Here is a 55512-nt window from a genome sequence, read left to right on the forward strand (position 1 = left end):
TGAAGTGGACACGCTCACAAGGATCTCCGATCCCCGCCCTCAGGTCATCACCCCAGAGTCACACGGGGTGTCTCACCTGATCTTGACTGAGAGGGAGACGATCCGCGGCCGGCGATCGTGGTGGCGGGGCTGCGGAATCCGTGTGGGCAGATCAACGGGTTCCGGGAAGGGCTGCTCAAGGAGGTCCTCGGCCAGGACGAGCAGGGCGACGTGGTGCGCAAGGCCGGCGTCATGGCGGTCGTGCTGCGGGGCGGTCCGGTGCGGCCCGGCGACGTGGTCACCGTCGAGCTGCCGCCGTTGCCGCACGCGCCGCTGGAGGCGATCTGACCGGTTTCGGCGCGTGCCGGCCGGGCTTCGGAACGGGTGTAATCGGGGCTTGGCCGTGGGCGTGGGACGATAGAACGCGCCGGCATGGTTGTCGGCGGAACTTTGCGCTCGGGCCGGTGCTCTTCTAGTCCGGTGTTTCGGCGCTTACCTCGCTCGAAGGAACGGACGAACGTGCCTGGACCGCTCGACCCTGGCGTGAATGTGATCGGGCTTACCGACCCGAGTCGCATCCGCAACTTCTGCATCATCGCCCACATCGACCACGGCAAGTCGACGCTGGCTGACCGGATGCTGCAGATCACCGGGGTGGTCGACCCGCGGCAGATGCGGGCTCAGTACCTCGACCGGATGGACATCGAGCGGGAACGTGGCATCACGATCAAGTCGCAGGCCGTGCGCATGCCGTGGACGGTGCGGGAAGGCGATCGGAAGGGGGACACGGCTGTCCTCAACATGATCGACACCCCGGGGCACGTCGACTTCACCTACGAGGTGTCGCGCAGCCTGGCCGCCTGCGAAGGGGCGGTCCTGCTGGTCGACGCGGCGCAGGGGATCGAGGCGCAGACTCTCGCCAACCTGTACCTGGCGATGGAGAACGACCTCCACATCATCCCGGTGCTCAACAAGATCGACCTGCCGGCGGCGCAGCCGGAGAAATATGCCGAGGAGCTGGCGAAGCTGATCGGTGTCGAGCCCGAATCGGTGATGCGGGTGTCCGGCAAGACCGGCGTCGGCGTCGGCGAGCTGCTCGACGAGATCGTCCGGCAGTTCCAGCCGCCGGTCGGCGACGCGCAGGCGCCGGCCCGCGCGATGATCTTCGACTCGGTGTACGACGTCTACCGGGGCGTGGTCACCTACGTCCGGGTCATCGACGGGCGGATCGAGGCGCGCGACCGGATCAAGATGATGTCCACCGGCGCGGTGCACGAGCTGCTCGAGATCGGCGTCGTGTCGCCCGAGATGGAGAAGGCGGGCGCGCTCGGCGTCGGCGAGGTGGGCTACCTGATCACCGGCGTGAAGGACGTTCGCCAGTCCAAGGTGGGCGACACCGTCACCGGCAACGTCCGGTCCGCCACCGAGCCGCTGGGCGGCTACAAAGAGCCCAAGCCGATGGTCTACTCGGGCCTCTACCCGATCGACGGCTCGGACTACCCGGCTCTGCGTGACGCGCTCGACAAGCTCAAGCTCAACGACGCCGCGCTGGTCTACGAGCCGGAGACGTCGCTGGCGCTCGGTTTCGGGTTCCGCGTCGGGTACCTCGGCCTGCTGCACCTGGAGATCATCGGGGAGCGGCTGGAGCGCGAGTTCAACCTCGATCTGATCTCCACCGCGCCGAACGTGGTCTACCGGGTGTACACGGAGGACGCCGAGGAGCGGGTCGTCACCAACCCGAGCGAGTTCCCGGACGGCAAGATCGCGGAGATTCACGAGCCGGTCGTGCGGGCCACCGTGCTGGTGCCCAACGAGTTCGTCGGCGCGGTCATGGAGTTGTGCCAGAGCCGCCGCGGCACCCTGCTCGGCATGGAGTACCTGTCGACCGAACGGGTGGAGTTGCGCTACACACTGCCGCTCGCCGAGATCATCTTCGACTTCTTCGACCAGCTGAAGAGCAAGACCAAGGGGTACGCGTCGCTCGACTACGAGCCCTCGGGCGAGCAGGCTTCCGAACTGGTCAAGGTGGACATCCTGTTGCACGGCGAGCCGGTCGACGCGTTCAGCGCGATCGTGCACAAGGACAAGGCGTACAACTACGGCGTCACCATCGCCTCCAAGCTGCAGAAACTCATTCCGCGGCAGCAGTTCGAGGTGCCGATCCAGGCGGCCATCGGCAGCCGGATCATCGCCCGGGAGACGATCCGCGCGATCCGCAAGGACGTCCTCGCCAAGTGCTACGGCGGTGACATCACGCGTAAGCGCAAGCTGCTCGAGAAGCAGAAAGAGGGCAAGAAGCGGATGAAGATGGTTGGCCGGGTGGAAGTGCCGCAGGAAGCCTTCATCGCCGCGCTCTCGACATCCGACTCCGGGGACACCAAGGGAGCAACCAAGAAATAAGTCGGTTTGGTTTTTCGGTAGGCCGGGAACTCTGGGGCTCGACGGACGCAACGAATGCTTCACCCCCCCCAGGAGGAACCCAATGACTGTTACCGGGATCATCACCGCTCTCATCGTCGGTCTCGTTATCGGCGCCCTCGGCCGCCTGGTCGTACCGGGCAAGCAGAACATCCCGATCTGGCTGACCATGGTCATCGGTGTGGTCGCCGCCCTGCTCGGCACCGTGATCGCCCGGGCGACCGGCGTTGCCGACACCAAGGGTGTCGACTGGATCGAGATCCTCTTCCAGGTCGTTCTCGCCGCTATCGGTGTCGCCCTGGTTGCGGGCGTCGGCTCGCGTCGCCGCATCACCCGGTAATTAGCTTCACCGGTAATCAGCTTCAACAGTGCAGACGCGGCATCTCCCAGCGACGCCGCGGGATGAAGAAGAAGCGCCGGACCCGAATAGGGTCCGGCGCTTCTACCGTTCAGGCGGAAAAGATCAGTAGCGGAATTTGTGCTGCGCGCTCCGGCGGTTGACCCAGGCCGGCAGCTCGTCCACATGGTCCAGGTGCGGGTGCTGCTCCTGCGGGTCGTGGCCGGCGGTGACGTTTTGCATGGTCACCACGTAACCCTGGACCAGGCGGTCCTCGCGCAGGTCACGGTAGGTGGCCTCGACCAGGATCTGGCTGTCGTCGGAGCGGCGCAGCGAGCAGAACAGCTTGCCGTCGCCACTGGCACTGAACGCCCGGCGCACCGGGCCACGGTCGTCGGGGTGCACCAGATCGGTGAACGTGGCCAGCGGCGACAACGATTCCTCGCCGATCAGCGTGCGGAGCGCCGGGCTCGCGTACCGGATTCGCTTGTCCTCGTCGATCACCAGCATCAGCTCGGCCGTGTTGCTGATCACAGTGCGGAGATATTGGTCGCTGTCGCGGCGGCCGACCGCCTCGACCAGCATGATCCGGTCGAGGGCCATCGCGGCCTGACCGGCCAACACCTCCAGGGCGTCGCGGGTCGCGGCCAGCACGTCGCGGCGGGCGGTCACGATCAGGGCGCCGCCGCTGGGGCGGGCCACGGCCATCGGTTCCAGCCACAGTGGGCAGACCAGGGTGCCGTAATCGCCGTCGGAGCCGGCCAGCCAGCTGCGCGGGCGCGATTTCGAACCGATCGGCTCGGTGGGCAGGGCGGACTCGGCCAGCCGCCGGTCGTCGGTGGCGAACAGCATCTCGCGCACCGCGGTGGCCGGCATCAGCTGGGCGACCGCGGCGTGCACGGCCTCCTCGACGGCCGGCTGGTCGGCGGCGGCGACAAGCGCGCCGCTGGCCGTGCGCAGCGCGTGCTCGCGCTCCGCGGCCCGGCTGTTCTGCGCGATCGAGTCGGCCAGGCGGGTGATGGTGAGCAGCAGCGTGATGGCGCCGACGACCGCGATCACCACGCCGTCGACGACCGCGCCGTTGAGCGCCTCGACCAGCAGCACGGTCGGCGGGGTCGCCACCGACACGCCCAGCAGGGCGGCCCAGTGGCCGCGCCACGGCGTCGGGTTCGGCGGCATCGGCTCGGTGAGGCCCTTCATCGACGGATGCAGCGCGGCGAGGCCCCACGTCACGTAGAGGACGACGTAGCCGATCTCGGTGACCGGGCCGTGCGACAGCGACCAGAAGATGTCGCTGGCCAGCACGCCGATCGAGCCGGCCAGCAGCAGAGCGGCGGAGACGTTGCGGCCGGCCGCCAGGACCAGCCGGACGGCGACCGCGATCAGGAGCAGATCGCCGATCACGTCGGCGGCCGAGATCTTGCCGATCTGGCCGTGGCCACCGATCAGGAAGACCCAGATCACCAGCAGCGTCGTGCAGGAGGCGGCGAGCAGGTCGATCAGCCGGGCCCGGTCGCTGAGCAGCGAGCCGAACCGGGTGAACTGCAGCAGCGCCGTCGCGACCAGCACGAACATGCCGTAGTAGAACGCCTCGGCCGGCCCTTCGGCGCGGAAGGCGTAGAGGACGTCACCGATCGCGAGGCTCGCGACCGAAGCTCCGATCAATACCCATGGGCCGACGCGGGTGGGTTTGTGCCACCGAACGCCGACGATGATCGCTAGACAGCTTCCGGCACCCAGCAGAATCCATTCGATCGCCCTCGACACGCCCTACTTAGTACCAGGGTGGTAGCTGTCTGTCCATGTGTCTGTATACGCTCAGCGATTGGCGGGCGGAATCGATGGACATCACGCAGAGCTACGACTGCCGCGATCCTGCCGGCGTCGGGGCGGCCGCAAAGCGGGACGTCAGCTGAACACCTGAGCGATGACCTGACGCTCGTCGATGCCACCGTCCGCCGTCACCGGCTGCCACTTGCCATCGGGGGCGTGCCACTCCATATCGGCGAAACGTACCCGTTCGAGGCCGGTGGCCGAGGCGTGCGAAACCAGCCAATGAGCGTACCGCCAGCCGGTGCTCTGATCGGAGACCGCGACCGTGAGGCCGGCCGCCTGCGCGGCTGCCGGGGTTTTCGCCAGGCCCTTGCCCCAGTCCAGCTTCAGCCCCTCGAGCAAGGCGGCCGCCGCGGCCGCGCCCCGCAACACCGGCGCTCCGGTCACCGTGCAGGCCACGGCGCCGGTCGCCCGGCCGGTCAGGGCACGCGCGAGCACGGCTGACTCGTCCGCCCACTTCTCGTACGCGTTCGGGTACGCCGAGCGCTGCACCCGCTGCGCCGCGTCGGTGACCCGCATCTTCTGCCAGCCCTTGACCTTCTTGAGGGAGGTGTAGAACTTGTCTGCCGCGTACCTCGGGTCCTTGATCTCCTCGACCGAGCCCCACCCCTGGCTGGGGCGCTGCTGGAACAGGCCGACCGAGTCCCGGTCGCCGTCGTCCAGGTTTTCCAGTTTCGACTCCTGCAGGGCGGTGGCCAGCGCCACCACGACGGCCCGCTCGGGCATGCCGCGCCGGATGCCGACCGCGGTGATGGTGGCGGCGTTGGCCATCTGCACCGGGTCGAGCGACACCTCGCCGTCGGCCTTCACCGTGCACTCCGGCCCGAGGGCCGGCATCGGCAGTTTGATGTCGCTGGGCAGGGTTTTGACCACGACCACCACGCCGATCGTGAGGATCAGTGCGAGCAGCACGAGCACCACGCCTCGTGTCCTGCGCAAGCGCACCTCCTCGACGGACCCGCAATGGGGTTCAGGCCACAAGGGTAGACAACGACTGCATCAGCGCGTCGTCACTGCGGCGGAGATGTCACTGCGGCACCCAGGAGGCCGGGCGCTTCTCCCGGAAAGCGGTCACGCCCTCCCGGCCTTCGGCCGATCGGAAGTAGCCTCCCGAGCGCTCGGCCAGGCCGGCCAGTTCCGCACGGATCGTGGCTTCCGGCGTACGCCGCAAAAGTTGTTTGGTGCCCGCGAGCGCGAGTGGCCCGCCCTGCACCAGCGCATCGCAGTAGGCCGCGACCGCGGCGTCGAGGCCTTCGGCCGAGACCGACGCCGTGACCAGGCCGATCTCCTCGGCCCGGACGCCGTCGAAGACGTTGCCGGTGAGATAGAGCTCGGTGGCCGCTCGCGGCGCCAGCCGGGGCAGGACGGTGGCGCTGATCACCGCGGGGATCACCCCCAGCCGGACCTCGGTGAACGCGAACGTCGCCTCGGGCGTGCAGACCGCGATGTCGGCCGCCGCGATCAGGCCCAGACCACCGGCCCGGGCCGGCCCGGCCACCCGCGCGACCACCGGCTTGGGGAACTCCCAGAGCGCGGCGAGCACGTCGGCCAGTTTCTCGGCCGGCACCCGGCCGGCCTCGCGCGCCTCGGCGGTCTCCTTCAGATCGGCGCCGGAGCAGAACACCGGGCCGGTGTGCGAGAGCACCACCACCCGCACCGAGGGGTCGGTCAGCGCGGTGGACAACGCGTCCAGCAGCTGGGTCATCAGGGCGGTGGAGAGGGCGTTGCGGTTGGCGGGGCTGTCCAGGGTCAAGGTGGTCACCCCGGCGGCTGTGGCGGAACGGACCAGATCCATGACGGAACCCTATCGGGGGCCCGTGCACACTTGACGGATGGCCGGTGCTCTTCCCGATGGTGATCCCGTTCCGCTCGACGGGTCGCTCCCGCCTGCCGCCGCCGAGGCGGCCGGGAAGGACGGATTCGCGGTCTACGTGCACGTTCCGTTCTGCGCGAGTCGATGCGGGTATTGCGACTTCAACACCTATACCGCCAGTGAACTGGGCGGAGGGGCCAGCCGGGAGGAATACGCCGACACGGTGCTTCGCGAGCTCGAGCTGGCTGCCCGGGTGATAGACCCGGCGAAAGTCGACACCGTCTTCGTGGGCGGCGGCACGCCGACCCTGCTGAGCGCGGACGACCTGGGCCGCATCCTCGAGGGCATCGACCGGACGTGGGGCCTGGCCGCCGGCGCCGAGATCACCACGGAGGCCAACCCCGAGTCGGTGACCCCCGACTACCTGCGCGCACTTCGCCGCAACGGCTTCACCCGGATCAGCCTCGGCATGCAGTCGGCCAGCCCGGCGGTGCTGCGGATCCTCGACCGCCGGCACACGGCCGGGCGGGCGCCGCAAGCGGCCCGGGAGGCGCGCGAAGCCGGGTTCGACCACGTCAACCTGGATCTGATCTACGGCACCCCGGGCGAGACGGCCGACGACTTCGCCGAATCCCTGCGGACGGTGATCGGTGCGGGGGTCGACCACGTCAGCGCGTACGCCCTGATCGTCGAGGACGGCACCCGGATGGCCGCCCGCATGCGCCGCGGCGAGATCCCGTTCCCGTCCGACGACGTGGCCGCCGATCGTTACCTGGCCGCCGAGCAGGCCCTGACCGGGGCGGGTTTCGGCTGGTACGAGGTCTCCAACTGGGCCACCAGCGAGGCGGCTCGCTGCCGGCACAACATGCTCTACTGGACCGGCGCCGACTGGTGGGGCCTCGGGCCGGGAGCGCACAGTCACGTGGGCGGCGTGCGCTGGTGGAACGTCAAGCATCCGACGGCGTACGCGAAAAGGCTTGCCGAAGGCGTCTCGCCGGGCCAGGCCCGGGAGATCCTCACCGGTGACGACCGCCGGGTGGAGGACATCATGCTGCGGGTGCGGCTGCGCGACGGCATCGCGCTGACCCGGGTCGACGCGGCCGGCGCGAAGCAGGCCCTGGCGGACGGCCTGCTCGATCCGGCCGCCTACGCCCGGCGGCTGCTGGTGCTGACCCTGCGGGGCCGGCTGCTGGCTGACGCCGTCATCCGTGACGTGGCGTGACGTACGTGGTGAGGGCGCCGGGCCCCCGGACCCGGCGCGTGCACCAGCTGCTTACTTGATCATCGAGACGGTCATCGGATAGTTGTACGGCTCGTTGTTGCTCGCCTTGACGCCGGCGATGACACCGAAGATCGTGGCCACGAGCCAGGCGACCGGCAGGATGATCCAGCCGATCAGGACGCACACGGTGAACCAGCCGATCACCGTGATGATCGTCCAGAGGAGCTGGAAGTTCAGCGCCTTGACGGCCTCGGCCCGCACCGCCGGTGACTGGTTGCCGCGGGCGAGGAGCGCCACCAGCGGCGCGATCCAGCCCCCGGCGCCGCCACCCAGGAAGGCGCCGGCCGCGCCACCGAAGTGCGCGATCAGGATCCAGTTACGGTCGTCGGGGCCGCCGGCGGGCGCGCCGCCGTACCCGTACGGCTGCTGCGGGTTGTAACCCCCCGGCGGAGGGCCGTAGCCGCCGCCGCTGCCGGGCGGAGGGCCGTATCCCGCGCCGCTGCTCGGCGGGGGACCATAGCCACCGCCGCTGCTCGGCGGGGGGCCGTAGCCGCCGCCGCTGGAGGGCGGCGGGCCGTACCCGCCACTCGGCGGTGGGTTGTATCCGCCTCCGGGAGGCGGTGGCGGAGTCGATCCGGAAGTCGGGTCGTTAGCCGCATATGGGTTGAATGGCGCGGTGGGGTCGTTCGGCCCGCCCGCGGGGGGCTGGCCGTCACCGGGCGGACGCGGTGGTTCTGTCATGGCTGACACCGTAGGACCGCAGCTCAACCGGGTACAGGGCGACATGCACGCAGAGTCGATGAATAGACAGTCCACTCGATCATCGCGCTGCCGACGGTGGCGCAGTAGACTGGCACTCTGTCACCGGGAGTGCCAGGCCGGGAGGAGGTCGGAATGAGTCTGGATGACCGCAAGCTCGAGGTGCTGCGGGCGATCGTCGAGGACTACGTCGAGACCCAGGAGCCGGTCGGCAGCAAAGCCCTGGTCGAGCGTCACCAGCTCGGCGTCTCGCCGGCCACGGTGCGTAACGACATGGCCGTGCTGGAGGAGGAAGGTTACATCCGGCAGCCGCACACCAGTGCCGGCCGGGTGCCGACCGACGCCGGTTACCGCCTCTTCGTCGACCGCCTCTCCAAGGTCAAGGCGCTCAGCCCGGCCGAGCGCCGCGCGATCGAGCGCTTCCTGATCGGCGCCGTCGACCTCGACGACGTGGTGCACCGCACGGTCCGGCTGCTCGCCCAGCTGACCCGCCAGGTCGCGGTGGTGCAATACCCGTCGCTGGCCCGCTCCTCGGTGCGCCACCTGGAGCTGGTGCCGATCTCCACCACCCGGATCATGCTCGTGATGATCGCCGACACCGGCCGGGTGGAGCAGCGCCTGGTCGAGCTGCCCGGCCCGGCCACCGCCGACGACGTGATGGAGCTGCGCCGCAAGGCCAACGAGAAACTCGCCGGGCAGCGGCTCTCGGACACCCCGCCGCTGGTGCAGTCGCTGGTCGACGAGTGCGCGCCCGGCCGCCGCGGCACGATGGCCTGCCTGGCCAGCGTGCTGCTGGAGACTCTCGTCGAGCGCAGCGAGGAACGCCTCATGCTCGCCGGAACGGCGAACTTGACTCGGGGAGGTGTGCTGGACTTCCAGGGCACACTTCGTCCCGTGCTCGAGGCCCTCGAAGAGGAGGTCATCCTGCTCAAGCTCATCGGCGACCTCGAACCCAGCAAGACCCGCGTCCGCATCGGCGACGAGAACGAGTTCGACAACCTGCGCTCGACCTCGGTCGTCAGCACCGGTTACGGCCCGGGTGCAACGATCGTTGGTGGGCTCGGCGTGCTCGGCCCCACCCGCATGGACTACCCCGGCACCATCGCCACGGTCCGAGCGGTGGCACGCTACGTAGGCGACCTGCTGGCACAGAACTGACGGAACCGCGCTGACATTGAGGACTCCAAACCCCGTGGCCAAGGATTACTACGGCATTCTCGGCGTGAGCCGGGAGGCAACCGACGACGAGATCAAGCGCGCCTACCGGAAGCTGGCTCGGCAGTTCCACCCCGACGTCAACCCCGACCCGGACGCGGCCGAGAAGTTCAAGGACATCAACGCGGCGTACGAGGTCCTGTCCGACGACCAGAAGCGGCAGATCGTCGACCTCGGCGGTGACCCGCTCGCGCCCGGTGGAGGCGTCGGCCCCGGTGGTCCCGGCGGACCGGGCGGTCCGTTCGTGGGCTTCCAGGACATCATGGACGCGTTCTTCGGCACCGCCGCCGCTGGTGGCGCCCGTGGCCCGCGCCCACGCACCCGGCCCGGCGGCGACGCGATCCTGCGCCTCGAGCTCGACCTGGTGGAGACCGCGTTCGGCGTCGAGGCGCCGATCACCGTCGACACCGCGGTGCTCTGCACCCAGTGCTCCGGCGCCGGCACCGCGCCCGGCACCCACCTGGCCACCTGCGAGACCTGCGGCGGCCGTGGCGAGGTGCAGAGCGTGCAGCGCACGTTCCTCGGCCAGGTCGTCTCGTCCCGCCCCTGCTCCACCTGCCAGGGCCACGGCACGGTCATCCCGCACCCGTGCCCGACCTGCGCCGGCGACGGCCGGGTCCGCACCCGCCGCTCGCTCACCGTCAAGATCCCGGCGGGCGTCGAGGACGGCATGCGCATCCGCCTGGCCCAGCAGGGCGAGGTCGGCCCGGGCGGCGGCACCGCCGGTGACCTCTACGTCGAGATCAGCGAGCGGCCGCACGACGTCTACTCCCGCAAGGGCGACGACCTGCACTGCCGGGTCACGCTGCCGATGACCGCGGCCGCGCTCGGCACCCGCCTCACGATCAAGACGCTGGACAGCGAAGAGGCGATCGAGGTCAAGGCCGGCACCCAGCCCGCCAGCACGCTGCGCATCCGCGGCAAGGGCGTGCCGCACCTGCGCGGTCAGGGCCGCGGCGATCTCTTCGTGCACCTCGACGTCAAGACGCCGACCAAGCTGACCGCCGACCAGGAGCGCATGCTGCGCGACTTCGCCAAGACCCGCGGCGAGGACATCGCCGAGCTGAGCAAGCAGGGCGGCTTCTTCAGCAGGATGCGCGACGCTTTCAACGGACATTGATTCAAGATGTCGTAGCTCGGTGGGGGGTTGCAGACCGCAGCTCCCGCCGAGGCCGGGCCGGGGCCCAGCTTCGCCGGCCCTGGCCCTTCATTCTGCGTGAGTGGCAAAAGCAAAACGCCGCCGGTGAGTCCCACCGGCGGCGTTCTCTGTTTCGCTCAGCGCGTGGCGATGGTGCGCCCGGCGTGCGCGGCGGCCTCGTGGGCGGCCTTCTTCAGCAGCTCGGCGGTCTCGCGCAGCGAGTCCATCGCCGGGTTGACGCCGGCCAGGGTCAGCTCGCGCTCGATCAGGGTGAGGTCGGCGCCCCAGATGTCGGCGACGACGCGGGTCAGGTACGACGTGTTGTGGTCCCAGCCCTCGCGCGGGGTGCCCGGACCGTAACCGCCGCCGCGGGTGGTCAGCAGGATCGCCGGCTTGCCGTCGAGCAGTCGCTCGCCCGGGTTCGAGCCGCCGGCCATGGCCAGGTCGATCCAGATCTTGGCGTGCTGCGAGATGCCGTAGTTGTAGAGCGGCAGGGCCAGGATGACGGCCTCGGCGTCACGGAGCTCGGCGGCGACCTGCTGGGCGAGCGCCTGGGCGGCGCGCTGCGCGTCGGTGCGCTGCTCTTCGGGCGTGAAGTTGGCGCCGATGGCGGTCTGCCAGGCGTCCGCGGGCAGCGGGTCGGAGCCGAGGTGCCGGCGGACGAACTCGGTGCCCGGCCGGACGGCGGCCCACTCGGCCTCGGCCAGGTCGGCGAGCTCGCTGCTGGCCGAGTTGGGGCCCTGGATGCTGGCGTCGATGCGCAGAACGGTCACGGCACTCCCTAGTACGTTGAATATTCAACTCGATAGTGCCACGGTTGGAGTTGAATGTTCAAGTCGCTCACCTGAGTTACAGTACCGTTTGTGAACAGCACCACTCCCGACGACGTCCCCTGGCTCTCGCCGGACGAGCTCGCCTCGTGGATGTCCCTGACCGCGATGCTCATGACCCTGCCCGGAGCCATCGACGCCCAGCTCAAGCGCGACTCCGGGCTCAACTTCTTCGAGTACTCGATCCTGGTCTCGCTCGAGCGCCCGGAAGATCACAAGGTGCGGATGAGCGTGCTCGCGATGATGGCCGGCGGCTCGTTGTCCCGCCTGTCGCACGCGGTGAGCCGCCTGGAGAAGCAGGGCTGGGTGCGGCGGGTGGCCGGCGACGGCGAGCCGCGCTGCATCTCGGCCGAGCTGACCGAGGAGGGCCTGGCGGTGCTGGTGGCGGCCGCGCCCGGGCACGTGCGTGAGGCCCGCCGGCTGGTCTTCGATCCACTGACCGCGGGCCAGGTGAAGCAGATGCAGCGGATCTGCCGCGAGATCGTCGGCGTCACCGACGCGGCCGCCGCGGCGACCATCGACGAGGTGATCACGCGGAGCGAGGGGTGAAGGCGGCCTGGTTCTGGCTGCTGCGAAACACCCTCAACCGCGTGACCGTGCGCGTGGCCCGCTCCGGCCGGGGCCCGTTCGCCCTGGTGCGGCACGTCGGCCGCCGCTCGGGCCGGCCCTACGAGACGCCGCTGCTGCTGGCCCGCCACGACGGCGATTTCGTGGCCGAGCTGACCTACGGCCCGGCCGTCGACTGGCACCGCAACGTGCTCGCCGCGGGCCGCTGCGAGGTAGTCGCCGGCGGCCGGACCTACGAGATCGACCGCATCTCGGTCCTGCCGCCCGGCGACGGCCTGCGCGCGTTCGGCAACCCCGCGGCCCTGGTCCTGCGCCTACTGCGCCGCCGCGACTTCCGCCTGCTGCACGTCGCCCGGTAAAGCGGACATCAGTCGCGCACGTAGTAGTGCCCGTTGACATCGTCGAACCGCCCACCGGCCCGGCAGCACCGGCGAAAACCCGACCGTAGGCGACCCACCACCCCGGCTGCGACCGGTTTTAGAGGAGCGATTGCGCCCTGTCGACGAGGAGGGGGAGCAGTTCGGCGCGCCAGGTTTCGATGTGGATGTGGCCGCTGGACATGCCGCCGTGGGCGAACTCGGGGCGGTAGACCGACTGCTGCGTCTCGGTGGCGATGTCCACGCCGGCGATGCGGTTGAAGGCGGCGTAGAGCATCGCCTCGGCCTCGCCCAGGCTCGGCGGCAGGTAGGTGTCGCCCAGGTGGTCGCGCATCGCCTGCCACACCCAGGGGTCGCCCCGCAGGCCCCACACGTCGGGCTCGGGGTCGAAGAGGTCGGCCACCAGCTTCATGAGATCAGTCTGGCTCGGGTGGCCGGGGTTCGCACGCCGGCGGATGAAGCAAACCTTAAATAGATTTGCATCGCTTGCCGGAAGCGCGGTGAGGCGGCCTAGCGTCGATTTGTCCTCGACGTCCGAAACTCGTCCGTCCAACCGTCAGGAGAGATCGTGCTCCGTTCCCTCCGCCTCGCCATCGGGGCGTTCGTCGTCGCGTTGACGCTGGCTTTCAGCGCCGGCACCGCCAACGCGGCCGTCTGGTCCTCGACCGATCGCTGGGGCACCTGGACCAGCGGCAGTTACACGCTCTACAACAACGTCTGGGGTTCCGGCTACGGGCCGCAGACGATCTGGGCCAACTCCACCAGCAACTGGGGGGTGTGGGCCAACCACCCGAACACCGGCGGGATCAAGGCGTATCCGAACGCGACCCGCTACATCGGCCGGGCGGTGGGCTCGCTGGGCACCGTGACCAGCAGCTTCAACGTGACCGTGCCGACCAGTGGGGTCGCGTTCACCACGGCCTATGACATCTGGTCGTCGGACAACGCGCACGAGATCATGCTGTGGATGAACTACTACGGCGCGGTCGGGCCGCTGGGCACGCTGCAGACCACCGCGACCGTCGGCGGGCACACCTGGAAGATCTACCGCGGGTCGAACGGGTCGAACAACGTCTACTCGTTCGTGCGGACCAGCAACACCAGCTCGGGCAGTGTCAACGTGGCGGCGATCGCGCAGTGGATCCGGTCGGCCGGCTGGTTCGGCAACGTGACGATCGGCAACGTCCAGTTCGGATACGAGATCACGTCGTCCTCGGGCGGCAAGGACTTCGTCACGAACTCGTTCTCGGTCAGCGGCTGAGCGGTCAGCGGCTGAGCGGTCAGCGGCTGAGCGGTCAGCGGTAAGCGGCTGACGGCGCGGGGTGCGTGGGACCCCCGCGCTTCAGACCGTCACGGCGGGGACGGCTGCGGTCAGCGACCAGTCGTGGCTGATGTCGGCGGCGGCGCGCAGCAGTTTGGGCAGGTGCTCGTCGCGCAGCGTCTCGACCGTGGTCTCGGCCGCGTGGACGGTGACGTTGATGGCCGCGACCACGTTGCCGTCCCCGTCGCGTACGCCGGTGGCAATTGATCTGATGCCCGGCGCGAGGTCCTGGTCGGCCAGAGCCCAGCCCTTCGCCCGGACCTCCCGCAGGGAGGCGTCCAGCTCGGCGGCCGAAGGCTGCCAGCGCGCGGTGATGCCGGAGCGGGAGCGTTCCGCCAGGAGCGCCGCCAGCTCGGCCGGCGGCAAGGCTGCCAGCAGCACCTTTCCCATGCTGGTGGCGGGGGCCGGGAAGCGGGTGCCGATGGTGACCGACAGCGTGACGATCTTCGGTACGGCGACCCGGGCTACGTAGACGATGTCGCTGCCGTCGAGCTGAGCCATCGAGCTGGACTCGTTGGTCTGGGCGACCAGCCTCTCCATGTGTGGGCGGGCCACGTCCCACATGCTCAGCGAGTTGACGTAGGCCATCCCGAGCTCCAGGACCCGCGGGGTCAGCGCGTAGCCCCGCGCGGCCTGGCGGACGTAGCCGAGCGCCTCGAGGGTGATCAGGATCCGGCGGACGGTGGGGCGGGCGAGGCCGGTGTGCCCGGCGATCTCGCTGAGCGTCATGGTGGGCGTGCCGGACCGGAAGGAGCGCAGGACGTCGAGGCCACGGGCGAGGGCCTCGATGAAGTCGGGCCCCGCGCCCCTTCCTGAGTCGGTCATGTGTTCATGCTTTCATTGCGATTACTTCGTGTACTGATAGGGGTTGTGCAAGATCCGCGACTCGGGGATCTCCGGGTTCATGCCGCGCTTCCAGAGGTCCTCGCCCATGGTCTCGCGCAGGTAGTCGACCGTGGTGCCGACCTTCGCGCGGGCGCCGGCCAGATCGCCGCCGACCAGCTTGCCGTCCTGCTTGACGACCTTGCCGCCGATCAGCACGGTGTGCACGTCGCCGCGCTGCGCCTGGTAGACGACGTGGCCGTAGGGGTGTAGCACCGGGAACATGGCGGGCGAGTCGTCGTTCTTGATCAGCACGACGTCGGCCTTGCGGCCGGGGGTGAGCGCGCCGATCTCCGAGTCCATCCCGAGGGCCTTGGCGCCGCCCCGGGTGGCCCAGTCGACGACCTGCTCGGCGCGCAGGTGGTGGTGGGTGACGGTCTCCTTGGCGCCGTGCGCCTCCAGGTGCTCGCGGGACCGGTCGGCGGAGAGCGTGGTGCGCATCGCCGAGAACAGGTCGCCGCTCCACCACACGCTGGTGTCCATCGACAGCGACACCGGGATGTCGTGCTTGCGCAGCGTCCAGGTGGGCGGGTAGCCCTGGCCGGCGCTCTGCTCGCTCTCGGTGGAGACGCTCACCGAGCCGCCGGTGGCGGCGATGCGGTGGTAGGAGTCGCTGCTGAGGGTGGCCGCGTGCACGTAGACGGTGCCGGGGGTCATGAAGCCGTTCTCGTACATCAGCCGGATGCCGTCGTCGTTGGTGGCGCCCCAGACGCCGGCGTGCGTGGTGACCTTGACGCCCAGGTCACGGGCGACCTCGAAGGCGGCCTTCTCCGGGAAGGCGGGGTCGCCGGGCACGTCGAAGGCGAGCTGGAAGCCGGCCAGCTTGCCGCCGTCGATGCGGCGGCGGTAGAAGTCGCGGAACGCATCTGAGGTCGACCACTCCCACGGGCCCTGCTGGATGTTGCCGTAGCCGAGGACGAACCGGCCGGGCACCGCCTCGAGCGCGTCGACCGCGGCGTCGGCGTGGTCGACGGTCTGCAGGCCGTGCGACCAGTCGACGGTGGTGGTGACGCCGGAGTCGATGGCCTCGATCGCGCCGAGCAGGTTGCCGGCGTGCACGTCCTCGGGGCGGAACAGCTTGCCGGACTCGAGGTAGTACCAGACGAAGTACTGCGTGAGGGTCCAGTCGGCGCCGTACCCACGCATGGCGGTCTGCCACATGTGCCGGTGCGTGTCCACCATGCCGGGCATGATGATTCCACCGGTCGCGTCGATCTCGAGGGCGTCGTCGGGCGCGGTCAGATGGTGCCCGACCTCGGCGATCCGGTCGCCGACGACCAGCACGTCGGCGCCTTCGAGGACCGTATGCGAGTCGTCCATGGTCAAAACGAGGCCGTTGCGGAGAACCACCGGCCGGTCGCTGTCGCTCATCGCCCATCCTTTCCGATTTTCGGTCTTTCAGTTTCCGGACCACTGTCCGCTCAGCGGGCAGGGCGAGTGGAGCCAGTGTGCTCCCGGTCACTTGCACCGTCAATAGAATGTTTCGACCAGATCAACCGCCCATTGACAGGCCCCCTGTGATGGCGGAACCTTGCGAGGCGGACATGTGTCCGTAGAACGGGCGGTGATGATGACGCAGGGCCCTCTGCACGGATTGCTGGTGGCGGATTTCTCCCGAATCCTGGCCGGTCCGTACGCGACGATGCTGCTCGCCGACCTCGGCGCGCAGGTGATCAAGGTGGAGGGGCCGGGCGGCGACGACACCCGCACCTGGATGCCACCGGTGCGCGACGGCGTCTCGACCTATTACCTGGGCATCAACCGCAACAAGCGGTCCATCGCCCTGAACCTGAAGGATCCGGACGATCAGGCCGTGGCGCGCTCGCTCGCCGGCCGGGCCGACATCATGATCGAGAACTTCAAGCCGGGCGGTCTGGCCCGCTTCGGGCTCGATTTCCATTCGCTTTCCAAGATCAACCCCCGGCTGGTGTACGCGAGTATCAGCGGCTTCGGCTCGGGCGCAGGGGCGGATCTTCCCGGGTACGACCTGATGGTTCAGGCGATTTCCGGGCTGATGAGCCTCACCGGCGATCCGGACGGGCCGCCCTATCGGGCCGGCATCTCGGTCTTCGACGTGATGGCCGGCATGCACGCCACCATCGGCATCCTGGCCGCGCTGCGGCATCGCGGCGAGACCGGCCGCGGCCAGCACATCGAGGTCAACCTGCTCAGCTCGGCGCTGTCCGGCCTGGTCAACCACTCGAGCGGGTTCGTGGCCGGCGGCACGATCCCGTTCCGGATGGGCAACGCGCACCCCAGCCTCTTCCCGTACGAGCCGCTGCCGTGTGCGGACGGTGAGCTGATCGTGATCGCCGGCAACGACGGCCAGTTCCGCAAGCTGTGCCAGGTGCTCGACCTGCCGGAGCTGCCGGACGACCCGCGTTTCGGGCGTAATCAGGACCGTACGGCGAACCGGGAGGAGCTGCGGCCGATTCTGGTGGAGCGGCTCGGCAAGCGCGGCAAGGACGACTGGTTCCGCGACCTGATGGCGGTCGGTGTGCCGTGCGCGCCGATCAACACGATCGACGGCGGCGTGGCCCTGGCGCAGGAGCTGGGCCTGAACCCGGTGATCGACGCGGGTGGCGTGCCGGCGGTCCGCAACCCGATCACGTTTTCCGAGACCCCGGCGGCGTACGAGTTGCCGCCGCCCGGTCTGGACGAGCACGGCGAGGAGATCCGCGCGTGGCTGAAGAACTGAGATTCCCGACCGGCTTGGGCACCTCCACCCCCGAGACGATCTCGCTGCTCGGCAAGGATCTCGCCGCCGATCTGATGGGCAAGGTGGGCTTCGGCGAGCTGGCGTTCTGGCTGGTCGCCGGGCGCCGGCCGTCGCCTTCGGAGGTGCGGCTGTTCGAGGCCGTGCTGGTCGCCCTGGCCGATCACGGCTTCACCCCGACCGCGATCGCGGCGCGACTGACGTACCTCTCAGCTCCTGATTCGCTGCAGGGAGCTCTCGCCGCCGGTCTTCTCGGCGGCGGCTCCCGGTTCCTCGGGGTGACCGAGGACTGCGGCCGGTTCCTCGCCGAGACCCTGGTCGAGGCGGGCACCGAGCGCGACTACGACGTCATCGCGCTCGAAGCCGTCAAGAAGGCCCGGGAGCAGAAGAAGTTCATCCCCGGCCTCGGCCACCCGGTGCACAAGGAGCAGGACCCGCGCACCCCGGTGCTGATCGCGATCGCCGAGGAGGAGGGCCTGCGCGGCCCGCACCTGCGGCTGTTCGAGGCGATCGGGCGGGTGCATCCGCAGGTGCTCGGCAAGAAGCTGCCGCTCAACGGCGCCGGCGTCTGCGGCGCCGCCCTGGCCGACCTGGGTCTGCCGACCGACCTGCTGCGCGGGTTCGCCCTGCTGGCGCGGGCGGCCGGACTGCTCGGGCAACTGGCCGAGGAACGCCGCCGGCCGATCGCCAACGACATCTATCTCACCGTCGATCGCAACGCCGTCTACGAACCCCGAGAGGACTGACTATGGCCAGCATCGTCGCGGTCATCGCCTCCACCCATCACCCCTTTTACTACCAGGCCAGCACGGCCACCGGCGAGGACCGGCCGCCGTTCGCCGACGAGTGGGTCCGGAAGATCACCGCCTTCCGGGAGACGCTCACCAAGGCGAACCCGGACGTCCTCGTGATGGTCGGCTCCGACCACTTCCACCAGCTGTGGCTGGACAACATGCCGCAGTTCCTGGTGGGCAAGGCGCCGTTCTACGACGCCAACTGGTACAACGAGGAGCGCGAGTTCGGCCTGCCGAAGATGCTGCTCAAGGGCCACGAAGATCTGTCCGCGCACATCCTGCGGGCCGGGCTCGACGCCGGTTTCGACCTGGCGTTCAGCAACGAGCTGCGGATCGACCACAGCGTCACCTGCCCGATCATCACGCTGCGGCCCGAGGCGGACCTGCCGATCGTGCCGATCTACACCAACATCTTCGCGCCGCCGCTGCCGCAGCCGTCCCGGTTCGTGGCCCTCGGTGAGGCGATCCGCCGCATCGTCGAACAGTGGCCGTCGCACCTGCGGGTGGCCGTGATCGGCACCGGCCACCTCTCCCTCGAGCTGGGTGGGCCGCGGCAGTTCGGGCCGCACGGGCCGGACCCGGAGTTCGACCGCCGGGCGGTCGAGTGGATCGCCACCGGTGACCTCGACAACTGCCTGCGTGAGGTGTCCCTGGACAGCCTGCACGCGCCGGGCAACGCGACCCACGGCTTCATGGACTTCATGCTGATGATGGGCGTGGCCGGGGCCGGCGCGAAGGCCGACTACGTGGACACGCTCGACCTGTTCCACACCATGGAGGCGTACTTCACCTGGTACCCGAACGGAGTTCCGGCGTGAGCAAGTATCTGCTGAACAAGTTCCTGTTCACCGTGGACCGCGATCCTTCCCTCGTCGAGCGCTATCGGTCCGAGCCGCACGAGCTGGTCACGTGGTGGGAGGCGAACACGGCCAACGCGCTGCTCAACTGCATCACCGACGAGGCCTCCACCTGGCTGTCCTTCACCGACGAGGAGCGGGCGGCTTTGATCGACCATGATCACTGCAAGCTCTTCGAGCTGGGCGCGCATCCGTTTCTCACGCTGACGCTCTACATCGCGATGTTCGAACGGGACAACACCGAACCCCTCGAATACCAGAAGGCGTACGGCGCGCGGATGGCCCATTTCTCGATGCCGTACCCGGACATCGCGACATGATCCCCGCGGCCGTGCTGCGCGTCTGCGGCCGGCCACCGTCGCTGGAGAAGCGGCGGCCGCCGGTGCCGGGCGCCGGCGAGGTGCTGATCACCGTGGCGGCGGCGCCGATCACCCCGCTGGACCTGCTGTGTGCCTCCGGCACCAGCTATTTCGGGACGCCGGCCACGCCGTACGTGCCGGGTGTTCAGGGGGTCGGCTACCGCGAGGACGGCACGCCGGTGTGGTTCGCGACCTCGGCCGGGATGCGGCCGGGTGACGGCAGCATGACCGCGGTCGTCGCGGTGCCGCACGCCGACGTGGTGCCGCTGCCGCACGGCGTGCCGTTGCCGCTGATCGCGGCGCTCGGCCTCTCCGCGGTGGCCGCGCACTCGGCGCTGACCCGCACCGGCGGGCTCACCCCCGGCGAGACCGTGGTGGTGCTCGGCGCCGGTGGGGTGGTCGGCCAGGCCGCGCTCCAGTTGGCTCGGCTCTGCGGCGCCGGCCGGGTGATCGCCGTGTGCCGCTCGCCGCGCGCCCGCGAGCAGGCGCTCCGGTTCGGCGCCGAGGAAGCCGTCGCGCTGCTGCCGGACGACGATCCGGCGTCGCTCGCCGACCGGCTGCGGGCCGCGGCCGGCCCGGTCGACCTGGTGCTCGACCCGGTGTTCGGGGTGCCGGCCGCGGCCGCGCTGCGCGTGCTGCGGCCCGGCGGCCGGCTGATCAACCTGGGCAGCTCGGCGTCGCCGACCGCGCCGATCGACTCGGCGACGCTGCGCAGCGGTTCGTTGCACGTGCACGGCTACACCAACAACGCGCTGTCGTCGGCGCAGCGGGCCGAGTCGCTCACCGAGGTGGCGTCGTTCGCGGCCGCCGGCCGGCTCACCGTGACGCACGAGGTGGTGCCGTTCGGCTCGGTCGAGGAGGCCTGGTCGCGCCAGGCGGCCGGCGACACCGACGGCCGAATCGTCCTGGTCTTCTGAGCCGGCCCGCCGGGCGGCCGGCTCACAGTGGCTCGACCACCAGCTCGGCCAGCTCCTCCGGGCTGGTGGTGGCGTCCATCGACGTGATCCGGCCGTGGCTGATGCCGATCCGGACGGCCACCCGCAGCCGGCCCTCGACGATCACCGCGAATCCGAGCGCGCCGTCGATCAGCGCCGCTCGAGCGACCTGTGCGCGACCGGAGTAGAACGCCGCCACCGCGTCGGCGCCCCGGGTCTCGACCACCTCGTTGACCCGCATCTCGACGTCCGGGTCGAGCAGGGTCAGCAGCGTGCCCAGCTCGCCGCCGCGCGACGCGGCCAGGAACGCGTCGACCACCGCCCGGTCCGCCGAGGCTTCGGTGTCCGACCCGGCCCGGACCCGGCGGCGCGCCCGGCTGGCCAGTTGGCGGGCCGCGTCGGGGGAGCGGCCGACGATCGGGGCGATCTCCTCGAACGGGACGCCGAACAGGTCGTGCAGCACGAACGCGAGCCGCTCGGCCGGGCTCAGGGTTTCCAGGACGACCAGCAGCGCCAGCCCGACCGAGTCGGCCAGCAGCGCCTCCTGCTCCGGGCCGGCCTCGGCGGCCGGCGGCTCGGTGGCGTACTCGTCCTCGCGCCGCGCCGTGCGCTGCCGCAGCATGTCCAGGCAGACCCGGCCGACCACCGTGGTCAGCCACGCGGCGAGGTTGTCCACTCCGGTGCCCGCCCGGCTGAGCCGCAGCCACGCCTCCTGCACCGCGTCGTCGGCCTCGGCCGGTGAGCCGAGCATCCGGATCGCCACCGCGCGCAGCCGGGGCCGGTTCTCCTCGAAGCGTGCCGCGAGTTGGTCGCTTTGTGTGTTACGCCACATTGGTCACATTCGCCTTCCTGGGTCCGTCGGTTCTGTGACGAACGAGAACGCGCCGATGTGACGGCGCCGGAGGGAGAACATCATGCAGGCTCGGATCGAGAACCCGGCGTACCTGCTGCCGGAGTCCGTGAAGGCGATCAACCTGCTCTACAAGGAGGCCCACTCGGCCGGCGTCGAGCCGGCCACGCTGGAGCTGGTCCACCTGCGGGCCAGCCAGATCAACGGGTGCAGCCCGTGCGTCGATTCGGGCGCCCGCAACGCCCGCAAGAACGGCGAGACCGAGGAGCGGCTGTACGCGGTGGCGGTATGGCGGGAGACGCCGTATTTCACCGAGGCCGAACGGGCCGCTCTCGCGCTCGCCGAGGCGGCCACCCGGCTGGCGGACCGGCCCGACCCGGTGCCGGACGACATCTGGGACGCCGCGGCCGCGCACTTCGACACCAAGCAGCTCGCGGCCATCGTGCTGTGGATCGCGACGACGAACTTCTTCAATCGGATCAACGCCGCGACCAAGCAGCCCGCTCCGCAGAATTGGGGATGAAGTCTGTCGTACGGCGGGGTTAGCATCCCCGGCATGACGGGGACCGACAAGCCGCGCGTCGTGCGTGTGGCGGCCTGGCTGACGCTGGCATTGGCGCCGGCCGGGCTGCTGCTCCTGATCGTCGGCATTCTGGAAGTGCAATGGTGGGGCAGCGACGGGTCGAAACGCCTGCTCGCGCTGCTCGACAGCATCAACAACGAGTTCGGCATCGAGCCACCGGCCCTGCTCCGCACGCGCGAGGGCGCGATCGAGCTGATCATCCTGGGCCTCTTCTGCCTGGCGTATGCGTCGCTCGGCATCTGGCTGCTGCGTGGCCGGCTCTGGGCGCGCACCTGGGCGCTGGCCGCCGGCGCCGTGGCGGCTCTGGCCGGGCTGATCGGGGTGGGCGCCGACTCGACCGAGTCGCACACCCTGGCGGACTATTACGCCAAGCTCAACGGCTCGGTGATCGGCGACCACATCCCGCAGGTGAAGGCCCTGCTCTATCCGGGGTGGTATTCGTGGGCCGAGGACATCGCGCAGGGCCTGCAGGTGATCCTGTCACTGGCCGCGTTCGTCGCTCTGGCCTACGCGGTGATCTCACACGGTGACTTCTTCACCGGCGGCCGGGCCGTGGACGCTCCGCCGGACGAGTGGGACTCGGCTCTGTCCCGGGTGCGCGAGTCCTCCCGCCGCCAGCGGGAGGCCGACGCCGACGAATCATGACCACGGGACCTGAGCCCGGCCACGGGATCCGGGCACCTTCGCCCGTCCGATGAAGACGCTGGTCAGGCCGGGCGGCCCGGTCGGTGGGCGAGGGCGGCGGCGGGCGATCAGCGCCACCGCGCCCGCGACCAGCACGGCCGCGGCCACCGCGATCAGCAGCGTGCGCAGAAACTGGTGGGAGTCGCCCGGTCCGGGCAGCTCGGTGTCGGCGGTCAGCGAGCCGACGCTGACCGAGACCCGGGCCGGCAGCTTCGCCGGGGTGTGGAAACGGACCAGGTAGCGGTCGCGGAGCGTGGACTCGACCTGATCGAGGGCGGGCGCCACGACCGGTTCGCCGACCGGGGCGAAGAACCCGCCGGTGGCCGCGGCCGCCTCCGACCAGTAACTGCCGATCGAGGCCGGGCCGACCACGACCAGCAGGGTGCCGGTGGCGCGGAACCGGCGGGCGATGCCGGCGGCGGGCTGGTCGCCGATCGCCGGCGCGGAGGTGTACATCACGACCACCCGCCGGCCCGCCGCGGCCTGCGGGAACTGGTCGCGGGCCAGGTCGAGCGCGGCAGCGGTGTCGCGTTCGCCGCCGGCCCGCACCGCGGTCAGGGCCTGCACCACACCGGACGGGCCGCGCTGCGGTTCAGTGAGCGGGGTGGCCGGCGAGCGGTCCGGGACGACCACCGACTCGGTGCCGGCCGGCGCTTCGAGGATGAAGCGGGCGGCCGCGCTCAGCCAGGCCGGCAGCGTGCCGGCCCCGGCCGCCGAGGCGTCCACCACCAGCGACACGGCCAGGCCCTCGGACATCACCGGGATCAGGTCGGCGTCGACGCGGTGCCCGTTCACGCCGACCTGGGCGGTGCGCCGGTCGGCCTCGGCGAGATCGGCCAGGTCGATCACCATCGTGGTGTCGCCACCGGTCGAGAGCACCCCGTCGATCGGCAGCGGCTGCGCCGGCGCGGCCGCCGCCGGCCCCGCGCCGATCAGCGCCGACGAGACGGCGCCCATCAGCGCGGCCACGGCCAGAGCGACCCCGGCCCCGGCCCGGCGCCAGGGCGGCACGGCGGAGACGGCGTGATGCCGGGGCAGCGTCGCGGACGCGGCGGCGTGGTGCCGGGATGGCGTGGCGATGGCCGCGATGCCGTGCTTGGGCAGCGCTGCGGGGGCCGCGACGTTGTGCCGGGGTGGCTTGGCCATGGCGGCGGGCCTATGCCAGGTCGGCGAAGGCGATGACATTGTCCCGGTAGCTGCCGCGGGTCCGGTCGAAGCTGCCGCCGCAGGTGACCAGCCGGAGCGTGGGGTCGAGGGTGGGCGCGTAGACGAGGTCGGTGGGGAACCGCACCTTCGGCACCCGGGACACCTTGGTGATCCGGAACGTGGCCGAGGTGCCGTCGGACCGGTCGACCCGGACGGTGGCGCCGGGGCGCACGGTGGCTAGCCGGATGAAGATGCCCGGGCCGCCGGTCGAGTCGACGTGGCCGAGGATCACCGCCGGGCCGGGCTGGCCGGGGCGGGCGCCGGGGGCGAACCAGCCGGCCACGTCGGTGCGGTCGGGCACCGCGATCGTGCCGTCCGGCTGCAGGCCGAGCTGTTGCACCTTGCTGTCCACGCCGAGGGCCGGGATGCGCAGCCGGACCGGCGCCGCCACCGCGTCGTAGGTGCGATCGGAGTGGAACACGACCTGCGGACCGGCCGCCGCCGGCGCCGCTGCCTTCGCCGCCCGCGGCGCCGGGTCCGGGAGACCCAGGACGGCGAGCAGGGCCACGGCGAGCGTGGCCAGAGCCGGAAGGCGGGCGTGCGGCGACATCAGCGGCCCGGTGTGGCGAAGGACGACACGACCGAGGCCATGCCGCCGTACCCGGTCTGGGCGCCGCCCTTGGGCAGCCGCGCGGCCACGTTCGCCCCGAACGCGTCGGCCAGCGTCCGGGCCAGGTCGAACATCTCCTGGTACGTCTCGTAGGCGACGTCGTGCGCGGTGGCGTAGTCCTTGCCCGCGTACGCGTCGGCGTGGCGCATCAGCATCATGTCGTGCTTGCGGATCGCCGCCGTGAGCTCGGCCGGGGCGACGCGCTTGCCGGTCGCGCCGGCCAGGAACTCGCCGAGCCGCTGCTCGATCCCGGTCATCGCGGCCGCGGCCGCATCCTTCTTCGCCTGATCGCCGCCGGCCTGGGCGTAGGCCACCAACTGCTCGACGTGGTCGCCCCAGATCGACTGGAACTGCTTCGCCGCGGCCGCGCCGAACAGCGTGTCCATCGCGGCGGCGAGGTCCCGGGTGTTGCCGTTGATCATGTCGCCGGAGGCGGTGAAGTCGGGCGTGTTCGTCACGGCCGCCCGGGTCAGGTCCTCGATCAGCACGGCGTGCTCGGCGAGCAGCTTGCCCAGCTGCGACCGCAGCCGCCACAGCGGCTCGCGCAGGGTGGCCGCGTCGGCGGGCGGCAGCAGCGTGCCGGCCAGGGTGAGCCCGAGGTCGTACGTGTGCTGGTAGCCCATCCGGTAGAGGTCGTCGGCGGCGGCGTAGTTGCCGGCCGCGTACGCGTCGGCCTGCCCTGTCAGATGTCCGACATGCTCGACGACCGCCGCACGGGCGGCCGCCTGGCTGAGCCGTCCCTGCGAGGCGCCCGCGAAGAAGTCGCCGAGCGCCTCCTCGTACTCCGTCAGCTCCTCCATGGCGTTGCCCTTGGCGGTCTCGTCCCGGCCGGCGAGGGCGCCCGCGTAGGCGAACAGCTCCACGATGTGCTCCGACCACATCGGACCGAACCGGTCCGCCGCGGGCTTGCCGAAAAGCTGCCCGACCAGGGTGCTCATGTCGGTGGTGTTGCGGCCCAGCGCAGCGTTCGCGGCCTGCACGAAGTCGTCGTCGCCCCGGATCCGGCTGCGCATCAGGTCGGCGGCGAGCACCGAGTGCTGGCCCAGCAGAGCCTCGAACCGGATGGCGAGATCGGCCGGCGCCGGAGCGGTCTGCGCGGCCACCACCGGTGGGGTCGAGGGCGCCAGGAAGAGCAGGCCGGCGCAGAGCAGCGGCAACACCCGCCAGAGCTGACCATGCATGAGACCTCGGCCGCGTATCCGCATGTCATCGCCATTTGGATCTAAGGGTTTACGGATCAGAATGTGTGCTGGATCAATGATTCGCCGCCGACCCTACGCCCGGCCGTCAACCGGCGCGAGCCCGGAGAGCGACTTCTCCCGCACGATGCGTCCATGCGTTACCGTCCGGGTGGCGGGTGACAGTCGTGGATGTTCGGGGTGGCTTGCATGGTGACGGTGGGGCAACTCGTCGCCGGGCGTTACCGGGTGCTGCACCCGATCGGCGAAGGCGGGATGAGCCGCGTCTTTCTCGCTCATGACGAGGCCGACGACGCGCCGGTGGCGATCAAGAGGTGCACGCTGCCGGACGGGCTGACCCCCGACGAGCAGGACGTGTTCCGGGTCTGGACCGCTCGCGAGGCCCGCTCGTTCGCCCTGGTCGACCACCCCAACGTGGTCCGGCCGCTGGACGTGCTGCACGACGACGAGGCGCCCTGGATCGTGATGGAGTTCGTGCCGTCCCGGTCGCTGCAGCAGGTGCTCGACGAGTCCGGCCCGCTGCCGCCGGCCCGGGTCGCCGGCATCGGCCTGGCCGTCCTCGAAGGACTGCTCGCGGTGCGCCGGGCCGGCCTGCTCCACCTGGACGTGAAGCCGTCCAACGTGCTGATCGCCGACGACGGCCGGGTGATGCTCAGCGACTTCGGCCCGGCGGTCAGCGCCGAGGGGGTGCGGGCCCTGGCCGGCGCCGGCATCGTCCTCGGCTCGCCGAAATACCTCGCGCCCGAGCGGCTGCTCGACGGGATCGCGCTGCCCGAGTCCGACCTGTGGTCGCTGGGCGCCACCCTCTATCACGCGGTGGAGGGCCGGCCGCCGTTCGTGCGGCCGACCACCGTGGAGACGCTGCGCGCGGTGGCCGAGGAGACCCCCGAGCCGCCGACGCAGGCCGGGCCGCTCACCGAGGTGATCGTGGCCCTGCTGCGCCGCAACCCGGCCAACCGGCCCGAGCCGCCCATGGTCGAGTACGCGTTGCGCGCGGTCACCGGCCAGCCGGCCGACCGCCCGGCGCTGCCACCGGCCAAGGCCCCGGGTCAGCCCGCCGGCCGCCCGGGGCGCCGCCGGGTCGCGGTGGCGGCCACCCTGGTCGGCGTGCTGGTCGCGCTGATCGCCGTGGTCGCGCTGGTCCGGCCGGACAACGGGTCAGGGACCCCGGCGGCGGCGAGCCTGCCGTCCGCGCCGAGCGACTACTACTGGTACACCTCGCCGGGCGGTTCCCGGGTGATGCTGCCGCTGGAGCTGCCGGCGTCGGGAAACGCGGCCGGCGACGTGTCGGCCGGTGGCACGGACGACCGGCCCCGCCTCGAGATCAACATCGCGGGCGGGCCGCAGGGGAGCGTCCTCGAGACGCTGACCAGTGACGAGACCACGCGCAGCGGAGGGGGCGGCTACCGGCGGCTGCGGATCGAGGACACCCTCGACGGTGGCGCCGAGTGGGAATACCTCTACACACCGGGCGGCTTCGGCAGCAGCCTGCACGGCATCCAGCGGGTGGTCGTGGCGGACGGGCGGCTGTACCGGTTCACCTGGGAGACGACGGCCCGCACCTGGCCGTCCGAGGTGTTCCGCTTCCGCACGATCGTGCAGAGCTTCCAGCCGCCACCAGGGAGCTGACGCCGCCGCCGGGTAGCTGGCGATATGGTCCCGGGGTGTCCGCACCTCTGTTCCTGGTCGACGACCTGCCTGCCGGTTCCGCCTTCACCCTCGACGGGCCGGAGGGGCATCACGCCGCCACCGTGCAGCGGTTGCGGGCCGGTGAGGTGCTGATCCTCGCCGACGGGCGGGGCGGCAGCGCGACCGCCGAGGTCACCGCGGTCGGCCGGGGCAGCGTCGAGGTGACGATCACCGGGCGGGAACAGGTGCCCGCGCCCGATCCGCGGCTCGTGGTGGTGCAGGGGATCGCCAAGGGCGACCGGGGCGAGCTGGCCGTGCAGGCGATGACCGAGATCGGGGTGGACGAGATCCTGCCCTGGGCGGCGTCCCGGTCGGTGGCGCAGTGGCGGGGCGACCGCGGTTTCAAGGCCCGCGACAAGTGGGCGTCGACCGCGCGGGAGGCCGCCAAACAGGCCCGGCGATCCTGGCTGCCGCTGGTCGGCGGCGATCCGGACTGCTCGACCAAGCAGGTGGCGGCCCGGCTGGCCGGAGCGGCGGCCGCGTTCGTGCTGCACGAGGAGGCGACCGAGCGGCTGGCCGCGGCGCCGCTGCCGGCGGGGGAGATCGGGCCGGGGGAGATTGTGCTGGTGGTGGGCCCGGAGGGCGGCATCAGCGATGCGGAACGGGCGGTGTTCCAGGAGGCCGGCGCGACCGCGGTGCGGCTGGGCCGCGAGGTGTTGCGTACCTCGACCGCCGGGGTTGCCGCCTTGGCGGTGTTGTCCGCCCGGCTGAACCGCTGGTGATCAGCTGAACCGCTGGTGATCAGCGTCGGCGCATCAGCTGGCGGCGGTCCAGGCCGGGCAGCGTGATGTGCTCGTCGAGGCCGTCGCCGGTGGCGATCTGGCCGGCGACGCGGGCCGCGATGCGGCGGGTGAGCAGCCGGCGCACGCCACGGCCGCGGATCTCGCCGTCGAAGTCGCCGGTGATCCGGCCCAGGCGTTCGGCCTGCCGGGTGATCGACGGGATGAGCTCGGCGAACGGCACGTAGAGCGCCTCGGTCGCGGGGGAGCCGAGGTAATCGAACGGCTCGGAACCGGCCATCGGCGTGAAATGCACACCGATCAGCTTCAGGTTGCGGTGCGCGCGGTGGTCCAGCATGGCGACGATATGACGTACGCCGGCCAGCCGTCCCGCATTGAGGAAGGTGCGGTAGAGCAGCGAGCTGACCGCCAGGCCGGACCGGCCGCCGCGGTAGGCGGGCAGCACGGCGAGCGTGGCGAAGTCCCAGATCCGGCCGTTGGCCAGGTTGTAGAGGTCGACGATCGCGGACAGGGACACGTCGATGCACCGGGGCGCGTCGTCGAGGGTCTTGCCGCCGCCGTCGATGACCCGGGCCGCGCCGGCCGGCATCCCGGTGCGGCGGTCGAGCACGATGAAGAACAGGCTGTCGTCCTCGTAGCGCCGGTACTCGGCGGCCATCTGGCCGGCGTCGTTGCCGAACGAGCTCTCGAAGACCTGCCGCTCGAGGTCGCGGGCCACGTCGGCCATCGGGGAGGCGGCGCCGACCGCGAGGGCGACGAAGCGGGCGGGCGAGTGGTGCACGGCCAGGGCGGCGGCGGTGCGCTGCCGGACGACGGTCTCGGCGAGGTCGTACGACACGGTCAGAACCCCTTCGCCACGATCTCGGTGGTCCGGAAGTACTGCTCGGTGAACTCGACGACCTTGGCCGGGTCGAACGCCTTGCAGGTGTAGATGTCGACGCTGAAGAACGAGAGCGGGCGCTCCCAGGAGTAGAAGTGCGCGCCCGAGGTCTCCCAGTGGATCCAGCCGGCCCAGCCGTACAGGTCGCTGACGTGGGTCACCGGCTCGATGATCGTGATCATGTCGGTCACGATCGAGAGCTTCGACAGATAGTCCTTGATGTGCTCGTCGGTGATCACGAACGTCGGGTAGCCCTCGACGACCAGTCGCTGCCGGGTGATCATCGGCGCCAGGTCACGGTACGCGGCGCCGTCGGCAGCGACGGTGTCGTTACGGAGAGTGGTGACGTTCGGGAGCGTGAGCGACATTTGAACTGTCCCTACCAGGCGTATCGGGTGAATCGGACTCATCCGACTTTAGCCAAAAACTACACAGAGTCAATGCGGTCGACATTACAGAGAGTTAGACCACATGCAGATCGGGGCGCGTGGGGTTGGTTAGGCTAGCCTTCCGTCATGGTCTCGACGCGCACCGCGAGCGATGCGCGTCCGGCGCCCGCCCGCCCGCTCAGACGCGGCGCGATCCTCCTGCTCTGGCTCGTCGTCCTGGCCGCCGTGTGCGTGCTGAGCGTCGCCGTCGGCGCCCGCTCGATCGGCCCGGCGACGGTCTGGGACGCCCTCATGCATCACGGGGCCGGCGACGACCAGACCGTCGTGCGCGATCTGCGGGTGCCACGGACAGTTCTCGGCATCCTCGCCGGTGTCGCTTTCGGACTGTCCGGCGCGATCATCCAGGCGGTCACCCGCAACCCGCTCGCCGACACCCAGATCCTCGGCGTCAACGCCGGCGCCGGGCTGTTCATGGTGTTCGCGGTCGGCTTCCTCGGCCGCACCGACATCGATCAGTACCTGTGGTTCGGCTTCGCCGGCGTCGCGTTCGCCCTGGTCCTGGTCTATCTGGTCGGCTCGGCCGGGCGCGGTGGCGCCACCCCGATCCGGCTCACCCTGGCTGGCATCGCGCTCGGCGCCGTCCTCGACGGCATCTCCGGCGGGATCCGGCTGATCCGCCCGCGCGCCTTCGACTACATGCGGTTCTGGGACGCCGGCACGATCTCCGGCCGGCCCCTCGACGTGGCCCGCACGATCCTGCCGTTCGTGCTGGCCGGCACGATCCTGGCGCTGCTGGTGGCCCGCTCGCTCAACGCCGTCTCGCTCGGCGACGACCTGGCCCGCACGCTTGGCGCGAACATCGGCCGCACCCGGCTGCTTGCGGTGGCGGCGGTGATGCTGCTGACCGGCGCGGCCACCGCCGCGACCGGGCCGATCGGCTTCCTCGGGCTGATGGTCCCGCACGTGGTGCGCGGCTTCGCCGGGCCGGACCAGCGCTGGATCTTCGGCTACACGGTGGTCTGCGGCCCGGTGCTGCTGCTCGCCGCGGACATCGTCGGCCGGGTGGTGATCCGTCCCGGTGAGCTCCCGGTCGGCATCGTGACCGCGTTCGTCGGCGCCCCGGTCTTGATCTGGTGGATCCGCCGCGCCAAGGTCGGTACTCGATGAGTCTCGACTTCGGCCGCCGCACGATCGTGCTGCGCCCGGTCACCCGGCTTCCGCTGCGACCACTGGTCGTCTGCGGTGTCCTGGTGCTGGCCGCGCTGGCCGTCGCCGTGCTCGCGCTCGGCACCGGCGAGGTCGGCATGGCGCCGGCCGGCGTCCTGCGGGCCCTGGCCGGTTCCGGGTCCGGCGCCGACCACCTGGTGGTGGTCGAGTGGCGGCTGCCGCGGGTGCTGCTGGCGCTCATCCTCGGCGCGGCGCTCGGCCTCGCCGGGGCGATCTTCCAGGCGCTCACCCGCAACCCGCTGGGCAGCCCCGACGTGATCGGGTTCAACACCGGCGCGCTCACCGGGGTGCTGATCACCACCCTGACCGTCGGGGCCGGCTACTACGTCACCGCGGCCGGCGCCCTCGCCGGCGGGCTGCTCACCGCGGCCGCCGTCTACCTGTTCGCCTTCCGGCGCGGCGTACAGGGCTTCCGGCTGATCATCGTGGGGATCGCGGTCAGCGCCGTGCTCACCTCGGCCAACGAATGGCTCATCATCAAGGCCGATCTCCAGGTGGCGCTGGCCGCCTCGATCTGGGGCCAGGGCACCCTCAACAACGCGGCCTGGCGTGGTGTCGGGCCGGCCGCGACCGTGCTCGGCGTCCTCGCGGTGGCGCTGCTGGCGATGGGACCGCGGCTGTCGCTGCTGGAGATGGGGGAGGACGCGGCGGCGGCCCTCGGCGTACGCGTCGAGCGCACTCGTCTCGCGTACCTCGTCATCGGGGTTGCCCTGACCGCCGCGGTGACCGCGGCGGCCGGGCCGATCTCCTTCGTGGCTCTGTCCGCCCCGCAGCTCGCGCAGCGGCTGACCCGCACGCCCGGGATCGCGCTGGGACCGGCCGCCGCGATGGGCGCGTTGCTGCTGATCGTCAGCGACTGGCTCGCCCAGCACGCGTTCGCACCCACCCAGCTGCCGGTCGGCGTGGTGACCGTGGCCGTGGGCGGGATCTATTTCGTCTGGCTGCTGCTCAGACAGGGGAGGAAGCAGTGAGTCTCGCGGCGCGCGACATCACCGTCGGGTACGACCGGAAGATCATCAGCGCGGACCTGAGTCTCGAGGTGCCCGACGGCCGGTTCCCGCACCAGAGCCTGATCCGGCAGTGGACCGCAGCGGACGAGGCGGCGGTGGTGTCCGCGATGGCCGCGACCGGCGTCACCGGCCTCTCCGGCGAACTGGTCGACACGCTCTCCGGCGGGCAGCGACAGCGGGTCTGGGTGGCCATGGTGCTCGCCCAGCAGACCTCGATCGTGCTGCTCGACGAGCCGACCACGTTCCTCGACATCGCCCACCAGATCGAGCTGCTGGAACTGTGCGTGCGGCTCAACGCCGAGCAGGGCACCACGCTGGTCGCCGTGCTGCACGACCTCAACCAGGCGGCCCGCTACGCCGACCACCTCGTGGTGATGAAGGACGGCCGGATCGTCGCGCAGGGCGACCCCGGCGAGGTGATCACCGCCGACCTGATCGCGGACGTCTTCGGCCTGCCCTGCGTGATCATCACCGATCCGGTGGCCGGCACACCGCTGGTGATCCCCGGGCAACTGGCATGAGCGTGCTGTGGCGGGCGATCACCCGCAACCGCTGGCGGCTGCTCGCCGGGAGCCTGCTGATCGCGCTGCACCAGGCGTGCGAGGCGTTCGTGCCGATCATCATCGGCGAGACCGTGGACCTGGCCGTCGCGACCGGCTCGCTGACCAAGCTGATCACCTGGGTGGGGCTGCTCTGCCTGCTGTTCCTGCTGCTCACCACCGCTTACCGCAACGGCGCCCGGCAGCTGATGCGGGCGCTGGCCGACGAGTCGCACGCGCTGCGCCTCGAGGTGGCGGCCAAGGTGCTCGACCCGCGGGCCGAGGTGCGCACCGGCGACGTGCTCACCATCTCGACGACCGACGCCGACCACGCCTCCTACCTGCTCGACTACGTGCCACGGATCGTCGGCGCGCTGGTCGCGACGGCGGTCAGCGCGGTCGGGCTCTGCCTCATCTCGGTACCCCTCGGTCTCGTGGTCCTGCTCGGCACCCCGCTGGTGCTGATCGCCCTGCATCGCGCCGCGCCCGGCATCACCCGGCGCGTCGCCACCCGGCAGGAGGTCGCCGGGCGTGCCTCGTCGCTCGCCACCGACCTGGTCACCGGCCTGCGCCCGCTACGCGGGATCGGCGCGCAGGAGGCCGCCGACGCCCGCTACCGCGAGGTCAGCCGCGAATCGCTGGACGCCACCCTGCTGGCCGCCCGCACCCAGGGCATCTTCCAGGCCGCCTCGACCGCCATCAGCACCCTGCTGGCCTGCGGCATCGCCATCCTGGCCGGCTGGTTCGCGCTGACCGGGCGGATCAGCCCGGGGGAGCTGGTCACGGTGATCGGGCTGGCCGCGTTCCTGAGCGAGCCGTTCGGCGCGCTGTCGGCCGCGCCCGGCTGGATCGCTACCGCCCGGGCCTCCGCCGACCGGATCGCCGACATGCTCGGCACCTCGCCGGTGTCGGCGCCGGTCGGTGACCCGCCGGTCCGGCCGGCCACCGGGGAGTGCCTGGGCGTGGTCGCCGAGACCGACGCCGCCGACATCGTCGCCCGTTACGACGACGGCTCGCCCGACGTGCTGGTCGCGCCGCACCACCCGGAGCTGTTCTCGGGCACGATCCGGGAGAACATCGTGCTGTCCGCCGGCGGCGAGCTCGGCGCGGTGCTGCGCGCCTCGGCCGCCGACGACGTGGTCGGCGCCCACCCCGACGGGCTCGACCATCCGATCGCCGAGCGCGGCTCGGCCCTCTCCGGCGGGCAGCGGCAACGCGTCGCCCTGGCCCGGGCCCTGCTCGCCCAGCCGAAGCTGCTGGTGCTGCACGACCCGACCACCGCGGTCGACGCGGTCACCGAGCACGCCATCGCCCGCGGCATCCGCGACCTGCGGCACGGCCCCGGCTCCGAGCTCGGCACGCTGATCGTCACGACCAGCCCGGCCCTGCTCGCGGTCACCGACCGGGTGGTGATGCTGCGCGACGGCGCGATCGTCGCCACCGGCACCCACGCGTCGCTCGCCGCGGCCGACCCGGCCTACCGTGCGGCGGTGTTGCGGTGAGCGCGAGGAGTGAGCCGGTTTTGCGAGCCCCGCAGTCGCGAACGAAAGGCGGCTCTGTGAGCGCGAGGAGTGAGCCGGTTTTGCGAGCCCCGCAGTCGCGAACGAAAGGCGGCTCGGTGAGCGCGAGGAGTGAGCCGGTTTTGCGAGCCCCGCAGTCGCGAACGAAAGGCGGCTCGGTGAGCGCGAGGAGTGAGCTGGTTTTGCGAGCCCCGCAGCGTGAACGAAAGGCGGCGCAGTGAGCGCCTTACCGATCGCCACCCCCAAGCAGACGAGTGGGTGGCTGCTCGCCGAGCTGCGCGGGCGTCGCCTCGAACTGGCTGTCACCGGCGCCGCGGGGCTCATCGCCGCCGCCGCGTCGGTGGTTCCGGTGACCGCGCTGGGCCGCCTCGTCGACCTCGTCCGGGACGGCGCGGCGCCGTCGGCGCTGCTGCCCATCGCCCTGGTCGTGGTGGTGGCCGCGGTCATCGGCGGGATCGCCACCGGCGCCACCACCACCCTGGTCAGCCGGCTCGGCGAACGCATGCTGGCGGCGCTGCGTGAACAGACCGTCGGCGTCGCGCTGCGCCTGCCGGCCACCGTGCTCGACCGGGCCGGCCGCGGCGACCTGCTGTCCCGGGTCGGCGCCGACGTCGCCGCGATCGGCACGGCCGCGGCCGAGGTGCTGCCCACGGTCATCTCGGCGGTCCTGCTCGCGGCGCTCAGCGTCACCGCCATGTTCGGCCTGGACTGGCGGCTCGGCCTGGCCGGCCTGGCGTCGCTGCCGCTCTATCTGGCGGCGCTGCGGTGGTACCTGCCGCGGTCGGCGCCGGTCTACGCCCGGGAGCGGACCGCGATCGCCGACCGGTCCCAGTTGTTGATGGAAAGCCTTCAGGGGGTACGCACTGTCCATGCGTACCGCCTCGAACAGCGGCACCTCACCGGCATCGACGGCGCCTCGGCGCGCGCCCGGGATCTCTCGATCGGCGTGTTCACCCTGTTCACCCGCTTCGTCGGCCGGATCAACCGGGCCGAGCTGGTCGGCCTCGCGACGATCCTGGTGGCCGGCTTCTGGTTCGTGCGGTCCGGCTGGGTCACGGTCGGCGAGACCGCGGCCACGGCCGTGCTGTTCCACCGCCTCTTCAACCCGGTCGGCATGATCCTGTTCACCTTCGACGAGATCCAGGAGGCCGGCGCCGGGCTGGCCCGGCTGGTCGGCGTGGGCACGCTGCCGGTGGCCCCGGCCGGCACCGTCCGCCTGGACAAGGCCGACCTGACGCTGAGCAACGTGCGCTTCGCCTACGACGAGCGGGTGCCGGTGCTGCGCGACATCAATCTGCGGGTCGCGCCGGGCGAGCGGGTCGCGCTGGTCGGCTCCACCGGCGCCGGGAAAACCACGGTGGCCTCCATCGCGGCGGGCATCCTCCGGCCCCGATGTGGTACGGCGTCAGCCGGCGGAACCCCGGTCGACGAGCTGGCCCCGGGCATCGTGGCGATCATCAGTCAGGAGACGCACGTGTTCGCCGGCCCGCTGATCGAGGATCTGCGGCTGGCCCGTCCGCACGCCCCGGCCGAGCTGGTCCGCTCGGCGCTGGCGACGGTCGGCGCGCTGGTGTGGGCGTCGGCCCTGCCGGACGGTCTGCACACGCCGGTGGGGGAGGGCGGCCACCCGCTGACCGCCGCCCAGTGCCAGCAGCTCGCGCTGGCCCGGCTGGTGCTGCTCGACCCGGCGGTGGCCATCCTGGACGAGGCCACCGCCGAGGCCGGCAGCGCGGGCGCGCGGGCCCTGGAGGAGTCGGCGCTGGCCGCCACCCGGGGCCGCACCACGCTGCTGGTGGCGCACCGGCTGACCCAGGCCGCCTCCGCGGACCGCATCGTGGTGCTGGAACACGGCGCGGTCCTGGAGGAGGGCACCCACGACGAGCTGGTCGCCGCGGGCGGGCGGTATGCCGAGCTGTGGCAGGCCTGGCAGTCCCGCTCCTAGTTTTCTAGAGCTCGTTCACCTTGGTCGCCGGGTCGCCGTCGGTCGCGTTCTTCAGCTCGGGCAGGAGCTTGTCCAGCGCGTACAGCAGGGCGTCCGGGCCGGTGTAGGAGAGCGCGCCGGACAGCGGGGTGTCGAACGACGTGTAGAGCGTGCGGTCCTCGCCGACCACCTTGAGCTTGCTGAACACCGGCGACTTGAGCATGTCGGCCCGGGTGGCGCCGTTGACGAACAGCACGTCCTTGTCGGCCAGGTCGAGCCGCTCCTCGCTGACGTCCTCGCCCTGCTCCTGGGTGGCGAAGCCGAGCGCGTCGAACAGCGACCGCCGCGGGTCCTTCGCCGGAACCAGCCAGTGCTGGCCCTTCTCCGGGCCGTAGTCCTCGACCAGCACCTTGCCGGCGAACTGCGGGTTCGCCGCCTTGGCCGCGGCCACCTCGGCGTTGACCTTCTCGACCAGGGCCTGTGCCTCCGCCTGCTTACCGAGCGCCTTGCCGGTGGTCAGCGTCTGCACGTCCCACGGCGTCTCCTCGTCCTTGAAGTCAGCGGACTGGACGACGGTCGGGGCGATCGCGGAGAGCTTGTCGTACGTCTCCTTGGTGATCGTCTCGTAGATGGCCAGGATCAGGTCCGGCTGCTGCTTGACGATCGCCTCGAAGTTGATCTCGGCGGAGAAGGTGGGCAGCGACTTCCCACCCAACTTCGAGGACACCCAGGGGTACGCCGGGTATTCGGTGAACCATTCCCGGGTGCTGACCGGCACCTCGCCGAGGGACAGCACGAAGTCCTGGTCGTTCCAGCCGACCGTGACGATCCGCTCCGGCTTCGCCTTGATCGTGGTCGAGCCGAACTTGTGCGCGATGGAGACCGGGAAGCCGATCGCCGCCGACCCGGACGCGGCCGGCGCGGCGGCGTCCGGGTCGTTGCCGCCACCGCACGCGGCCAGGGCGCCGATGAGCGCCACGGCCGCGGCGGTGGCAAGCACACGCTTGACGGACAGTTGCATAGCAGAGAGCTCCTCACCCGTTGGTGAGGTAAGGCTAACCTTTGCTGCTCCCCGGGAAGATCACGAGATCGTCACCGTCGACTCCAGACGCTCCTCGTCGAGGGCGTGCGCGGCGATCACCCGATAGTCGCCGGCCACTGTCTTCCAGCCCTCGTCCCAGATCTGGAACGTGCGCGGGGGCAGCGGGATCCGGACCGTCACGGTCTCCTCGGGGTGCGCCTCGACGTTCGCAAAACCGGCGAGCCAGCGCCCGGGACGCTGCTCGTCGTGGGCGGCCGGGGCGACGTACACCTGCACCACCTCGCGGCCGGAGCGCGCGCCCGCGTTCGTGAGGGTGACCACCGCCTCGGTCGCGTTGACCGTCATCTCCTCGTAGTGCCAGGTGGTGTAGCCGAGGCCGGAGCCGAACGCGTAGAGCGGCGTGGCCCGGTTGCGCAGCCAGCCGCGGTAGCCGACGAACACGCCTTCGTCGTAGGAGACGACGCCGTCCTTCGGGGCGATCGTCAGGACCGGGCAGTCCTTCTCACGCCGGGGCCACGTCGTCGGGAGCCGGCCGCCCGGCTCGGTCACCCCGAGCAGCACGTCGGCCAGGGCCGCGCCGCCCTCCTGGCCGGGGAACCAGGTCAGCAGCGTCGCCGCCACTTCCTCGGCCCACGGCATCAGCACCGGCGAACCGGCGTTGACCACCACGATCGTGCGCGGATTGGCCGCGGCCACTCGGGAGACCAGCTCGTCCTGCCTGCCGGGCAGGGCGAGCGAGGCGCGGTCGAAGCCCTCCGACTCGACCTGCTCCGTGGTGCCGACCACGACCACGGCCACATCGGACTCGGCAGCCACCACGACCGCCTCGGCGATCAGGCCGTCCTCGTCCGGCGACGGCGGGCGGTGCCCCAGCGTCGTCGCGACCGAGTGGGCGTGGCCGGGGACGATGCTCTGCTCCAGCACGATCGTCACCGGTTTCCGGGCGGTGAGATAGGCGGTCACCCGCTGCTCGCGCGGGGAGAGCAGCAGGTCGGCGCGGCCGGTGCCGGGCGGGTGCAGCGAACCCTCGTACTTCAGTTCGCCGTCGATCGAGAGCCGGAACGTGCCGAAACCGGAGACCGCGAACGTGTGCTCGCCGGTCGTGTCCGGGGTGTAGGTGCTCTCCAGCCGCAGGCCGTCCACCGGCTCCATCGCCAGGCCGCCGGGCAGCGACCCGATCCAGCGCACCGCGGCCGGTTCCACCTCGAACTCGTGGTCGCCGATGGTCACCTGGGCCGGCTGGTGCAGGGCGGGCAGGAACGGGCGCGGGTCGGTGCCGACCGCGTACTCCAGGTCGACACCCGGCAGGGCCCGGCGCAACCCGTCGAGCGGGGAGATCGTGTGCGGCGGGGACACCTGGGCGCTGCCGCCGCCGAGCACCCGCGCGTCCATCGCCAGCGCGCCGATCACCGCGACCCGGGTCAGCGCGGCCGGTTCCAGGGGCAGCGTCCAGTTCTCGTTGCGGACCAGCACGAACGAGCGGGCTGCGACCTCGTGCGCGATTTTTTCCCCGTCCAACTCGTCGAACTCCGGCAGATGCGCATCGCCCCGCACTCCGACACTCAGCGCGCCGACCCGCAGGGCGAGAAGCAGCACCCGGCGTACCTTGTCGTCGATGATCTCTTCCGGCACCTCGCCGGTCTTGACCGCGGCGACCAGTTTGTCGCCCCACGGGTTCTCCAGCTGCGGCATCGCGATGTCCAGACCGCCCAGCGCCGCCCCGGTCGTCGACCGGGCCGCCCGCCAGTCCGACACCACGACGCCGTCGAAACCCCACTCGCGCTTGAGCACCTCGTCCTGCAGGCGCCCGTTGGCGGCCATCGGCGACCCGTTAACCCCGTTGTAGGCGCTCATCACGCCCCACCCGCCGGCCTCGACGACCCGCTCGAACGGCGCCAGATAGATCTCCCGCAAGGCCCGTTCACCGATCCGGACGTCCACCTCCATCCGGTCGGTCTCGAAGTCGTTGCCCACCAGGTGCTTCACCGTCGTGCCCACGCCGAGCTCCTGCACGCCCCGCACGAAACCCGCCGCGATCTCACCGCTGAGCAGCGGATCCTCCGAGTAGCACTCGAAGTGCCGGCCACCCAGCGGGGTGCGCTGCAGGTTGACCGTCGGGCCCAGCACCACGTGCACGCCCTTGCGCCGCGCCTCCTGGCCCAGCAGCCGGCCCGCCGTCTCGGCCAGCTCCGGATCCCAGGCCGCGGCCAGGGCGGTCGGGCTCGGCAACGCTACCGACGGGTCGTCCGGCGCCCACCCGGTCCCGCGGATCCCGATCGGCCCGTCCGACATCACCAGCGAGCGCAACCCGATCCGCTCGATCGCCGGCAGCGACCAGAAATCCTGGCCGGCCAGCAGCGAGACTTTCTCGGTCAGATCCAGCTGGGCCACGAGGTGGTCGACATCGGTGGTGGTTCGCTCACTCATACCCCCACCCTAAGATCGTCGGGGTGGACAACGACTGCCTGTTCTGCCGCATCGTGGCCGGTGAGATCCCCGCGACCGTGGTGCACGAGACCGAGACGACGCTCGCCTTCCGGGACATCGACCCCAAAGCGCCGGTGCACGTCCTGGTGATTCCCAAGGACCATCACCCGGACGTGGTCACCCTGGCGAACGACGATCCGGCCGCCGCGGCCGGCCTTCTTGCCGCGGCCGCCGCGGTGGCCGAGACCGAGGGCCTGCTCATGGACGGTTTCCGGTTGCTCTTCAACACCGGGGGGTACGCCGGGCAAGAGGTGTTCCACGTGCATGCTCACGTGCTCGGTGGGGAGCCGCTCGGCCCGATGCTGGCGCCCCGATGAGCGCCACCGCCCGTTACGAGCGCGCCGCCCGCCGGGCCCAGGCCACCGGCCGCGTCCCCGCCCTGTCGGTGGCGCTGCTGCGCGCCGACCGCGAGCCGTGGATCTTCACGGTCGGCGACTCCGGCGTCGCCGGGCACCCGCTCGGGCCGGACACCCGGTTCCGGATCGGCTCGGTCACCAAGACGTTCACCGCCGTGCTCGTCATGCAGGCCCGCGACCAGGGCCTTCTCGACCTCGACCAGCCCATCTCGGCGTACGTGGACGTGCCCGCACACGGCGACGCCACCATCCGGCGGCTGCTCTCGCACACCGCCGGATTCCAGCGTGAGCCGTTCGGCGACGTGTGGGACACACTCGTGTCGCCGGACGCGGCCGCGGTGCTGGCCGAGCTCGACCGGGCCGAGCGGGTGCTGCCCAACGGCCGTCGCTTCCACTACTCCAACCTCGGGTTCGCCGTGCTCGGCCAGCTCGTCGCCGGCCTGAACGGCACCACCTGGGAGCGGTTGCTCACCGAGAAGATCCTGGAGCCGCTCGGGCTGGCCGCCACCACCGTGCAGCCGCCCGCGCAGGCGGCCGTCGGTTACGTCGTCGACGCGTACTCCGACGCGGCCCGCCCCGAGCCGAACCTCGACGCCGCCGGGACCGGCCCGGCCGCGCAGCTGTGGAGCACCGCCACCGACATGGCCACCTGGGCGTCGTTCCTGGTGTCGCCGGAGACCATCGACCCCGACGGCAAGGTGCTCGCGGCCGCCACCGTCGACGAGATGCGCTGGCCGCACACCACCCGCGACCAGGACATCTGGGCCAGCGGGTTCGGTCTCGGGCTGATGCTCGCCCCGCAGGGCAAACGGGCCGTGCACATCGGCCACAACGGCGCCATGCCCGGCTTCCTCGCCGGAGTGCACGGCCGGCGCGGCGACGACGCCCCCGACGGGCTCGGCGTCGCGGTGCTCGGCTCGTCCGGCACCGCCGGCGAGATCAACGAACTCGTGCACGAGCTGCTGAAACTCGCCGTCGAGGCCGACCCGGCCGAGATCCGGCCGTGGCGGCCGGCCCCGCCTGCGCCCCGCGAGTACCGGTCGGCGCTCGGCATGTGGTGGAGCGAGGGCTCCCCGTTCGTGTTCTCCTGGCACGACGGCGCCCTGCAGTCCCGGATCGCCGAGACCGGCCCCGATGTGCCGCCGTCGATCTTCGCGCCGCTGCCGGACCAGCCGGACGTGCTGCGCACCGTCTCCGGCCGGGAGGCCGGCGAGCTGCTGCGCCTCACCCGGGACGCGAACGGGGCGGTCGAGCGGATGCACTGGGCGACCTACCGGTTCACCAGGCTGCAGGATGCCTTCGACGGGGGTTTCGCGTCGGACGGGCCGGAGTAGTCGCCACCGGTCGAATGCGGCCGAAATGGCATCGGCGATGGAGCGGCGTAGCGGATACGATGGCACTTCGTTACGCAGGCACACGCCGCCCCCGAACCGGAGCGACGCCAAGAATGAGAGCAGGTGGCGGAGGCCGTCAGGCCGCCCTATGACCGGTACGCCGAACCCTTCCAGCGCGGGCTCCAGCGGCGCGGCGCGGGTGCAGACCAAGATCTCGGTTTCCGACCCGAAGATCATGGTGAACCTGCTGGGTGCCAAGGATGAAATCCTGCGGCTCATCGAGCGAACTCTCGCGAGCGACGTCCATGTCCGCGGCAACGAGATCACCATCACCGGCGATCCCGCCGAGAACGCCATCGCCGAGCGCCTCTTCTCCGAGCTCATCGAGCTGATCGAGAAGGGCGAGACGCTCACCGTCGACGCCGTCCGGCGCACCGTCGGCATGCTCGAGGCCAACACCTCCGAGCGGCCGGCCGAGGTGCTGACCCTCAACATCCTGTCCCGGCGGGGCAAGACCATCCGCCCCAAGACACTCGGGCAGAAGCGCTACGTCGACGCCATCGACCAGAACACCATCGTCTTCGGCATCGGCCCCGCCGGTACCGGTAAGACGTACCTGGCGATGGCCAAGGCGGTGCAGGCGCTGACCGCCAAGCAGGTCAACCGGATCATCCTGACCCGGCCGGCGGTCGAGGCCGGCGAGCGGCTCGGTTTCCTGCCCGGCACCCTGAACGAGAAGATCGACCCTTATCTGCGCCCGCTCTACGACGCGCTGCACGACATGCTCGACCCCGAGACGATCCCGCGGCTGATGGCGGCGGGCACGATCGAGGTCGCCCCCCTGGCGTACATGCGTGGCCGCACCCTCAACGACGCCTTCATCATTCTCGACGAGGCACAGAACACCACGCCCGAGCAGATGAAGATGTTCCTGACCCGGCTCGGCTTCGGTGCCAAAATCGTTGTCACCGGTGACGTCACGCAGGTCGACCTGCCCGGCGGCACCAGCAGCGGGCTCAAGGTCGTGCGGGAGATCCTGCGAAACGTCGAGGACGTGCACTTCTCGGAGCTGTCCAGCGCCGACGTGGTCCGGCACCGGCTGGTCGCCGAGATCGTCGACGCGTACGAGAGGTACGACGCCGACCAAGAGCAGAGCGCCACCCAATCCGTCCACGCCGTGCCGGGCCGAGCCGCATCCGGCGGCCGCACCGGGCGTCGGCGTTAAGTCAAAGGGGTAAAAGACTCCACATGTCCATCGAGATCGCCAACGAGTCGGGAGTCGAGGTCGACACCGACGCGATCCTCGCGGTGGCCCGGTACGCACTCGACGAGATGGGCGTCAACCCACTCGCCGAGCTGTCGATCCTGCTGGTCGACATCGACTACATGGCCGAGCTGAACCACCGCTGGATGGGTGGTGACGGCCCCACCGACGTCCTCGCGTTCCCGATGGACGAGGGCAGCGTCGACCACGGTCCCGGCGAGGCCGGCACCGGCGAGCCGGCGCTGCTCGGCGACATCGTGCTCGCCCCCGAGGTGGCCGCGAAACAGGCCGCCGCGGCCGGGCACTCGGCCGCCGACGAGCTGCACCTGCTCACCGTGCACGGCGCGCTGCACCTGCTCGGCTACGACCATGCCGAGCCGGAGGAGGAGCGCGAGATGTTCTCCCTCCAGAACCGCCTGCTGCAAAGCTGGCGGTCCACCAGGCAGGCCGGCTGATCCCGGTGCCTGACCCTGCCCATACTTTCGCGGCCGCTGCCCAAGCCTCGGCCGGTCTGCCGGACCTGCAACTGATCATCCTGGCGGTCGTCCTGATCTTCCTGGCCGGTCTGGCCTCGATGGCGGACGCGGCGCTCGGCACCGTGTCGGCGGCCCGCGCCGCCGAGATGGCCCGCGAGGGTGAGCGTGGCGCCGCGGCGCTCGCCGCCGTCGCCAAGGACGTGGTGCGCCACCTCAACCTGCTGCTGTTGCTGCGGCTGATCTGCGAGCTCACCGCGACCACGCTGATCGCCCTGGTCGCGGTGGACAGCTGGGGCATCGGCTGGCGGGCGGCGCTGGTCACGGCGGGCGCGATGACGCTGGTCAGCTTCGTGGTGATCGGGGTCGCCCCGCGCACGGTCGGCCGCCAGCACGCGTACGCGGTGGGCCGCGCGGCCGCGCCGCTGATCCGCTGGCTCGGCAAGGTGCTCAACCCGCTCGCCTCGCTGCTGATCCTGATCGGTAACGCGGTGACCCCGGGCCGGGGTTTCCCGGAGGGCCCGTTCGGCAGCCAGGTCGAGCTGCGTGAGCTCGTCGACCTGGCCGAGCAGCGCGGCGTCGTCGAGCACGGCGAGCGCGAGATGATCCATTCGGTGTTCGCGCTGGGTGACACGATCGCCCGCGAGGTGATGGTGCCGCGCACCGAGATGGTCTGGATCGAGGCCGCCTCGAAAACCCTGCAGCAGGCGCTCTATCTGTTCCTGCGCTCCGGTTTCTCGCGGATCCCGGTGATCGGGGAGAGCGTCGACGACGTGCTCGGCGTGCTCTACCTGAAAGACGTGATCCGGCGCACCCAGTCCGGCGACCCGGCGGCGACGGCGCAGGCGGTGGCCGAGATGATGCGGCCCGCGACCTTCGTGCCGGAGTCGAAACCGGTCGACGACCTGCTGTCGGAGATGCAGGCGGCGCGCACCCACCTGGTGATCGTCGTCGACGAGTACGGCGGCACCGCCGGGCTGGTCACGATCGAGGACATCCTCGAGGAGATCGTCGGCGAGATCACCGACGAGTACGACGTCGAACGCCCGCCGATCGAGCACCTCGACGACGGCGCGGTGCGGGTGACCGCCCGCCTGCCGATCGAGGACCTCGGTGAGCTGTTCGGCGTGGAGTTGCCCGCCGACGAGGTGGAGACCGTGGGCGGCCTGCTCGCCCAGACCCTGGGCCGCGTGCCGATCCCCGGCGCGCAGGTCGACGTGGGCGGCCTGCACCTGATCGCCGAGGGCACGACGGGCCGGCGCAACCGGATCGACTCGGTGCTGGTGCGCCGGGCCGAACGGGCCGAGGCGCACGCCAATTACGATGATAAATCCGGCGAATCCGAGACCGAGGAAAGACAAACCGCAGATGCCTGACGGGACCATTGCCGGCTCTGCCGTGCCGACAGCCGGCAACGACGCGCTGAGCGCCGAGGACAACAAGTTGGTCACCCTGGCGCGGAGCGCACGCGCCCGGGTGGGCGCGGTCGAGGGCGCGGCGGTACGCGACCAGGACGGCCGCACCTACAACGGCGCCACGGTGTCGCTGCCGAGTCTGTCGGTGACCGCGCTGCAGCTGGCCGTCGCCCTGGCCGTGTCGTCGGGCGCCTCGTCGATCGAGGCGGCCGCGGTGGTGACCGAGGCGTCCGAGCTCGACGGCGCCGGTCACGCGGCCGTGCGTGACCTGGCCACCGGCGCGCCCATTCACGTGGCGGCGCCGGACGCGACTCTGCTCGGCACGGTCACCGAATGACCGAGCCGAATTCTCCCGGCGAGCGCCGCCTCACGGCCGGTGAGCGCAACGAGCAGCGCCGCCAGGAGCGACGGGCGGCCCGTCGCGAGGCCGAGGCCGCGGGCGGCGCCGGTGCGCGCGGCGGCCAGAAGTCCGGGGCTTCCGGGGGCGCCGGCACGCGCGGCGGCCAGAAGTCCGGGGCTTCCGGGGGCGCCGGCACGCGCGGCGGCCAGAAGTTCGGAGCTTCCGGGGGCGCCGGCACGCGCGGCGGCCAGAAGGCCGGGGCTTCCGGGGGCGCCGGAGCGCGCGGTGGCCAGAAGCCCGGGGCTTCCGGGGGCGCCGGAGCCCGGGGCGGCCAGAAGTTCGGAGCGCCCGGGAGCGGTGGCGCGCGGTTCGGCCAGGAGAGCGGCGGCCAGGAGAGCGGCGGCGGGCAGCGGAGCGGCGGCCCGAAGGCTGGGGCCGGGCAGGTTCGGGGGCGGGGTCAATCTGCTCGTTCTGCGGAACGGCCCGGATCGGCCGTAAAGGTCCCACCGCGTACATCTGAAAAACCGGAAGGGGCCGCCAAGCCGGACCCTCGACCGGTTTCCGCCCGGCGGGTGCACCGGCATGCCGAAGCGGCGCGCAGCGACGCGAGGGATGGAACCTATCGGGCCGGCTTCGCGTGTTTCGTAGGGAGACCCAACGCCGGCAAGAGCACGCTGACCAACGCGATCATCGGGCAGAAGATCGCGATCACCTCGAGCAAGCCGCAGACCACGCGGCACGTCATCCGCGGCATCCTGCATCTGGAGAACGCGCAGCTCGTGCTGGTCGACACGCCGGGGCTGCACCGGCCGCGCACCCTGCTGGGGGAGCGGCTCAACGACCTCGTGCGCGAGGTCTGGAGCGAGACCGACGTGATCGGCATCTGCTTCCCGGCCGACGAGCCGGTGGGGCGCGGTGACCGGTTCATCTCGGCGGAGATGGCCGAGCTCAAGGCGACCGTGATCGCGGTGGTGACCAAGGTCGACCTGGTGAGTCCGCAGCGGCTGGCCGCGCACCTGCTCGCGGTGAGCGAGCTGTACGCCTTCGCCGAGATCGTGCCGGTCAGCGCGGTGTCCGGGCACCAGGTGCAGACGCTGGTCGACATCATGGTCAAGCACCTGCCGGAGTCGCCGCAGCTGTACCCGGACGACGTGCTGACCGACGAGCCGGAGCAGGTGCTGATCGCCGAGCTGATCCGCGAGGCGGCCCTCGAGGGCGTCCGGGACGAGCTGCCGCACTCGATCGCCGTACTGGTCGAGGAAATGATGGTCGAGGGTGGTCTGACCAAGATCTACGCGGACCTGTACGTGGAGCGGGACAGCCAGAAATCGATCGTGATCGGTTCCCGCGGCACGCGTCTCAAGGAAGTTGGGAGCAAAGCCCGAGGTGAGATCGAGCAACTTCTGGGTACGAGGGTGTACCTAGATCTACATGTTCGTGTCGCCAAGGAGTGGCAGCGTGATCCCCGTCAATTACGCAAGCTGGGATTCTGATGTTACGGGTTATGGGATAATTCACGCTGGTTTGCAGGGACCCGTGGTGCTTCGGTAACTCAAGTGGCCATGCGGAACCAGTACCTGGACCTGCTACGTGCCGTCGCGACCGTTCGAGTGGTGGTCTACCACTCGAGCGGCTGGGCGGCCCTGACCATCGCCTTCCCTGCCATGTCGGTCATGTTCGCCCTGGCCGGCTCCCTGATGGCGGCCTCTCTCGACCGGTACGGCCCGTGGGCCGTCGAGCGCCGCCTGCACCGTCTGCTGCCCTCGCTGTGGGTGCTGGTCGGCATCGCCGTGCCCGCCATGTTCGTGGCCGGGCTCGCCTGGGACTGGAAGATCCTGCTCTGGGCGTTCCCGATCGAGGACCCGCCGGCCACCGGCTTCTGGCTCGAAGGCCTCGCCGCGATGTGGTACCTGCGGGACTTCCTCTGGCTGGTGCTGCTGTCGCCGCTCCTGCTGCCGCTGTTCCGCCGGGCGCCGCTGACCACCGTCCTGGTGCCGTACGTGGCCCTGGCCGTGCTGACGTTCACCGGGATCAAGCCGCCGGCGGTCATCCACGACCTGGCGCTCTACGGCGGGGCTTGGCTGCTCGGCTTCGCCCACCACGACGGCATGCTGAAGCTGACCCGCCGCCGCTGGTGGCTGATCGGCGCGCTCGCGGCCACCGGCGCCGTCTGGGCGCTCACCCACCCCGGGCCGCGCGGGTTCGACCTGAACGACATCCCGCTCGGCAACGCCCTCTGGTCGGCCGCGTTCATCATGGTCGCGCTCGGCGTCTCGCCGATGGTGCGGCCCCGGCGGCTGCTGACCATCCTGAACTCCCGCGCCCTGACCATCTATCTGTGGCACGTGCCGATCATCGTGGCGCTGTCGAAGTTCGCGTTGTGGTCCGGGCTGCCGATCTTCGGCTGGGTCGGGATCAGCTGGCGCCTCGTCGTGGTCACGCTCGCCCTCACCGTCGTCGTGCTCGCGGTCGGCTGGGTCGAGGACTGGGCGGCCGGGCGGCGGCCACAGCTCGTGCCGGGTGTCTCCCGCAAGCAGGTGCCGGTGTCGCCGGCGCCGGCCATGGCGACCACCCGGGTGTAGGCCGCTCAGATCGGCGCGCCTCCGGCCGACCAGAGTTTTGATGGAGACGTATCCGGTGGAGGCGCCGACGCTCGAGTCGGCGCACGACGCGCTGCGGCGGCTGTACGGGCCGCACTCCGAGGACCTCTGGCAGACGCTGCTGTTCAGCGCCGGACTGACCGGGAACGAGACCGACCAGGGCTCGTTCGGGCGGATGGTCGTGTCGATGCAGGCGGCCGACGGGGTCACCCAGCTGTGCGGGCGGTCCCTCGCGATGCGGGCCGACGCGTTCAAGCGCCTGGGCGCCGCGGCCGGCTCTGCGCCTGGCTCTTCATCGGCCGCGGTGTTGCGTGCTTCCGGGCACGACTCCCGCTTTCCCTCTTCTGTCGCCCCGGCTGCTCAGGAGACTGCATGAGTCGCACCGACGAGCATCGCCGGCTGGCCGTGCTGGCCGGCATCGACATCGACAACCCGGAGCTGCGCGCGAAGCTCGACGAGGTCAGTGCGCGGACGGCGGCCCGGCTCGGTCAACCCGTCAGCCTGGTCAGCATGGTGCTGGACGGGGCGCAGTTCTTCGCCGGGTCGTTCGGGCTGCAGGGGTGGCTGGCCGAGCTGAACGGCACGCCGATCGAGTGGTCGTTCTGCGTCAACGCGGTGCAGTCGCGGACGCCCTACGTGGTGACCGACGCCCGGATCGACGCGCTGTACGCCGCCAACCCGCTCGTGCACGTCGACGGGCTGCACCGTTACGCGGGGGTGCCGATCGTGGTCGACGGCGAAGTGCTGGGGGCGCACTGCGTGCTCGGTTACGAGCCGGGGGAGTTCTCCCGATCGGATCTCGAGGAACTTCGCCGGGGCGCCGACGAGATCGTGGCGCTGCTCGCCTCCCATCGCCTTCCCCGCGCCGCGCCTCTCCCACCCTGACCGGCCCTCATCGGGCCCGGACGAGCAAGGGCTGGGCGACCTGGCCGATTCGGCCGGACAGGTCGAACATCTCGCCCTCGGCCAGGCCGAGACCGTCGTCGGAGATGACCGTGCGGGCCGCCAGGTGCACCCAGTCGCCGGTGGCCTCGCGCAGCAGCGTCGCCGTCATGGACGGCGGGATGGACAGCCACTTGTCGAAGGGCAGCACCGCGGACAGCCCGTTCGCCGAGTCGGCCACGATCAGCGCCCGGTCCTGGCCGTCCAGCTCCACGCCCTCGATCAGCGGCATCCGCACCCGGCTCCACACGTGCGTCTCGCCCAGCTCGTCGAGGCCGCCCATGGTGCACCGCCACTCGATCGACCGGCCGTAACCCCAGTCGCCGCTGAACCTGTCCTCCTGATCGGGCAGCGGCTCGGCTCGCGTCTCCTCGGACATCGTCGCCGGCTGCGGGCCCGGCGCGATGTGCCAGGCGCGTGCGCTCACCGCTACCCGGCCGTCGATCAGCATCTGGGCCTCGTTCAGTGCGGTCAGCCGGCCCGGCTTGATCGGAGACACCTCGATCTTGGAAACGCGACGCGGTATCGGGCCGAGAAAGTCCACCGAGATCCGGGCCAGGCGCATGCCGTCAAGGCGCATCACGTGCCCGAGCAGGGCGGCCGGCGGACCCCCGTGCTGCATTGCGCTGTCCCACGGACTCTCGGTGAATTCGGTCGGTTCGTAACGGTCGGCACCGAGTGGTAGGTAAAAGCTCACGACGTCGAGGCTACGTTTATGTCCCCGCTCGTCACCCGCACGTCGATCACATTCTTTGCCGTGGCGTCGCTGGTCAGGCCTTCGAGATGCTCGTCGCCGGAACCGGAGTGGCTGGTCACCCGGTATTTGCTCGGCGGCACCTCCACCCAGATGTCGCCGCTGGTGGACTGGGCGGTCACCGAGTTGGGCGCGGTCAGCTCGACGTGCGTGTCGCCCGAGGTGACCTTGAGGTCGGCCGGCCCGGCCACCCTGATCGCCTGGATGTCGCCCGAGGTCGTGTGCACCTTCACCGAGCTCTTCGCGTCGGTCACCTGGATGTCGCCGGACGTGGCCTTGATCGAGACGGCGCCGGTCGCCTCCGACACGGACACGTCGCCGGAGGTCAGCTCGAGGTCGGCGATGCCCACCCCCTTGAGGATGACGTCGCCGGAGCGCTCCTTGCCACGCACGTTCACCCCCGGCGGGGTCTTGATCTCGTAGGACACCGAGCAGTTCACCCCGCACGACGTGTCGATGGTCAACGTCGTACCGTCAAGCTGGTACGGGTTTTCGGGGTTGCTGGAGCGGCGGATCACCCGGCGGATCGTCGTCTCGGTGACATCGCCGGAGGTCACCGTCACGTCGCCGGCGCCGCCGGTCAGCACGATGTCGGTGATCTTGCCCTTCTCGGTGTCGTCATAGGTCATCTTCGCCCCGATCACACCGGCGCAGCCGGTCAGGGCGGTCGTCGACGCGGCGATGAGGGCGAGGACGCCGGCGCGCCGGATCAGGGTCGAGGTCATGGCACAGACGCTATTCGCGAGCGCCACAGAGGCACCATCGGTTCTCCCACTGAGCCGCCCCCGAGAAGACCCTGAGATCCGGGTCAGGGTCTTGCCGTACCCCCGAGGCAGTTGTCGTACCCCCGAGGCAGAATGACACCCGTGCCCACCGGATCCGGCTACCGCCGCCAGCTCTACCGCGACGACGCGGTCGTGCTCCGCGTGCAGAAACTCGGCGAGAGCGACCGGATCATCACGCTGCTGACCCGCCGTAACGGCCGGCTGCGTGCGGTGGCCCGGGGCGTGCGCCGCACCATGTCCCGCTTCGGCGCCCGGCTCGAGCCGTTCGGCCACATCGACCTGCAGCTGGCCGGCTCGCCCGAGGGCGTCGGCAGCTCGCTGCACTCGGTCAGCCAGGTCGAGGCCATCGCGCTCTACGGCAAAGGCTTCCTCACCGACTACCCGCGCTACACGGCGGCCAGCGCCATCGCCGAGACCGCCGAGCGCCTCACCCCGATCGAGCGGGAGCCGTCCCTGCGGCTGTTCCAGCTCACCCTCGGCGCGCTCAAGGCCCTCGCCGCCGGCGAGCACGCCGGCCCCCTGGTGCTCGACGCCTACCTCCTGCGGGCCATGGCCACCGCCGGCTGGGCGCCCGCCATCAGCGAGTGCGCGGTCTGCGGCACCCCCGGCCGGCACGCGGCGTTCTCGGTCCCGGCCGGCGGCGCCGTCTGCCCCGACTGCCGCCCACCCGGCGCCGCCCACCCGAGCCCGGCCACGCTCGGCCTGATGAGCGCGCTCACCGACGGCGACTGGCAGCTCGCCGACGCCTCCGAGCCGCCGATCCGCCGGGAGTGCAGCGGCCTGGTCGCCGCCCACCTGCAATGGCACATGGAGCGGGCGCTGCGCTCGCTTCCGCTGGTCGATCGACGGGAGAGTTCATGACGCCGCGTCCACCCACCCCGCACCTGTCGGGTGTCCGCCCGCCCGCGCTCCCGAAAGCGGCGCTGCCGAAACACGTCGCGATCGTGATGGACGGCAACGGCCGCTGGGCCAAGGATCGCGGCCTGTCCCGCACCAAGGGCCACGAGCAGGGCGAATACTCGCTGTTCGACACCATCGAGGGCGCCATCGAGATGGGCATCCCCTACCTCTCGGCGTACGCGTTCTCCACCGAGAACTGGAAGCGCTCGCCCGAGGAGGTGCGCTTCCTGATGGGCTTCAACCGCGACGTGATCCGCCGCCGCCGCGATCAGCTGGTCGACCTCGGGGTGCGGGTGGTCTGGTCCGGCCGGGCCGGCCGGCTGTGGAAGAGCGTCATCTCCGAGCTGCAGACCGCCGAGGAGATGTCCCGGAACAACAAGACGCTCACCCTGCAGTTCTGCGTCAATTACGGCGGTCAGGCCGAGATCGCCGACGCCACCGCGGCCATCGCCCGCGACGTGGCCGCCGGCAAGCTCAAGGCCGACCGGATCAACGAGAAGACGATCGCGAAATACCTGTACCACCCCGAGGTCCCCGAGGTCGATCTCTTCCTGCGCCCGTCCGGCGAGCAGCGCACCTCCAACTTCCTGCTCTGGCAGTCCGCGTACGCCGAGATGGTCTTCCTCGACACCCTCTGGCCCGACTTCGACCGCCGTCACCTCTGGTATGCGTGCGAGCTCTACGCCTCGCGCGACCGGCGCTTCGGCGGCGCCATCCCCAACCCGATCGCGCCGACTTCGTCCAAGTGATCGACCCGATCGAGCAGCCCGAGCAGGGCCACTGACTCTCTCAGGTTGGCCGGCCAGGCTCAGGTCGGCCGGCTCAGGTAGGTCGGCCAGTTCGGGGTTGGCCAGCTCAGTTCAGGTTGTCAGGATTCGCACGGTGGCTTCGGTGTCGCTGAGATCGGGCAGCACCGCGTGTGCGCCCGCGAGCACCAGGTCGGCCATCGTGGTCGAGCCGGTGGCGACGCCGACGGCGAGGGCGCCGTTGGCCAGCGCGGCCGTCACGTCGTGCACGGTGTCGCCGATGACCACCGGCGTGAACCGCTCGCCGTACTTCGCCTCGGCGCGCTCCAGGCTTCGGCGTACCAAAGTGGCGCGCACGGCGTCGTCGGTGCCGTAACCACCCACCTCGGCGTCGAAGACGCCGTCCAGCCCGAAGGCGGCCACCTTGGCCGCCGCCACCTCCGGCACGTTGCCGGTGACCAGCGTCTGCACGATGTCCGGGTCGTTGCCGAGCCGCTCGAGGACGTCCCGCACCCCCGGCATCAGCGCGCCCTGCTCGCCGAACTCGTGCTTGATCGCGAGCACCTTCTGGACGTAGTGCACGAAGAACGCCTCCGGCGTGCAGTCGGTCACGCCGTGGCGGGCGAACACCTCGGCGCAGATGTCCATGTCGGTGCGCCCGCCGAAGATCGGGGTCTCCAGCCATTCCCGGCCGGTCAGCTCCGTGAACGCCGTCCGCCAGGCCCGGGCCGCCACCCCGCCGCCGCGCAGCAGGGTGTAGTCGATGTCCCACATGACCAGGCGTTTGACCCGTTTCACTCGGTGAGGGTCCGTTCGATGTGCGCCACCTTGGCGGTCAGCGCATCGGTGACTCCGGGCCGGACGTCCGCCTTGAGCGAGACGCTGACCCGGGGCGCCCCCTTGGCCACGGCCTCCACGGCCTGTTTCACGACGGCGAAGCATTCGTCCCACTCACCCTCGATCGTGGTGAACATGGCATCCGTCCGATTGGGCAGCCCGGAGGCTCGCACGACGCGCACCGCCTCGGCGACGAGATCTCCCACGGAGTCACCGACACCGAGCGGCGTGACAGAGAAGGCAACCAGCATGCGGCCATAGTCCCAGGACGATCCCGGTCCGGCGCAAGCCTTCGTCGATCCCCGTAGCCGATCTGTGCCTCAGCGGAGAGAGCGCTCTCAGGGGTGATATGCCCTGCTCCGACCAGCCACTTCGCCGTCTCGATGGAGACAGCGAGATCGCGCTTCCTGATTGGCGGCCGCACTTTTCGGGTGCCGCCGGTATTTTCGGAGTGAGTACTTACTTCTAAATCGATTGCCGGAGTGAGTGCTCACTCCGTAGCGTTCGTGGCATGACTGATGACAAGATCCGGCGCCGGGCGCCGGGAATGAGCCCCGGGCGGCGGCGCGAGATGATCGTGGCCGCTGCCGTGCCGCTGCTGGTGGAGCACGGTGCTGCGGTCAGCACGCTGCAGATCGCGAAGGCGGCCGGGATCGGCGAGGCCACGATCTTCCGTGCCTTCACCGACAAGGACGATCTGCTGCATGCGTGCGTGGTCGCGGTGCTGCGCAACGATCAGGTCCTGGCCGAGCTCGATGCCGTGCCACTGGACCAGCCCCTGGCTGCCCGACTGGTCGAGGCGGCCGCGACCCTGCGGGCCTATCTCGACCGGATGGGCGCGGTGATCGCCGCCGTCCACAGTGCCGCCAGCCGCGGGCTGGCCGAGCGCCACGCACGGCCCGGCGACAGCGCGCACGGCCCGGATCACGGTGCCGCGCATGGACCGGATCACGGTGCCGCGCACGGACTGGAGCATGGCGCCGCGCACGGACTGGAGCATGGCGCCGCGCACGGACTGGAGCATGGCGCCGCGCACGGACTGGAGCATGGCGCCGCGCATGGACTGGAGCATGGTGCGGCGCACGGACCGGAGCACAGCGCGGCGGACGGCTCGGGCCACAGTGCGGCGCCTCGTCCGTCGGACGGGGGTGGCGGGCGTGATGAGCGGGCGGAGGCGGTGGAACTCACCCGGCAGGCAGTGATTCGCCTGCTGGAACCGGATCGCGACAACCTGCGGCTGCCTCTCGAGCAGGTCGCCGCCATCTTCCTCGGCCTGCTCTTCCCCCGGCGCGGCACGCCGGCCGCGACCGACACCCCGATCGAGACGCTCGTCGACGTCTTCCTCCACGGCGCGGCGGGCGAGAGGCCGGCGGCCTGACCGAGCCCGGCCGCCGGCTCGCGGGGTTGCCAGCATGGCCGCGAGGGCGCGGGCAGAGTCGCGAGCGCGCGGGCAGAGCGGCGGGGCCGGGGGCAGAGTCGCGAGCGCGCGGGCAGAGCGGCGGGGCCGGGGGCAGAGTCGCGAGGGCGCGGGCAGAGTCGCGAGGGCTGGGCGGAGCCGCGGGGTGTGGCAGAGGTGTGGGCGCGGCAGAGGTGTGGGCGCGGCAGAGGTGTGGGCGCGGCAGAGGTGTGGGATGGCAGCAGGGCTGCGGGGTGCGCGGGGATTCGGCGGGGTGGTCTGCAGGGCTGTGGGTCGTCGGGCGGAGAGTTGCGGCATAAGGTGCTTCGGTGGCTGACGGGGAGATTTCGGCGGGGTGGGCGGGGACCTGGGTTCTCGGGGATCGGCGGGTCAATCGCATGGGGTTCGGGTCGATGCGGCTTACCGTCGAACCGGATCCGGAAGTAGCCGTCCGGGTGTTGCGGCGGGCGGTCGAACTCGGCGTCGATCACATCGACACCGCGGCGTTCTATTTTTCGCCGGGCGGGATTCTTGACGTCGGGGACGGGCCGGTTCGATATGCGACGGAGCTCATTCGGCGCGCTCTCACGCCGTACCCGGAAAGTCTTTTTATTGCCACCAAGGTGGGGCCGGGTCTCCTGCCGGATGGGCAGTGGGGTGAGGCGGTCACGGCGGCGCAATTGCGGCATCAGGTCGAGGAGAATTTGCGGCGGCTCGGGGTGGAGCGGCTTGACCTGGTCAATCTTCGGGTGTTCCGGTCGCGGGATTCCATCGGGGAGCGGTTTGCGGCGCTTGCGGCCATGCGGGACGAAGGGCTGATCCGGCATCTCGGGCTTTCCGCGGTGAGCCTCGCGCAATTGGACGAGGCGTCGACGATCGCGCCGGTCGCGTGTGTGCAGAACAGCTTCGCGCTCGACCTTCGGAACAATGCCGAGATGCTGCGCGTCTGCAGGGAGCGGGGAATCGCCTTCGTGCCGTTCTTCGCCATCGCGGGACAGGGCCGGGAAAAAGGCGCGAGCGAGGCGCAACATGCGGCAGCCGAGGCGGTTGCGGCGCGGCACGGGATGACCGCCCATCAGGTACGGCTGGCGTGGACGCTCCACCAAGGGCCGCACGTGCTCGCGATTCCGGGAACGGGCGATGAAAGCCACCTGCTGGCTAACGTGGCCGCGGGCGGCGTCCGGTTCGACGAGCGGGATATATCTGAACTGGGAAATATCTGAACTGGGAAGAAGCTGAACTGGGAAGAAGCTGGGAACAAGCAGGTGGTGGACCTTCCCTGTTCGCCGATTGGTCACGGGATCGACAGCGGCCGTTGAGGTCGTCCCACGAATGTGGCGCCGGAAGCGCACAGTCGACCATTCGTCGGGAGCAATCCATATGGGTCACGGCCACGACCACGATCACGACCACACGCATGAGACCGCCGGCGGCGACCTCTCGCCGGCGATGGACCTGAGCATCCCGGACAGTGAGCTGTCGCCGTCCGACGTGTCCCGGCGCGGCTTCCTGCGCGGCGCGGGCCTGCTCGGCGCCGGTGCCGCCGCCTCCGTGCTGGCCGCGCCGGGCGCCGCCTCGGCCGCCGGCCTGTCGCACGCGCACGGGCCGGTCGGCGGAGGGTCGGACAAGGGCGGATTCACCTGGCTCGCCGGTGACCACCACATTCACACCCAGTACAGCTCGGACGCTCAGTACCGGGTTCTCGACCAGGCGAAACACGGCCACGCGTACGGCCTGGACTGGCTGGTCATCACCGACCACGGCAGCAACGAGCACGCCAAGATCGGTGTGGAGAAGGTCAACCCGGACATCCGCAAGACCCGTGAGGAGATCAAGGATCTGCTCACGTTCCAGGGTCTGGAGTGGAACATCCCGGCCGCCGAGCACGCCACCGTGTTCGTGCACCCGGGCAAGAACGAGGTCGAGGTCCTCAAGCAGTTCGAGCAGACCTACGACGGCTCCCAGCTGCCCGCCACCAACACCGAGGCGCAGAACGAGGCCGCCGCGGTCGCCGGCATCAAGTTCCTCGCCTCCCAGGTGAAGGCGCGCAAGGTCGAGGGCGCGTTGTTCCTGGCGAACCACCCGGCCCGCCGCGGCATCGACTCGCCGCACGAGATCCGCAACTGGCGCGACGCCGACCCGACCGTCGCCATCGGCTTCGAGGGCGCGCCCGGCCACCAGGCCGCCGGCATCCCCGCCGCATACGGCCGGGGCGGCGCCCGCGGTTACTACGACAACAACCCGTCGGCCGCGTCCTACGCCGGTTACCCGCTGGAGAGCTACCGCACCTGGGGCGGCTTCGACTGGATGACCGCCACCGTCGGCGGACTGTGGGACAGCCTGCTCGCCGAGGGCAAGGCCTGGTGGATCACCGTCAACTCCGACTCGCACGTGGTCTACCTGGACCAGTCGGACCGCGGCCCGGGCACCGACTTCGCGGCC

The 55512-nt window shown here is 70.9% G+C and carries 58 protein-coding genes and 1 pseudogene (1 of these 59 only partly in view); 38 read left to right on the forward strand and 21 right to left on the reverse strand.

All coding sequences use genetic code 11. From position 1 onward, the window contains the following. Positions 1–120 precede the first annotated feature (120 nt). The 3 genes from AB0E90_RS45290 (at position 121) to AB0E90_RS45300 (ending at position 2737) form a co-directional block, all read left to right on the forward strand. Positions 121–327 (forward strand): hypothetical protein, encoded by a 207-nt coding sequence (locus AB0E90_RS45290; RefSeq protein WP_360418734.1) that lies wholly within the window; start codon positions 121–123, stop codon positions 325–327. Positions 328–498: 171 nt separating this feature from the next. Next, entirely contained in the window at positions 499–2379 is a 1881-nt protein-coding gene (gene lepA, locus AB0E90_RS45295) for a translation elongation factor 4 (RefSeq protein WP_360418736.1), read from the forward strand. Between the two features lie 82 nt (positions 2380–2461). After that, entirely contained in the window at positions 2462–2737 is a 276-nt protein-coding gene (locus tag AB0E90_RS45300; RefSeq protein ID WP_360418738.1) for a GlsB/YeaQ/YmgE family stress response membrane protein, read from the forward strand. Positions 2738–2860: 123 nt separating this feature from the next. On the opposite strand, the gene AB0E90_RS45305 is transcribed toward AB0E90_RS45300, so the two are convergent. The 3 genes from AB0E90_RS45305 to AB0E90_RS45315 all read right to left on the reverse strand — a co-directional run bounded on the left by AB0E90_RS45305 (position 2861) and on the right by AB0E90_RS45315 (position 6362). Next, positions 2861–4399: a PAS domain S-box protein gene (locus AB0E90_RS45305; RefSeq protein ID WP_360418740.1), complete on the reverse strand. Its 1539-nt coding sequence runs from the start codon at positions 4397–4399 to the stop codon at positions 2861–2863. Positions 4400–4642: 243 nt separating this feature from the next. Continuing rightward, complete coding sequence (locus tag AB0E90_RS45310) at positions 4643–5512, reverse strand: hypothetical protein (RefSeq protein ID WP_360418742.1); 870 nt, start codon at positions 5510–5512, stop codon at positions 4643–4645. Between the two features lie 82 nt (positions 5513–5594). After that, positions 5595–6362, reverse strand: a complete 768-nt coding sequence (locus AB0E90_RS45315; protein WP_360418744.1) for an enoyl-CoA hydratase-related protein — start codon at positions 6360–6362, stop codon at positions 5595–5597. 37 nt (positions 6363–6399) lie between these two features. Between AB0E90_RS45315 and hemW the strand changes: the two genes are divergently transcribed. Beyond that, a complete protein-coding gene (gene hemW, locus AB0E90_RS45320) occupies positions 6400–7602 on the forward strand; it encodes a radical SAM family heme chaperone HemW (RefSeq protein WP_360418746.1) in 1203 nt (400 codons plus the stop codon). Positions 7603–7653: 51 nt separating this feature from the next. Here hemW and AB0E90_RS45325 read toward each other — a convergent pair whose 3' ends face one another. Next, entirely contained in the window at positions 7654–8343 is a 690-nt protein-coding gene (locus AB0E90_RS45325) for a DUF4870 domain-containing protein (protein ID WP_360418748.1), read from the reverse strand. Positions 8344–8496: 153 nt separating this feature from the next. On the opposite strand from AB0E90_RS45325, the gene hrcA reads away from it, so the two are divergent. Both hrcA and dnaJ read left to right on the forward strand, forming a co-directional pair. Further along, positions 8497–9519, forward strand: coding sequence for a heat-inducible transcriptional repressor HrcA (hrcA, locus tag AB0E90_RS45330; RefSeq protein WP_360418750.1), 1023 nt, complete (start codon positions 8497–8499; stop codon positions 9517–9519). 34 nt (positions 9520–9553) lie between these two features. Further along, positions 9554–10696, forward strand: coding sequence for a molecular chaperone DnaJ (gene dnaJ / locus AB0E90_RS45335; RefSeq protein WP_360418752.1), 1143 nt, complete (start codon positions 9554–9556; stop codon positions 10694–10696). Positions 10697–10851: 155 nt separating this feature from the next. Here the strand turns inward: dnaJ and AB0E90_RS45340 are convergent, their stop codons facing one another. Then, positions 10852–11487 (reverse strand): NAD(P)H-dependent oxidoreductase, encoded by a 636-nt coding sequence (locus AB0E90_RS45340; RefSeq protein WP_360418754.1) that lies wholly within the window; start codon positions 11485–11487, stop codon positions 10852–10854. Positions 11488–11577: 90 nt separating this feature from the next. On the opposite strand from AB0E90_RS45340, the gene AB0E90_RS45345 reads away from it, so the two are divergent. Both AB0E90_RS45345 and AB0E90_RS45350 read left to right on the forward strand, forming a co-directional pair. After that, positions 11578–12093, forward strand: a complete 516-nt coding sequence (locus tag AB0E90_RS45345) for a MarR family transcriptional regulator (RefSeq protein WP_360418756.1) — start codon at positions 11578–11580, stop codon at positions 12091–12093. Beyond that, entirely contained in the window at positions 12090–12470 is a 381-nt protein-coding gene (locus AB0E90_RS45350) for a nitroreductase family deazaflavin-dependent oxidoreductase (protein ID WP_360418758.1), read from the forward strand. Before AB0E90_RS45345 ends, AB0E90_RS45350 begins: the two co-directional genes overlap by 4 nt. A 118-nt stretch (positions 12471–12588) precedes the next feature. On the opposite strand, the gene AB0E90_RS45355 is transcribed toward AB0E90_RS45350, so the two are convergent. Then, positions 12589–12900: a hypothetical protein gene (locus tag AB0E90_RS45355; RefSeq protein WP_360418760.1), complete on the reverse strand. Its 312-nt coding sequence runs from the start codon at positions 12898–12900 to the stop codon at positions 12589–12591. 156 nt (positions 12901–13056) lie between these two features. Here AB0E90_RS45355 and AB0E90_RS45360 point away from each other — a divergent pair, with 156 nt between their 5' ends. Next, positions 13057–13749, forward strand: coding sequence for a hypothetical protein (locus AB0E90_RS45360; RefSeq protein ID WP_360418762.1), 693 nt, complete (start codon positions 13057–13059; stop codon positions 13747–13749). 81 nt (positions 13750–13830) lie between these two features. On the opposite strand, the gene AB0E90_RS45365 is transcribed toward AB0E90_RS45360, so the two are convergent. Together AB0E90_RS45365 and AB0E90_RS45370 are read right to left on the reverse strand one after the other, a co-directional pair. Continuing rightward, positions 13831–14634 carry an IclR family transcriptional regulator C-terminal domain-containing protein gene (locus AB0E90_RS45365; RefSeq protein WP_360418764.1) on the reverse strand — a complete coding sequence of 268 codons (804 nt, stop codon included), beginning with the start codon at positions 14632–14634 and terminating at the stop codon, positions 13831–13833. Positions 14635–14655: 21 nt separating this feature from the next. Further along, on the reverse strand, positions 14656–16062 hold the full coding sequence (locus AB0E90_RS45370) for an amidohydrolase family protein (protein ID WP_360418766.1): 1407 nt from the start codon (positions 16060–16062) through the stop codon (positions 14656–14658). Positions 16063–16237: 175 nt separating this feature from the next. On the opposite strand from AB0E90_RS45370, the gene AB0E90_RS45375 reads away from it, so the two are divergent. Genes AB0E90_RS45375 through AB0E90_RS45395 form a run of 5 tightly spaced genes read left to right on the forward strand, consistent with a single transcriptional unit; the run spans position 16238 to position 20334 of the window. Next, positions 16238–17389, forward strand: coding sequence for a CoA transferase (locus AB0E90_RS45375; RefSeq protein WP_360418769.1), 1152 nt, complete (start codon positions 16238–16240; stop codon positions 17387–17389). Next, positions 17374–18153 (forward strand): citryl-CoA lyase, encoded by a 780-nt coding sequence (locus AB0E90_RS45380; protein WP_360418771.1) that lies wholly within the window; start codon positions 17374–17376, stop codon positions 18151–18153. Before AB0E90_RS45375 ends, AB0E90_RS45380 begins: the two co-directional genes overlap by 16 nt. Positions 18154–18155: 2 nt before the next feature. Beyond that, positions 18156–19019, forward strand: coding sequence for an extradiol ring-cleavage dioxygenase (locus AB0E90_RS45385; RefSeq protein ID WP_360418773.1), 864 nt, complete (start codon positions 18156–18158; stop codon positions 19017–19019). Next, positions 19016–19378 (forward strand): hypothetical protein, encoded by a 363-nt coding sequence (locus AB0E90_RS45390; protein WP_360418775.1) that lies wholly within the window; start codon positions 19016–19018, stop codon positions 19376–19378. The genes AB0E90_RS45385 and AB0E90_RS45390 overlap by 4 nt, the downstream gene beginning before the upstream one ends. Further along, positions 19375–20334, forward strand: coding sequence for a zinc-binding dehydrogenase (locus tag AB0E90_RS45395; protein ID WP_360418777.1), 960 nt, complete (start codon positions 19375–19377; stop codon positions 20332–20334). The genes AB0E90_RS45390 and AB0E90_RS45395 overlap by 4 nt, the downstream gene beginning before the upstream one ends. A gap of 22 nt (positions 20335–20356) precedes the next feature. Here the strand turns inward: AB0E90_RS45395 and AB0E90_RS45400 are convergent, their stop codons facing one another. Next, positions 20357–21184 carry a sigma-70 family RNA polymerase sigma factor gene (locus tag AB0E90_RS45400; RefSeq protein ID WP_360418779.1) on the reverse strand — a complete coding sequence of 276 codons (828 nt, stop codon included), beginning with the start codon at positions 21182–21184 and terminating at the stop codon, positions 20357–20359. 82 nt (positions 21185–21266) lie between these two features. Between AB0E90_RS45400 and AB0E90_RS45405 the strand changes: the two genes are divergently transcribed. Then, positions 21267–21725 carry a carboxymuconolactone decarboxylase family protein gene (locus AB0E90_RS45405; RefSeq protein ID WP_360418781.1) on the forward strand — a complete coding sequence of 153 codons (459 nt, stop codon included), beginning with the start codon at positions 21267–21269 and terminating at the stop codon, positions 21723–21725. A gap of 33 nt (positions 21726–21758) precedes the next feature. Then, positions 21759–22430 carry a hypothetical protein gene (locus AB0E90_RS45410; RefSeq protein WP_360418783.1) on the forward strand — a complete coding sequence of 224 codons (672 nt, stop codon included), beginning with the start codon at positions 21759–21761 and terminating at the stop codon, positions 22428–22430. On the opposite strand, the gene AB0E90_RS45415 is transcribed toward AB0E90_RS45410, so the two are convergent. From AB0E90_RS45415 to AB0E90_RS45425, 3 genes are read right to left on the reverse strand one after another with little or no spacing between them, the layout of a single operon-like run. After that, on the reverse strand, positions 22425–23615 hold the full coding sequence (locus tag AB0E90_RS45415) for a hypothetical protein (RefSeq protein WP_360418785.1): 1191 nt from the start codon (positions 23613–23615) through the stop codon (positions 22425–22427). The two genes, AB0E90_RS45410 and AB0E90_RS45415, sit on opposite strands and share 6 nt — an antisense overlap. A gap of 10 nt (positions 23616–23625) precedes the next feature. Continuing rightward, a complete protein-coding gene (locus AB0E90_RS45420) occupies positions 23626–24225 on the reverse strand; it encodes a class F sortase (protein ID WP_360418787.1) in 600 nt (199 codons plus the stop codon). Further along, a complete protein-coding gene (locus AB0E90_RS45425) occupies positions 24225–25466 on the reverse strand; it encodes a hypothetical protein (RefSeq protein ID WP_360418789.1) in 1242 nt (413 codons plus the stop codon). Before AB0E90_RS45425 ends, AB0E90_RS45420 begins: the two co-directional genes overlap by 1 nt. A gap of 207 nt (positions 25467–25673) precedes the next feature. Between AB0E90_RS45425 and AB0E90_RS45430 the strand changes: the two genes are divergently transcribed. Further along, a complete protein-coding gene (locus tag AB0E90_RS45430; RefSeq protein WP_360418791.1) occupies positions 25674–27113 on the forward strand; it encodes a protein kinase in 1440 nt (479 codons plus the stop codon). A 35-nt stretch (positions 27114–27148) separates the two neighbouring features. Beyond that, complete coding sequence (locus AB0E90_RS45435) at positions 27149–27895, forward strand: 16S rRNA (uracil(1498)-N(3))-methyltransferase (protein WP_360418793.1); 747 nt, start codon at positions 27149–27151, stop codon at positions 27893–27895. Positions 27896–27914: 19 nt separating this feature from the next. Here the strand turns inward: AB0E90_RS45435 and AB0E90_RS45440 are convergent, their stop codons facing one another. Together AB0E90_RS45440 and AB0E90_RS45445 are read right to left on the reverse strand one after the other, a co-directional pair. After that, positions 27915–28751 carry a hypothetical protein gene (locus AB0E90_RS45440; protein ID WP_360418794.1) on the reverse strand — a complete coding sequence of 279 codons (837 nt, stop codon included), beginning with the start codon at positions 28749–28751 and terminating at the stop codon, positions 27915–27917. A 2-nt stretch (positions 28752–28753) separates the two neighbouring features. Then, complete coding sequence (locus AB0E90_RS45445) at positions 28754–29161, reverse strand: S-adenosylmethionine decarboxylase (RefSeq protein ID WP_360418795.1); 408 nt, start codon at positions 29159–29161, stop codon at positions 28754–28756. 147 nt (positions 29162–29308) lie between these two features. On the opposite strand from AB0E90_RS45445, the gene AB0E90_RS45450 reads away from it, so the two are divergent. The 5 genes and pseudogenes from AB0E90_RS45450 (at position 29309) to AB0E90_RS45470 (ending at position 35420) form a co-directional block, all read left to right on the forward strand. Beyond that, positions 29309–30349 (forward strand): iron chelate uptake ABC transporter family permease subunit, encoded by a 1041-nt coding sequence (locus AB0E90_RS45450; protein ID WP_360418797.1) that lies wholly within the window; start codon positions 29309–29311, stop codon positions 30347–30349. Further along, entirely contained in the window at positions 30346–31380 is a 1035-nt protein-coding gene (locus AB0E90_RS45455) for an iron chelate uptake ABC transporter family permease subunit (protein WP_360418799.1), read from the forward strand. Before AB0E90_RS45450 ends, AB0E90_RS45455 begins: the two co-directional genes overlap by 4 nt. Before the next feature lie 77 nt (positions 31381–31457). Further along, positions 31458–31940 (forward strand): annotated as a pseudogene (locus AB0E90_RS45460) (ABC transporter ATP-binding protein); the annotation flags it as partial. Beyond that, positions 31937–33460: an ABC transporter ATP-binding protein gene (locus tag AB0E90_RS45465; protein ID WP_360418801.1), complete on the forward strand. Its 1524-nt coding sequence runs from the start codon at positions 31937–31939 to the stop codon at positions 33458–33460. The pseudogene AB0E90_RS45460 and the gene AB0E90_RS45465, both read left to right, overlap by 4 nt. Positions 33461–33695: 235 nt before the next feature. Beyond that, the gene (locus tag AB0E90_RS45470; protein ID WP_360418803.1) at positions 33696–35420 is read left to right on the forward strand and encodes an ABC transporter ATP-binding protein; all 1725 of its coding nucleotides are present in this window, start codon (positions 33696–33698) and stop codon (positions 35418–35420) included. 4 nt (positions 35421–35424) lie between these two features. On the opposite strand, the gene AB0E90_RS45475 is transcribed toward AB0E90_RS45470, so the two are convergent. Both AB0E90_RS45475 and AB0E90_RS45480 read right to left on the reverse strand, forming a co-directional pair. Next, positions 35425–36420, reverse strand: a complete 996-nt coding sequence (locus AB0E90_RS45475) for an ABC transporter substrate-binding protein (protein ID WP_360418805.1) — start codon at positions 36418–36420, stop codon at positions 35425–35427. Positions 36421–36480: 60 nt separating this feature from the next. Continuing rightward, a complete protein-coding gene (locus AB0E90_RS45480) occupies positions 36481–38868 on the reverse strand; it encodes a glycoside hydrolase family 3 C-terminal domain-containing protein (protein WP_360418807.1) in 2388 nt (795 codons plus the stop codon). A 23-nt stretch (positions 38869–38891) separates the two neighbouring features. Between AB0E90_RS45480 and AB0E90_RS45485 the strand changes: the two genes are divergently transcribed. The 6 genes from AB0E90_RS45485 to AB0E90_RS45510 all read left to right on the forward strand — a co-directional run bounded on the left by AB0E90_RS45485 (position 38892) and on the right by AB0E90_RS45510 (position 44107). Continuing rightward, complete coding sequence (locus tag AB0E90_RS45485; protein ID WP_360418810.1) at positions 38892–39245, forward strand: histidine triad nucleotide-binding protein; 354 nt, start codon at positions 38892–38894, stop codon at positions 39243–39245. Further along, positions 39242–40618 carry a serine hydrolase domain-containing protein gene (locus AB0E90_RS45490; RefSeq protein WP_360418812.1) on the forward strand — a complete coding sequence of 459 codons (1377 nt, stop codon included), beginning with the start codon at positions 39242–39244 and terminating at the stop codon, positions 40616–40618. Before AB0E90_RS45485 ends, AB0E90_RS45490 begins: the two co-directional genes overlap by 4 nt. 148 nt (positions 40619–40766) lie before the next feature. Next, on the forward strand, positions 40767–41843 hold the full coding sequence (locus AB0E90_RS45495) for a PhoH family protein (RefSeq protein WP_360418814.1): 1077 nt from the start codon (positions 40767–40769) through the stop codon (positions 41841–41843). A 23-nt stretch (positions 41844–41866) separates the two neighbouring features. Next, positions 41867–42337: an rRNA maturation RNase YbeY gene (ybeY, locus tag AB0E90_RS45500; protein WP_203733969.1), complete on the forward strand. Its 471-nt coding sequence runs from the start codon at positions 41867–41869 to the stop codon at positions 42335–42337. A 5-nt stretch (positions 42338–42342) separates the two neighbouring features. Then, a complete protein-coding gene (locus tag AB0E90_RS45505; RefSeq protein ID WP_360418817.1) occupies positions 42343–43731 on the forward strand; it encodes a hemolysin family protein in 1389 nt (462 codons plus the stop codon). Continuing rightward, the gene (locus AB0E90_RS45510) at positions 43724–44107 is read left to right on the forward strand and encodes a cytidine deaminase (RefSeq protein WP_360418819.1); all 384 of its coding nucleotides are present in this window, start codon (positions 43724–43726) and stop codon (positions 44105–44107) included. The genes AB0E90_RS45505 and AB0E90_RS45510 overlap by 8 nt, the downstream gene beginning before the upstream one ends. On the opposite strand, the gene AB0E90_RS45515 is transcribed toward AB0E90_RS45510, so the two are convergent. After that, the gene (locus tag AB0E90_RS45515) at positions 44059–44571 is read right to left on the reverse strand and encodes a hypothetical protein (RefSeq protein ID WP_360418821.1); all 513 of its coding nucleotides are present in this window, start codon (positions 44569–44571) and stop codon (positions 44059–44061) included. The genes AB0E90_RS45510 and AB0E90_RS45515 overlap by 49 nt on opposite strands. Positions 44572–44682: 111 nt before the next feature. Between AB0E90_RS45515 and era the strand changes: the two genes are divergently transcribed. From era to AB0E90_RS45535, 4 genes are all read left to right on the forward strand, one after another. Continuing rightward, positions 44683–45603 (forward strand): GTPase Era, encoded by a 921-nt coding sequence (era, locus tag AB0E90_RS45520; RefSeq protein ID WP_360418823.1) that lies wholly within the window; start codon positions 44683–44685, stop codon positions 45601–45603. A gap of 69 nt (positions 45604–45672) precedes the next feature. After that, positions 45673–46692 (forward strand): acyltransferase family protein, encoded by a 1020-nt coding sequence (locus AB0E90_RS45525; RefSeq protein WP_360418919.1) that lies wholly within the window; start codon positions 45673–45675, stop codon positions 46690–46692. A 40-nt stretch (positions 46693–46732) separates the two neighbouring features. Further along, positions 46733–47086 carry a hypothetical protein gene (locus tag AB0E90_RS45530; protein WP_360418826.1) on the forward strand — a complete coding sequence of 118 codons (354 nt, stop codon included), beginning with the start codon at positions 46733–46735 and terminating at the stop codon, positions 47084–47086. Then, on the forward strand, positions 47083–47595 hold the full coding sequence (locus AB0E90_RS45535) for a GAF domain-containing protein (RefSeq protein WP_360418828.1): 513 nt from the start codon (positions 47083–47085) through the stop codon (positions 47593–47595). Before AB0E90_RS45530 ends, AB0E90_RS45535 begins: the two co-directional genes overlap by 4 nt. Before the next feature lie 7 nt (positions 47596–47602). Here AB0E90_RS45535 and AB0E90_RS45540 read toward each other — a convergent pair whose 3' ends face one another. Both AB0E90_RS45540 and AB0E90_RS45545 read right to left on the reverse strand, forming a co-directional pair. Next, positions 47603–48349 (reverse strand): thioesterase family protein, encoded by a 747-nt coding sequence (locus AB0E90_RS45540; protein ID WP_360418831.1) that lies wholly within the window; start codon positions 48347–48349, stop codon positions 47603–47605. Continuing rightward, the gene (locus AB0E90_RS45545; protein WP_360418833.1) at positions 48346–49131 is read right to left on the reverse strand and encodes a DUF4097 family beta strand repeat-containing protein; all 786 of its coding nucleotides are present in this window, start codon (positions 49129–49131) and stop codon (positions 48346–48348) included. The genes AB0E90_RS45540 and AB0E90_RS45545 overlap by 4 nt, the downstream gene beginning before the upstream one ends. Before the next feature lie 132 nt (positions 49132–49263). Between AB0E90_RS45545 and recO the strand changes: the two genes are divergently transcribed. Together recO and AB0E90_RS45555 are read left to right on the forward strand one after the other, a co-directional pair. Continuing rightward, positions 49264–50052 carry a DNA repair protein RecO gene (gene recO / locus AB0E90_RS45550; RefSeq protein ID WP_360418835.1) on the forward strand — a complete coding sequence of 263 codons (789 nt, stop codon included), beginning with the start codon at positions 49264–49266 and terminating at the stop codon, positions 50050–50052. Next, complete coding sequence (locus tag AB0E90_RS45555; protein WP_360418837.1) at positions 50049–50840, forward strand: isoprenyl transferase; 792 nt, start codon at positions 50049–50051, stop codon at positions 50838–50840. The genes recO and AB0E90_RS45555 overlap by 4 nt, the downstream gene beginning before the upstream one ends. A 111-nt stretch (positions 50841–50951) precedes the next feature. Here AB0E90_RS45555 and AB0E90_RS45560 read toward each other — a convergent pair whose 3' ends face one another. Continuing rightward, on the reverse strand, positions 50952–51635 hold the full coding sequence (locus AB0E90_RS45560) for an HAD family hydrolase (RefSeq protein ID WP_360418839.1): 684 nt from the start codon (positions 51633–51635) through the stop codon (positions 50952–50954). After that, positions 51632–51925: an MTH1187 family thiamine-binding protein gene (locus AB0E90_RS45565; protein WP_360418841.1), complete on the reverse strand. Its 294-nt coding sequence runs from the start codon at positions 51923–51925 to the stop codon at positions 51632–51634. Before AB0E90_RS45565 ends, AB0E90_RS45560 begins: the two co-directional genes overlap by 4 nt. A gap of 260 nt (positions 51926–52185) precedes the next feature. Between AB0E90_RS45565 and AB0E90_RS45570 the strand changes: the two genes are divergently transcribed. From AB0E90_RS45570 to AB0E90_RS45580, 3 genes are all read left to right on the forward strand, one after another. After that, positions 52186–53052, forward strand: a complete 867-nt coding sequence (locus AB0E90_RS45570; protein ID WP_360418843.1) for a TetR family transcriptional regulator — start codon at positions 52186–52188, stop codon at positions 53050–53052. A 347-nt stretch (positions 53053–53399) separates the two neighbouring features. Beyond that, positions 53400–54293, forward strand: a complete 894-nt coding sequence (locus tag AB0E90_RS45575; RefSeq protein ID WP_360418845.1) for an aldo/keto reductase — start codon at positions 53400–53402, stop codon at positions 54291–54293. Between the two features lie 157 nt (positions 54294–54450). Next, positions 54451–55512 carry the 5' portion of a histidinol-phosphatase gene (locus tag AB0E90_RS45580; RefSeq protein WP_360418847.1) on the forward strand. It continues 756 nt past the right edge of the window, so the window shows 1062 of its 1818 coding nt (coding positions 1–1062); it begins with the start codon at positions 54451–54453; its stop codon lies beyond the right edge, outside the window.

Origin of the sequence: Actinoplanes sp. NPDC026619 (assembly GCF_040638295.1) — a bacterium.
Classification (GTDB): Bacteria; Actinomycetota; Actinomycetes; order Mycobacteriales; family Micromonosporaceae; genus Actinoplanes.

Excerpts from the sequence above, each read along its gene's own strand:
- AB0E90_RS45300 (WP_360418738.1), top strand. The coding sequence starts at position 2,462 with ATGACTGTTACCGGGATCATCACCGCTCTCATCGTCGGTCTCGTTATC.
- AB0E90_RS45315 (WP_360418744.1), bottom strand. The coding sequence starts at position 6,362 with ATGGATCTGGTCCGTTCCGCCACAGCCGCCGGGGTGACCACCTTGACC.
- hemW (WP_360418746.1), top strand. The coding sequence starts at position 6,400 with ATGGCCGGTGCTCTTCCCGATGGTGATCCCGTTCCGCTCGACGGGTCG.
- AB0E90_RS45325 (WP_360418748.1), bottom strand. The coding sequence starts at position 8,343 with ATGACAGAACCACCGCGTCCGCCCGGTGACGGCCAGCCCCCCGCGGGC.
- hrcA (WP_360418750.1), top strand. The coding sequence starts at position 8,497 with ATGAGTCTGGATGACCGCAAGCTCGAGGTGCTGCGGGCGATCGTCGAG.
- AB0E90_RS45355 (WP_360418760.1), bottom strand. The coding sequence starts at position 12,900 with ATGAAGCTGGTGGCCGACCTCTTCGACCCCGAGCCCGACGTGTGGGGC.
- AB0E90_RS45365 (WP_360418764.1), bottom strand. The coding sequence starts at position 14,634 with ATGACCGACTCAGGAAGGGGCGCGGGGCCCGACTTCATCGAGGCCCTC.
- AB0E90_RS45370 (WP_360418766.1), bottom strand. The coding sequence starts at position 16,062 with ATGAGCGACAGCGACCGGCCGGTGGTTCTCCGCAACGGCCTCGTTTTG.
- AB0E90_RS45385 (WP_360418773.1), top strand. The coding sequence starts at position 18,156 with ATGGCCAGCATCGTCGCGGTCATCGCCTCCACCCATCACCCCTTTTAC.
- AB0E90_RS45395 (WP_360418777.1), top strand. The coding sequence starts at position 19,375 with ATGATCCCCGCGGCCGTGCTGCGCGTCTGCGGCCGGCCACCGTCGCTG.
- AB0E90_RS45400 (WP_360418779.1), bottom strand. The coding sequence starts at position 21,184 with ATGTGGCGTAACACACAAAGCGACCAACTCGCGGCACGCTTCGAGGAG.
- AB0E90_RS45405 (WP_360418781.1), top strand. The coding sequence starts at position 21,267 with ATGCAGGCTCGGATCGAGAACCCGGCGTACCTGCTGCCGGAGTCCGTG.
- AB0E90_RS45410 (WP_360418783.1), top strand. The coding sequence starts at position 21,759 with ATGACGGGGACCGACAAGCCGCGCGTCGTGCGTGTGGCGGCCTGGCTG.
- AB0E90_RS45415 (WP_360418785.1), bottom strand. The coding sequence starts at position 23,615 with ATGGCCAAGCCACCCCGGCACAACGTCGCGGCCCCCGCAGCGCTGCCC.
- AB0E90_RS45420 (WP_360418787.1), bottom strand. The coding sequence starts at position 24,225 with ATGTCGCCGCACGCCCGCCTTCCGGCTCTGGCCACGCTCGCCGTGGCC.
- AB0E90_RS45425 (WP_360418789.1), bottom strand. The coding sequence starts at position 25,466 with ATGCATGGTCAGCTCTGGCGGGTGTTGCCGCTGCTCTGCGCCGGCCTG.
- AB0E90_RS45430 (WP_360418791.1), top strand. The coding sequence starts at position 25,674 with ATGGTGACGGTGGGGCAACTCGTCGCCGGGCGTTACCGGGTGCTGCAC.
- AB0E90_RS45445 (WP_360418795.1), bottom strand. The coding sequence starts at position 29,161 with ATGTCGCTCACGCTCCCGAACGTCACCACTCTCCGTAACGACACCGTC.
- AB0E90_RS45450 (WP_360418797.1), top strand. The coding sequence starts at position 29,309 with ATGGTCTCGACGCGCACCGCGAGCGATGCGCGTCCGGCGCCCGCCCGC.
- AB0E90_RS45455 (WP_360418799.1), top strand. The coding sequence starts at position 30,346 with ATGAGTCTCGACTTCGGCCGCCGCACGATCGTGCTGCGCCCGGTCACC.
- AB0E90_RS45465 (WP_360418801.1), top strand. The coding sequence starts at position 31,937 with ATGAGCGTGCTGTGGCGGGCGATCACCCGCAACCGCTGGCGGCTGCTC.
- AB0E90_RS45475 (WP_360418805.1), bottom strand. The coding sequence starts at position 36,420 with ATGCAACTGTCCGTCAAGCGTGTGCTTGCCACCGCCGCGGCCGTGGCG.
- AB0E90_RS45480 (WP_360418807.1), bottom strand. The coding sequence starts at position 38,868 with ATGAGTGAGCGAACCACCACCGATGTCGACCACCTCGTGGCCCAGCTG.
- AB0E90_RS45490 (WP_360418812.1), top strand. The coding sequence starts at position 39,242 with ATGAGCGCCACCGCCCGTTACGAGCGCGCCGCCCGCCGGGCCCAGGCC.
- AB0E90_RS45495 (WP_360418814.1), top strand. The coding sequence starts at position 40,767 with ATGACCGGTACGCCGAACCCTTCCAGCGCGGGCTCCAGCGGCGCGGCG.
- ybeY (WP_203733969.1), top strand. The coding sequence starts at position 41,867 with ATGTCCATCGAGATCGCCAACGAGTCGGGAGTCGAGGTCGACACCGAC.
- AB0E90_RS45510 (WP_360418819.1), top strand. The coding sequence starts at position 43,724 with ATGCCTGACGGGACCATTGCCGGCTCTGCCGTGCCGACAGCCGGCAAC.
- AB0E90_RS45525 (WP_360418919.1), top strand. The coding sequence starts at position 45,673 with ATGCGGAACCAGTACCTGGACCTGCTACGTGCCGTCGCGACCGTTCGA.
- AB0E90_RS45530 (WP_360418826.1), top strand. The coding sequence starts at position 46,733 with ATGGAGACGTATCCGGTGGAGGCGCCGACGCTCGAGTCGGCGCACGAC.
- AB0E90_RS45535 (WP_360418828.1), top strand. The coding sequence starts at position 47,083 with ATGAGTCGCACCGACGAGCATCGCCGGCTGGCCGTGCTGGCCGGCATC.
- AB0E90_RS45545 (WP_360418833.1), bottom strand. The coding sequence starts at position 49,131 with ATGACCTCGACCCTGATCCGGCGCGCCGGCGTCCTCGCCCTCATCGCC.
- recO (WP_360418835.1), top strand. The coding sequence starts at position 49,264 with ATGACACCCGTGCCCACCGGATCCGGCTACCGCCGCCAGCTCTACCGC.
- AB0E90_RS45555 (WP_360418837.1), top strand. The coding sequence starts at position 50,049 with ATGACGCCGCGTCCACCCACCCCGCACCTGTCGGGTGTCCGCCCGCCC.
- AB0E90_RS45565 (WP_360418841.1), bottom strand. The coding sequence starts at position 51,925 with ATGCTGGTTGCCTTCTCTGTCACGCCGCTCGGTGTCGGTGACTCCGTG.
- AB0E90_RS45570 (WP_360418843.1), top strand. The coding sequence starts at position 52,186 with ATGACTGATGACAAGATCCGGCGCCGGGCGCCGGGAATGAGCCCCGGG.